General features: G+C 64.3%; 50 protein-coding genes (2 of these 50 running past the window's edge). 18 read left to right on the top strand and 32 right to left on the bottom strand.

All coding sequences use genetic code 11. From position 1 onward, the window contains the following. The 6 genes from I6F09_RS11915 to I6F09_RS11890 all read right to left on the bottom strand — a co-directional run. On the bottom strand, positions 1-638 hold the 5' portion of the coding sequence (locus tag I6F09_RS11915; RefSeq protein WP_225188115.1) for an alpha/beta hydrolase. The gene continues 133 nt to the left of window position 1, outside the view; only the first 638 of its 771 coding nucleotides appear in the window; it begins with the start codon at positions 636-638; its stop codon lies beyond the left edge, outside the window. A gap of 187 nt (positions 639-825) precedes the next feature. Beyond that, entirely contained in the window at positions 826-2,112 is a 1,287-nt protein-coding gene (locus I6F09_RS11910; RefSeq protein ID WP_225188114.1) for a DUF445 domain-containing protein, read from the bottom strand. Between the two features lie 159 nt (positions 2,113-2,271). After that, entirely contained in the window at positions 2,272-2,727 is a 456-nt protein-coding gene (locus I6F09_RS11905; protein ID WP_036004804.1) for a phasin, read from the bottom strand. A 224-nt stretch (positions 2,728-2,951) separates the two neighbouring features. Further along, a complete protein-coding gene (locus tag I6F09_RS11900; RefSeq protein ID WP_225127366.1) occupies positions 2,952-3,545 on the bottom strand; it encodes a GNAT family N-acetyltransferase in 594 nt (197 codons plus the stop codon). Then, complete coding sequence (locus I6F09_RS11895; RefSeq protein WP_225139578.1) at positions 3,542-4,624, bottom strand: alpha/beta fold hydrolase; 1,083 nt, start codon at positions 4,622-4,624, stop codon at positions 3,542-3,544. Before I6F09_RS11895 ends, I6F09_RS11900 begins: the two co-directional genes overlap by 4 nt. After that, entirely contained in the window at positions 4,621-5,001 is a 381-nt protein-coding gene (locus I6F09_RS11890) for a hypothetical protein (RefSeq protein ID WP_036004795.1), read from the bottom strand. The genes I6F09_RS11895 and I6F09_RS11890 overlap by 4 nt, the downstream gene beginning before the upstream one ends. A 162-nt stretch (positions 5,002-5,163) precedes the next feature. Between I6F09_RS11890 and I6F09_RS11885 the strand changes: the two genes are divergently transcribed. Then, complete coding sequence (locus I6F09_RS11885; RefSeq protein WP_225188113.1) at positions 5,164-6,078, top strand: alpha/beta hydrolase; 915 nt, start codon at positions 5,164-5,166, stop codon at positions 6,076-6,078. Here the strand turns inward: I6F09_RS11885 and I6F09_RS11880 are convergent. The 6 genes from I6F09_RS11880 to I6F09_RS11855 form a co-directional block, all read right to left on the bottom strand. Further along, on the bottom strand, positions 6,075-6,749 hold the full coding sequence (locus tag I6F09_RS11880) for a spermidine synthase (protein WP_036025757.1): 675 nt from the start codon (positions 6,747-6,749) through the stop codon (positions 6,075-6,077). The two genes, I6F09_RS11885 and I6F09_RS11880, sit on opposite strands and share 4 nt — an antisense overlap. A gap of 139 nt (positions 6,750-6,888) precedes the next feature. Continuing rightward, the gene (locus I6F09_RS11875) at positions 6,889-10,125 is read right to left on the bottom strand and encodes a cytochrome P450 (protein ID WP_225188112.1); all 3,237 of its coding nucleotides are present in this window, start codon (positions 10,123-10,125) and stop codon (positions 6,889-6,891) included. 132 nt (positions 10,126-10,257) lie between these two features. Continuing rightward, positions 10,258-11,253: an alpha/beta hydrolase gene (locus I6F09_RS11870; RefSeq protein ID WP_225188111.1), complete on the bottom strand. Its 996-nt coding sequence runs from the start codon at positions 11,251-11,253 to the stop codon at positions 10,258-10,260. Positions 11,254-11,263: 10 nt separating this feature from the next. Beyond that, positions 11,264-12,814 carry a wax ester/triacylglycerol synthase family O-acyltransferase gene (locus I6F09_RS11865; RefSeq protein ID WP_036025769.1) on the bottom strand — a complete coding sequence of 517 codons (1,551 nt, stop codon included), beginning with the start codon at positions 12,812-12,814 and terminating at the stop codon, positions 11,264-11,266. Positions 12,815-12,859: 45 nt separating this feature from the next. Then, a complete protein-coding gene (locus I6F09_RS11860) occupies positions 12,860-13,660 on the bottom strand; it encodes an alpha/beta hydrolase (RefSeq protein WP_036025771.1) in 801 nt (266 codons plus the stop codon). Then, complete coding sequence (locus I6F09_RS11855; protein WP_035710680.1) at positions 13,660-13,917, bottom strand: DUF6489 family protein; 258 nt, start codon at positions 13,915-13,917, stop codon at positions 13,660-13,662. The genes I6F09_RS11860 and I6F09_RS11855 overlap by 1 nt, the downstream gene beginning before the upstream one ends. A 321-nt stretch (positions 13,918-14,238) precedes the next feature. Here I6F09_RS11855 and I6F09_RS11850 point away from each other — a divergent pair, with 321 nt between their 5' ends. The 12 genes from I6F09_RS11850 (at position 14,239) to I6F09_RS11795 (ending at position 27,961) form a co-directional block, all read left to right on the top strand. Continuing rightward, the gene (locus tag I6F09_RS11850; protein WP_036025774.1) at positions 14,239-15,834 is read left to right on the top strand and encodes an ABC transporter substrate-binding protein; all 1,596 of its coding nucleotides are present in this window, start codon (positions 14,239-14,241) and stop codon (positions 15,832-15,834) included. 103 nt (positions 15,835-15,937) lie between these two features. Beyond that, a complete protein-coding gene (locus tag I6F09_RS11845) occupies positions 15,938-16,918 on the top strand; it encodes an ABC transporter permease (RefSeq protein ID WP_225188110.1) in 981 nt (326 codons plus the stop codon). Positions 16,919-16,928: 10 nt separating this feature from the next. Further along, entirely contained in the window at positions 16,929-17,900 is a 972-nt protein-coding gene (locus I6F09_RS11840) for an ABC transporter permease (RefSeq protein WP_036004773.1), read from the top strand. A 13-nt stretch (positions 17,901-17,913) separates the two neighbouring features. Continuing rightward, a complete protein-coding gene (locus I6F09_RS11835; protein ID WP_036004770.1) occupies positions 17,914-18,900 on the top strand; it encodes an ABC transporter ATP-binding protein in 987 nt (328 codons plus the stop codon). Further along, complete coding sequence (locus I6F09_RS11830; RefSeq protein ID WP_225188109.1) at positions 18,897-19,886, top strand: oligopeptide/dipeptide ABC transporter ATP-binding protein; 990 nt, start codon at positions 18,897-18,899, stop codon at positions 19,884-19,886. The genes I6F09_RS11835 and I6F09_RS11830 overlap by 4 nt, the downstream gene beginning before the upstream one ends. 87 nt (positions 19,887-19,973) lie before the next feature. Continuing rightward, positions 19,974-21,779, top strand: a complete 1,806-nt coding sequence (locus I6F09_RS11825; RefSeq protein ID WP_225188108.1) for a gamma-glutamyltransferase family protein — start codon at positions 19,974-19,976, stop codon at positions 21,777-21,779. A 9-nt stretch (positions 21,780-21,788) separates the two neighbouring features. Beyond that, on the top strand, positions 21,789-22,499 hold the full coding sequence (locus tag I6F09_RS11820) for a DUF1028 domain-containing protein (RefSeq protein WP_225188107.1): 711 nt from the start codon (positions 21,789-21,791) through the stop codon (positions 22,497-22,499). Then, positions 22,496-23,485, top strand: a complete 990-nt coding sequence (locus I6F09_RS11815) for an ABC transporter ATP-binding protein (RefSeq protein WP_225188106.1) — start codon at positions 22,496-22,498, stop codon at positions 23,483-23,485. The genes I6F09_RS11820 and I6F09_RS11815 overlap by 4 nt, the downstream gene beginning before the upstream one ends. After that, on the top strand, positions 23,485-24,591 hold the full coding sequence (locus I6F09_RS11810) for a dipeptide ABC transporter ATP-binding protein (RefSeq protein WP_225188105.1): 1,107 nt from the start codon (positions 23,485-23,487) through the stop codon (positions 24,589-24,591). Before I6F09_RS11815 ends, I6F09_RS11810 begins: the two co-directional genes overlap by 1 nt. Positions 24,592-24,613: 22 nt before the next feature. After that, positions 24,614-26,122: an ABC transporter substrate-binding protein gene (locus tag I6F09_RS11805; RefSeq protein ID WP_225188104.1), complete on the top strand. Its 1,509-nt coding sequence runs from the start codon at positions 24,614-24,616 to the stop codon at positions 26,120-26,122. Between the two features lie 10 nt (positions 26,123-26,132). Next, positions 26,133-27,074: an ABC transporter permease gene (locus tag I6F09_RS11800; RefSeq protein ID WP_025034874.1), complete on the top strand. Its 942-nt coding sequence runs from the start codon at positions 26,133-26,135 to the stop codon at positions 27,072-27,074. Positions 27,075-27,076: 2 nt separating this feature from the next. Next, the gene (locus I6F09_RS11795; RefSeq protein ID WP_225143751.1) at positions 27,077-27,961 is read left to right on the top strand and encodes an ABC transporter permease; all 885 of its coding nucleotides are present in this window, start codon (positions 27,077-27,079) and stop codon (positions 27,959-27,961) included. A 21-nt stretch (positions 27,962-27,982) separates the two neighbouring features. Here the strand turns inward: I6F09_RS11795 and I6F09_RS11790 are convergent, their stop codons facing one another. From I6F09_RS11790 to I6F09_RS11750, 9 genes are all read right to left on the bottom strand, one after another. Beyond that, on the bottom strand, positions 27,983-28,729 hold the full coding sequence (locus I6F09_RS11790; RefSeq protein WP_225127385.1) for a hypothetical protein: 747 nt from the start codon (positions 28,727-28,729) through the stop codon (positions 27,983-27,985). 9 nt (positions 28,730-28,738) lie between these two features. Further along, positions 28,739-29,989 carry an adenylate/guanylate cyclase domain-containing protein gene (locus I6F09_RS11785; RefSeq protein WP_036004735.1) on the bottom strand — a complete coding sequence of 417 codons (1,251 nt, stop codon included), beginning with the start codon at positions 29,987-29,989 and terminating at the stop codon, positions 28,739-28,741. Next, positions 29,986-30,375, bottom strand: coding sequence for a response regulator (locus tag I6F09_RS11780; protein WP_025034870.1), 390 nt, complete (start codon positions 30,373-30,375; stop codon positions 29,986-29,988). The genes I6F09_RS11785 and I6F09_RS11780 overlap by 4 nt, the downstream gene beginning before the upstream one ends. Next, positions 30,372-32,966 carry an ATP-binding protein gene (locus I6F09_RS11775; protein WP_225188103.1) on the bottom strand — a complete coding sequence of 865 codons (2,595 nt, stop codon included), beginning with the start codon at positions 32,964-32,966 and terminating at the stop codon, positions 30,372-30,374. The genes I6F09_RS11780 and I6F09_RS11775 overlap by 4 nt, the downstream gene beginning before the upstream one ends. 131 nt (positions 32,967-33,097) lie before the next feature. Next, a complete protein-coding gene (locus tag I6F09_RS11770; protein ID WP_036025801.1) occupies positions 33,098-36,193 on the bottom strand; it encodes a MexW/MexI family multidrug efflux RND transporter permease subunit in 3,096 nt (1,031 codons plus the stop codon). 69 nt (positions 36,194-36,262) lie between these two features. Continuing rightward, positions 36,263-37,456, bottom strand: coding sequence for an efflux RND transporter periplasmic adaptor subunit (locus tag I6F09_RS11765; RefSeq protein ID WP_036004727.1), 1,194 nt, complete (start codon positions 37,454-37,456; stop codon positions 36,263-36,265). Position 37,457: 1 nt separating this feature from the next. After that, positions 37,458-38,159: a TetR/AcrR family transcriptional regulator gene (locus I6F09_RS11760; RefSeq protein WP_063822469.1), complete on the bottom strand. Its 702-nt coding sequence runs from the start codon at positions 38,157-38,159 to the stop codon at positions 37,458-37,460. Positions 38,160-38,294: 135 nt separating this feature from the next. Then, positions 38,295-38,885, bottom strand: a complete 591-nt coding sequence (locus I6F09_RS11755; RefSeq protein WP_036043107.1) for a thiamine pyrophosphate-dependent enzyme — start codon at positions 38,883-38,885, stop codon at positions 38,295-38,297. Further along, positions 38,882-39,424 (bottom strand): phosphonopyruvate decarboxylase, encoded by a 543-nt coding sequence (locus I6F09_RS11750; protein WP_225188102.1) that lies wholly within the window; start codon positions 39,422-39,424, stop codon positions 38,882-38,884. Before I6F09_RS11750 ends, I6F09_RS11755 begins: the two co-directional genes overlap by 4 nt. 105 nt (positions 39,425-39,529) lie before the next feature. Between I6F09_RS11750 and I6F09_RS11745 the strand changes: the two genes are divergently transcribed. Then, complete coding sequence (locus tag I6F09_RS11745; protein ID WP_225188101.1) at positions 39,530-40,750, top strand: cytochrome P450; 1,221 nt, start codon at positions 39,530-39,532, stop codon at positions 40,748-40,750. Between the two features lie 231 nt (positions 40,751-40,981). Continuing rightward, on the top strand, positions 40,982-42,196 hold the full coding sequence (gene rocD / locus I6F09_RS11740; RefSeq protein WP_225188100.1) for an ornithine--oxo-acid transaminase: 1,215 nt from the start codon (positions 40,982-40,984) through the stop codon (positions 42,194-42,196). 263 nt (positions 42,197-42,459) lie between these two features. On the opposite strand, the gene I6F09_RS11735 is transcribed toward rocD, so the two are convergent. Beyond that, positions 42,460-42,633 carry a hypothetical protein gene (locus I6F09_RS11735; protein ID WP_225173697.1) on the bottom strand — a complete coding sequence of 58 codons (174 nt, stop codon included), beginning with the start codon at positions 42,631-42,633 and terminating at the stop codon, positions 42,460-42,462. 197 nt (positions 42,634-42,830) lie between these two features. On the opposite strand from I6F09_RS11735, the gene I6F09_RS11730 reads away from it, so the two are divergent. The 3 genes from I6F09_RS11730 to I6F09_RS11720 all read left to right on the top strand — a co-directional run bounded on the left by I6F09_RS11730 (position 42,831) and on the right by I6F09_RS11720 (position 48,225). Next, positions 42,831-44,330, top strand: coding sequence for a Spy/CpxP family protein refolding chaperone (locus I6F09_RS11730; RefSeq protein WP_225114417.1), 1,500 nt, complete (start codon positions 42,831-42,833; stop codon positions 44,328-44,330). 99 nt (positions 44,331-44,429) lie between these two features. Continuing rightward, the gene (locus I6F09_RS11725; protein ID WP_050995959.1) at positions 44,430-44,816 is read left to right on the top strand and encodes a nuclear transport factor 2 family protein; all 387 of its coding nucleotides are present in this window, start codon (positions 44,430-44,432) and stop codon (positions 44,814-44,816) included. A 37-nt stretch (positions 44,817-44,853) separates the two neighbouring features. After that, positions 44,854-48,225, top strand: a complete 3,372-nt coding sequence (locus tag I6F09_RS11720) for an adenylate/guanylate cyclase domain-containing protein (RefSeq protein ID WP_225188099.1) — start codon at positions 44,854-44,856, stop codon at positions 48,223-48,225. 200 nt (positions 48,226-48,425) lie between these two features. On the opposite strand, the gene I6F09_RS11715 is transcribed toward I6F09_RS11720, so the two are convergent. From I6F09_RS11715 to I6F09_RS11670, 10 genes are all read right to left on the bottom strand, one after another. After that, complete coding sequence (locus tag I6F09_RS11715; RefSeq protein WP_346730115.1) at positions 48,426-48,767, bottom strand: hypothetical protein; 342 nt, start codon at positions 48,765-48,767, stop codon at positions 48,426-48,428. A gap of 16 nt (positions 48,768-48,783) precedes the next feature. Beyond that, on the bottom strand, positions 48,784-49,647 hold the full coding sequence (locus I6F09_RS11710) for a sugar phosphate isomerase/epimerase family protein (RefSeq protein WP_225127391.1): 864 nt from the start codon (positions 49,645-49,647) through the stop codon (positions 48,784-48,786). Further along, positions 49,647-50,837, bottom strand: a complete 1,191-nt coding sequence (locus I6F09_RS11705; RefSeq protein WP_225188098.1) for a dihydrodipicolinate synthase family protein — start codon at positions 50,835-50,837, stop codon at positions 49,647-49,649. The genes I6F09_RS11710 and I6F09_RS11705 overlap by 1 nt, the downstream gene beginning before the upstream one ends. A 129-nt stretch (positions 50,838-50,966) precedes the next feature. After that, complete coding sequence (locus tag I6F09_RS11700) at positions 50,967-52,118, bottom strand: Gfo/Idh/MocA family oxidoreductase (protein ID WP_036004662.1); 1,152 nt, start codon at positions 52,116-52,118, stop codon at positions 50,967-50,969. After that, positions 52,115-53,509, bottom strand: coding sequence for a hypothetical protein (locus tag I6F09_RS11695; protein ID WP_225139601.1), 1,395 nt, complete (start codon positions 53,507-53,509; stop codon positions 52,115-52,117). The genes I6F09_RS11700 and I6F09_RS11695 overlap by 4 nt, the downstream gene beginning before the upstream one ends. A 4-nt stretch (positions 53,510-53,513) precedes the next feature. After that, complete coding sequence (locus I6F09_RS11690; protein WP_192893460.1) at positions 53,514-54,344, bottom strand: ABC transporter ATP-binding protein; 831 nt, start codon at positions 54,342-54,344, stop codon at positions 53,514-53,516. A 14-nt stretch (positions 54,345-54,358) separates the two neighbouring features. Next, positions 54,359-55,351: an ABC transporter substrate-binding protein gene (locus I6F09_RS11685; RefSeq protein WP_109144529.1), complete on the bottom strand. Its 993-nt coding sequence runs from the start codon at positions 55,349-55,351 to the stop codon at positions 54,359-54,361. A 57-nt stretch (positions 55,352-55,408) separates the two neighbouring features. Beyond that, positions 55,409-56,218: an ABC transporter permease gene (locus tag I6F09_RS11680; protein ID WP_225188097.1), complete on the bottom strand. Its 810-nt coding sequence runs from the start codon at positions 56,216-56,218 to the stop codon at positions 55,409-55,411. A 205-nt stretch (positions 56,219-56,423) separates the two neighbouring features. Next, complete coding sequence (locus tag I6F09_RS11675) at positions 56,424-57,200, bottom strand: TetR/AcrR family transcriptional regulator (RefSeq protein WP_225188096.1); 777 nt, start codon at positions 57,198-57,200, stop codon at positions 56,424-56,426. A gap of 105 nt (positions 57,201-57,305) precedes the next feature. Next, positions 57,306-57,671: the 3' portion of a VOC family protein gene (locus tag I6F09_RS11670; RefSeq protein WP_225188095.1), read on the bottom strand. It continues 483 nt past the right edge of the window; the window shows 366 of its 849 coding nt (coding positions 484-849); its start codon lies beyond the right edge, outside the window — the gene reads right to left on this strand; the stop codon is at positions 57,306-57,308.

Below are 57,671 nucleotides of genomic sequence, written 5' to 3'. Positions count from 1 at the left end.
CTGCTTTCGACCTCGATGCTCTCGGTCTGTGCGCCCGACTTCTCCATGCAGCCCTGCCAGGCGCAGACGCCGTCGGTGCGGCTGAAGATGGCGGTGGTCGGCACCGGCGGCGGCACGGCGAGCTCGCCGCCGAACTGCGGGTCGACCTCGTCGGCCTTGCGGCCGCTCGCCCATTCATAGACGCGCCAGGCGTTGGTCGAGCGTGGATTGCCGGCAAAGGGGCTACCAAGCGTGATCACCTGGCGCACGCTGTCCGGCACGATCTTGGCAAGCTGGCGCGCATAGATGCCACCGAGGCTCCAACCGACCAGGCTGATCTTGCGGCCGTGGGTGTCGTTGAGGTCCCGGATCAGATTGAGCATCGCATCCTGCACGCCGGGACGCAGGCCATAGTTGCGGCCCAGGCGCCAACCTGCCACCGCATAGCCCTTGCTGCTCAGAAAGGTGCGTAGCGCGCCTGTGGAGGTGTCGGAAGCCACGAGGCCGGGCAGCACCAGCACTGGATGCCCGTCGCCGCGCGGCGCAAGGCTCAACAGCGGCAGCGCGCCAAGGAATGCGCCGAACTCGTGGAGCGCGCGCCCCTCCAGAAACATCAGGGTGCGGGACGGCGGGCGCAGGGTCTGGGCAGTTGCGGTCATCAATGTTTCCCTGAAAAAACGCCGGCTGAGATGCCGACAAATGGACATGAATTCCAACACGCCGGCTTCTTGATCGTTCCGCAGCGCAATATGAATCAGCTAGGCGGCCGGTTCCCGACATTCAAGCGGGAGAGACACGAGGCCACAATAGGCCCACGCGTTAATGCTAACGGCCGTGACGCAAAAGTCACAACCATCGGAGCAGGGATTCTACGGAGTAGAGCGCAAGTCCGGCGAGTCCGCCGATCAATGAGCCGTTGAAGCGGATGTATTGCAGGTCGCGGCCGATGTTGATCTCGATTAGCGAAATCAGCTGCGCCATATTCCACGCCTTGACCTGATCGGAGATGAAGGTCGAGACGCCACTCTTCTGGTCCGCGACGAAGCTGCGCAGCACGGTCACGAGACCCTTGTTGATCTCGCCGCGCAGCTCGGCATCGCCGGCGAGGGCCTCGCCGGCCGAGACGAACATGCCGGCGAGATGATGTTGCAGCACCTGCGTCTCGCCGCTCGCGCTGCGCTCTATGAAGGAGCGGGTGTTGGCCCAGACGGTGCGGGCGAGATCGGCAAGTTCGGGCCGCGCCAGCAGATCGCGTTTCAGACCGTCGATGCGGTCGATATAGGCTTGGTCAGTGCCGAGCCGGTCGACGAAGCTCAGCACCATGCGGTCGAACTCGCCGCGAAACGGATGCTTGGGATCGCTGCGCACTTCGTTGAAGAAGGCGGTGGCGGAGGCCACGATCTTGTTCACCAGAAACTTGTCGGCGCGATAGAGCTTGAGCAGGGTCGGCAACTCCGCGCGCACCTTCTCGCGGATCATCGCCATCGTCTCTGTCTGGTTCAAGGTCTCGTGCATCACGCGCAGGAGATCGTCGAACAGGATCTGGTGCCGTCCCTCCGCGACGAAACCGCGCAGCGTGCCGGCCGCGAGCGGGGCGAGGTCGATCGCCTGGAGCTGCGACGACATGCGGCGGATGATGAAGGTCATCAAGCCGGAGCTTTCGGTTGCGGACACGGCCTCCGGCAACAGACGCAGCGCAAAGCGCGCGAGGTCGTCGCTGCGCTTGCGGTCGCGCAGCCAGTCGGCAACGAAGGAGCCGAAATCGATCTCCTTCAGCTTGGCTTCGACGGGACCCGCCTCGAGGAAATGCACCTGTATGAATTCGCCGAGCTTGTCGGCGATGCGGGCCTGGTTGCTCTGGATGATCGCGGTGTGCGGGATCGGCAGGCCAAGTGGGCGCTTGAACAGCGCCACCACGGCATACCAATCTGCAAGCCCGCCGATGGTCGCAGCTTCCGCAAAAGCGGCAATGAAGCCGAACACCGGATGCACAGGCAGCAGCCACTTTGCGATGACGAACAGTGCCAGCGTCGAGGCCAGCACCAAAGTCGCCAGCGCTTTCACGCGGCGCAGCTCGGCCGCGCGTTCGGCATCGCCGGGAGTGTCGAAGGAGAAGGTGGCGGGTGCGTTCATGACTGCGTCACAGTACTCGTCATTGCGAGCGAAGCGAAGCAATCCAGTCTGCCCCCGCGGTAAGACTCTGGATTGCTTGGCTTCGCTCGCAATGACGGCAGCTCAAACAAAAGGCCCGCCGAAGCGGGCCTGAAATTCAGTTTGTGCTCAGGCGCCGGATCAGGCGGTCTTGCTGTAGACCTTGGCGAAATTGTCCTGAGCGGACTTCGCACCATTGGCGGCGAGCTTGCCGAGATAGTCGGCGGTCGCCTTGGCGCGCGAGACGAACACTTCGCCGCGGGAGCGGAGCAGGCTCGACTGGATCTCGACGGCTTCGCTGACCGACTTGGCGGACGCGAGCTTGTCGATGCCAGAGAAGAACGCCTCGGCGTCCTCGTAGATCGCCTGCTGGATGTTGCGGCTGATCTTGCCGGCCTCGGTGATGGACTCGGTCACCGCGTTCTCGACGGCGGCGGTCACGCGCTCGGAGCCAGCAAACACCTCGGCAGCACGGTCCTTGGCGGTATTGGCAGTCTTCTTGACGAATTCGCGGGCGGCCTCGGGAACTTCCAGGTTCTGGATGTTCTTGAAAGCGTCCTTGAAGCCCTCGAAAGCGGTGTTGGTTTCAGTGGTCATGGGGTTCTCTCCATCCTCAATGGTTTGAGCTATGGGCTCACCCCGTCCGCATTGGCCCGGGGCACGACCTATATGGCACGGTTAATTGTGCATCGCAATATTGATATTGCAGTGCGGTATCACGAAATCGTGAACAACTCTCACGAGAGACATCGTGATGCTTCCGTAGCCATGGGGGCACGTGAATGGGTTCCGATCCGGACCCAATGTCGGACGCCTCCTGCTTAGTGCTGCACGGCGCCAGGCAGGCCGTAGGCCTCCATCTGAGCCTGGACCTGCGCGATGTTATGGCCGAGCACGACGATGTCGTGGGTCTTGCCGTCGACGTCCCGGACATGGTCCCGCAGCAGGGCCTCGGCCTTAAAGCCGAGGCTCTCGAACAGGGCGATCGCCGCCTGCTGATCCACCGTCATCTGGACCGAGAGCTTTTCCAGGCCCGCTCCGAGCGCCAGCGCAAAAGTCTCCTGCGACAGCGCTTTGCCCACGCCCTTGCCGCGGACCTCGGGCGAAACCACCATCCGGATCTCACCGACATGAGGCGACCAGGAATGGGGATCGCGCACCAGCGTGCCGCAACCAACGACCCTGCCCTCTCTCACCGCGAGCAGGCTCTGAATAGCTCCGCGCTCGATTTCCTTGACCCAGGCCGACAGCACCTTCGGCTCGCTGATGTTGCGTGGCAGGAACAACAGGTCATGGGTCGGCAGGCCCTTGCCAAAAGCCAGCACCGCGGCCTCGTCCGCGGGCGACATCAGGCGGATCTCGATAGTGCCGGCGTCGGTCTTGACATGGCGCGGATAGGAACGCTGCTCGCTCATATCGATCTCTTTCCCAGCCAGGAATCCAGTTTCGGCCACAGCCGCTTCACCGCGTTGGCGCCGGCAACGAGCGAAACGTGACCGCCCTTCAGGATCACCTCTTCCTTGTCGGTCGAGCCGACCTTGGCGATCAGGTGCTTGGCCGCCTCATAGGGCACGATATGATCGTGCTCGGCGACGGCATGCAGGATCGGCACCGTGATGTTCTCGAGCTTGGCCGCACGGCCGCCGACCGACATGGTGCCGTCGAACAGCTTGTTGTCCCACATCAGGTCCTTGGTGATGGTGCGGAAATATTCGCCGGCGAGCGGCAGCGTGTCGGTCGCCCAGCGATCGAACATGCGGTACGACTTCACGAACTCGTCGTTCCAGATGTTCTCCCAGAGCTGGATCTGGCTCACCGTACGCGAGGCCGGCCGCAGCATCTCGAACGAGGACAGGATCATCTCCGGCGGCACGTTGCCGACGCTGTCGACGAGGTGGTCGACGTCGAAATAGCGGCGATCGGAGAAGTTCGAGAACAGCTTCATCTCCCGGAAGTCGATCGGCGTGGTGAAGCAGATCAGGTTCTTCATCGGCCCGTCCTTGTGGATCGAGCCGTAGAGCAGCGACAGCACGCCGCCAAAGCAATAGCCGATGACCGAGACGTCCTGCTCGCCGGAATCGGCTTGCACGCGGCGGACGCAGTCCGGAATGAAGTCGAGGACATAGTCCTCCATGCGCAGGCTCTTCTCCTCCGGCCTCGGGGCGCTCCAGTCCAGCATGTAGACGTCGTAGCCGCGTTTCAGCAGGAACTCGATGAAGCTCTGGCCGGGCACGAGGTCGAGGATGTAGCCGCGATTGGTGGTTGCCATTACGATCAGCACCGGCACGCGGTAGATCTCGTCCGACATCGGCCGGTAGTGATAGAGGCTCATGGTGCCGCGCGAGTGCAGCACGTCCTTTGGCGTCGAGCCGAGCGAGGGGCCCGAGGTCGAGAAATATTCGACGCCCTTGATGCTGCGCTGAATCGCGCGCTGCACCTCGGACTGGATGCGCTCCGGGATCGAGGCAAGATCAAGTCCCGCCGGCGCGTTCATTTTTGGTCTCCGCCTTCGGACGGCGGACGCTTGGTTCGCGGTGGCCGCGGCGCGGCGCCGGGTTGCGGCGCGCCCGACGTGGCCGACATCTGGCTCAGCATCGACTTGATCTCGCCGAGCTGGCCTTCGATCGACTGGAGCCGTTCCGCGATGCCGGTCATCTGCTCGCGGCTCGGCAGGTTCATCGAGATCAGGTACCTCTCCATGAGATCGCCGAATTGCTTCTGAGCACCTGCAGCAACGCCGCCGGCGCGGTTCATGGCCTGCGAGAATTCGGGCGTCTCCATCGCCTTAGTCGCGAAGGAGTTGAAACCCTTCTCCATTTCGCCAACCATCTTCTGCCACAAGGCGACCGGATCAGTGATCTTGTCGGTCATCAGCGTCCTCCCAATGCGGAGGGCTTTGCACCCTTCTTGTCCCGCCATACCACACCGTTGCGTGGTGCCGGTCAACCGGCAAGCAACTGACGCAACGTCGGAGACGCGGCTTCTTCGTGGAATGAAACCGTGCGATACAGCATCGGTCAGCAGGAGGAACCCGTGACCGCCCATCAACCGCCCCAGACCGTCCGCGCCAACGGCATCGACATCTGCTACGAGGTCTTCGGCAACGAAAATGCCGAGCCGCTACTGCTGATCATGGGCCTCGGCGCGCAGATGATCCATTGGGACGATGCGTTCTGCGAGCAGCTCGCCGCACGCGGCTTCCGCGTGATCCGCTTTGACAACCGAGACATCGGCAAGTCGAGCCATCTCACCGGCGGCAAGCGGCTGACGCCGTTCGAGCTGCTGAAGCTGCGCTTCTTGCGGATCCCCGTAGCCGCCACCTACAAGCTGATCGACATGGCCAAGGACACGGTCGGGCTGATGGATGCGCTCGGCATCAAGTCGGCGCATCTCGTCGGGGCGTCCATGGGCGGCATGATCGCGCAGGAGGTGACGCTGTCGTTTCCGCACAGCGTGCGCTCGCTGACCTCGATCATGTCGACGACGGGCAATCCGCGCGTACCGCCGCCGACCCGCGAGGCCGCCGCGGTGCTGATGGCGCCGCCGCCGCGCAGCAAGGAGGAGTTCATCGTCCGCTACGGCCAGACCTGGAAGGTGCTGCGCGCCGGGCATTTCCCGGAAGAGGAAGCGCTCGACCTTGGGCGCGCCGAGCGCGTGTTTGCACGCGGGCTCAATCCGGCCGGCGTCGGCCGCCAGCTCCGCGCCGTGCTTGCCTCGGGCAGCCGCAAGGAGCGGCTGCACACCGTGAAGGTTCCGACGCTCGTGATTCACGGCACCGTCGATCCGTTGGTCCGCCCCGAAGGCGGCAAGGACACGGCCGCGTCGATCCCGAACGCAAAGCTGCTGATGATCGAGGGCATGGGCCACGCGCTGCCCATGCGCTTCTGGCCGGAAATCATCGACGCGATCGACAAGCACGCGCATGGCGCGGCGGCGCAGGCGGCCTAGCCCTTCCGCGCGATCCAGATCACGTGGCGCGCGCCGCCGCCTCTGCCGGTGGCGCGAACGTTGACTTCGTTGACGTCGAAGCCGGCGCGCTTGAGGCGCCCTGTGAATGCCGCATTGGGTCCAGACGACCAGACGGCCAGCACGCCTCCCGCCCGCAGCGCCGTCTTCGCAACCTGCAGCCCGCGCGCATCGTAGAGCGCGTCATTGCCTTTCCGGGTCAGCCCCTCGGGACCGTTGTCGACGTCGAGCAGGATGGCGTCGAAGGCCGAACGCTTCGCCCGGATGACTTCGCCAACATCGATCTCGCGAATGCTCACCCTGGCATCATCGAGGCTATCTCCGAAGACCTCCGCCATCGGGCCTCGTGCCCAGGCGACCACCGACGGCACCAACTCGGAGACCACGATCTTCGCCTGGGCTCCGAGCACGGCCAGCGCCGCGCGTAGCGTAAAACCCATGCCGAGACCGCCGATGAGAACGACGGGCTTTGCGACTTTCTCGATCTGCTTCGCGGCAAGGGTTGCCAGCGCTGCTTCCGACCCCGACAGGCGGCTGTTCATCAGCTCGTTGGTGCCGAGCTTGATGGAGAACTCCTTGCCCCGGCGCATCAGGCGAAGCTCCTCGTCGGAACCGGGAATTTTGGCGGTGTCAATCTTTTCCCAGGGAATCATGGGAATGCTTTAGCACGAACAGGATCGTAGGGTGGGTTAGCCGAAGGCGTAACCCGCCGCTCGGACAGAATTGGTGGGTTACGCCTAGCGGTTTGCGCTTCGCGCAATCCGCGGGGCTAACCCACCCCACGATCTGCGGCTACCCGCCCGCCCAGACGTCCAGCACATAGCGGTTGTTCGCGCCCATCTCCTCGATCCAGCGCGCGCCTGCCGCGGCATCACTGCCGCTCTTGTCGCGGTGGATCGCGACGAGCGCCGCCTTCACGTCGGGCTCCATCTTGCCGCCATCGCCGCACACATAGATGATCGCGCCCCGCTCGATCAGCGGCCAGACCTTGTCCTTCTGCGCCGCGATCACGTGCTGCACATAGGTCTTCGGCCCGTCCGCGCGCGAGAATGCCGTGAACAGCTCGGTGATGCCGCTCGCCGCCAGCGCCTTCAGCTCCTCCGCGTAAAGAAAATCCTGGTCGGGATGGCGGCAGCCGAAGAACAACATGGCCGGGCCGAGCGCGGCCCCTTTCGCCTTGCGCGCGGCGCGCTCCTGGAGGAAGCCGCGGAACGGCGCAAGTCCCGTGCCCGGACCGATCATGATAACAGGCACGGAAGGATCGTCCGGCAGGCAGAAGCCCGCCTTGGTCTCGCGCACGGTGGCATAGATCGTATCGCCCTCCCGCCGATTGGCGAGATAGTTCGAGCAGATGCCCTTGTAGGTGCCGCGGCCCGAGGCAGCCGGACCTTCGACCACGCCGACCGTGACGCTGCAACGCGCCGGGTCGACCGACGGCGAAGACGAAATCGAGTAATAGCGCGGCGCCAGCAGCGAGAGCATTTCGAGATAGACGTGGAACGGCAGTTCGCAAGCCGGATATTCGAGCAGCAGGTCGAACACCGATTTGCGCTTGGCGAGGATCTCACTGCGATAGCGCTCGAGCGGCTCCGCCTCCTCGCCGACGAAGGCCAGCAGCTTCGGCTTGGTGACGGGACAGCGGGTGTGCTCGGCCATGATCTGGATCTGCTTGCGCGTCGCGACCTGCTGCAGCTCGACGAACTCGCTGAGCAGGCGGCCAACCGACACGGCCGCGCCGACCGGCAATTGCGCGCGCCGGCCTTCGGCCACCTGAAGCCTGATCTGATCGGCCGGCAAAAAGCCGAAGCGGCGGGCAACTGAATCAACCAGCGTAGGATCGTTGCGCGGAACGACGCTTAGGTGATCGCCGACGCGGTAGCTGAGGTTGGCCGGCAGCTGCACCTCGATGTGGCGCGTCGAGCGCTCGGAAGCATTCGCGCCGGACTTGTTCTGGAGCTCGTCATTGACCAGCACCTTCATCGCCACTGCGCCGCCCTGGGCGACGATGGTGTTGACGGCGGTCACCGCGACCGGCTCGATTGCATAGAGCGGATCGTCCTCGGCGGTGCGGGTGAAATTCCAGTCGATGCCGAACTCCTTGGTCGCGACTTGCGCGGCGGCGGGGAACCATTTCTGGAACTGGCCGTCGAGATCGCTGCGGGCATCGCCCTCGCCGCGCGGATAGACCGCGCGCGCACCATGCTTCGACAATTGCTCGTCGATGAAGCGCGGCACCGATTGATAGGTCGCGGCCCAGTCGCTGTTGCCGCAGCCGAACACGGCGTAGCGCACACCGGCAAAGGCATCCTTCGGCAGATCCTCGCCGAGCCATTTGACGAACTGCGTCGCATTGTCGGGCGGCGCGCCGTTATAGGAGGCGCAGATGATCAGCACGCCGCCCTCCTGCGGCAGCTTGCCGACATAGTCGTCGAGCGGGCCGAGATGCACGGCAAAACCGTTGATCTCGGCAAGATCGGCCATGCGCGTTGCGAGCTCCTCGGCGGTGCCGAGATTGGAGCCGTAGAGCACCAGCATCGGCGTGTTGTGGCCGGGCCGCGTGGTGGGCTGACGCTGCGCCTTCGGTGCCGAGGACGCAGCCGCAACGGGCCCGCCATAAGCGCCGCGCTCGCGATCGGCGCGCGGCCGCACCTTGATCTTGAAGCCTTCCGGCTTGATGGTCAGCGTCTCCTTCAGGTGCATCTGGTAGCGCTGGTGGTCGATCAGCTTGAAGCGCTGCAGGATCATGCCGAGCGCGAGCGCTGCCTCGTGCATGGCGAAGCCGCGGCCGATGCAGGCGCGCTGGCCGTTGCCGAACGGCTTCCAGGCATTGATCGGCCGTTTTGCCTCCGCCTCGCGGCTGAAATTCTCGGGGTCGAACGCGTCGGGATTGGGACCCCACACGCTTGGATCACGATGCAGCGCCGTCACCAGAATGGTGACGAACGTTCCTTTCCTGAGCTTGTACTTGCCGCCGCCGATGGTCTCGTCGTTCAGCGGCGAGATGCCATAGGCCGGCGCCGGCGGCCACAACCGCAACGACTCCTTGAGGATCTGCGTGATGTAGGTGAGCTGCGTCACCTGCTGATAGGTCGGCTTGGCGTTGACGTCGGGGCCGAAGACTCGGTCGACCTCGTCATAGGCCTTCTTGAGAATCTCCGGGTGCTTGAGCAGCGCGTACAGCGTGTAGGACAACAGGCCGCTGGTGGTCTCGTGCCCTGCGATCAGAAAGGTGTTGATCTGGTAGCGGATATTGACGTCGTCGAGCTGCTCGCCGGTGGAACGGTCGACGCCGGTCATCATCGCGGCGAGCATGTCCTTCTTGTCGTCGATGCCTTCCGCGCTCTTGCGCCGCTCGGCGATGATCTCGTCGACCATCTTGTTCATGAAGGCGACGTCTTGGGCCAGCGTCTTGCGCCGCTTCTGCATCCAGAGCTGCTCGAACGGCAGGCCGCGCGTCATCATGATGGTTTCGAGCGATCGTACCAGTGACTCGACGAAAGGATGGTAGTCGCGCCGGTAGAACGAGTTGAAGCGGTACTCGAAGCCGCACAGGCCGATCGTATCCAGCGTCAGCGCGGTCATGTCGTGGACGACGTCGATCTCGTCGTCGGCGTTGAGCCGCTCCCATTTCTGGACGAGCTGCTCGGCGATGTCGACCATGCTCGGGTGATAGGACTGCATGGCGCGGTTGCCGAAAGGCTGCAGCAGGATGTTGTGCGCCTTGCTCCAGTTCGGCTCACGGGTGTCGGCGGTGAAGAGGCCGTCGCCGCCGACCGCACGCACGCGCCGCAGCGCGCCGCGCACCGTCTTGTCGAACCGCTTCTCGTCGGAGAGCTCGTCGACGAGATCGTGGCCGGAGACGACGACGATCGGCGAGCCCATCATGTCAAGCCAGAAGATCGGACCGAGCTCCTTGGCAAGCCGCGTCAGGTGCTGCACGGGAGCGGCCGCGTCCAGCGACAGCATATTGCCGACCACTGGCTTGGTCGGCGGCTGCGGAATCGGGTCCAGACGGTTCTTGGATGACATCGAAATGTAGTCCCCCTGCCTCAATGTCGTCGTTGCGAGCGAAGCGAAGCAATCCAGAAATGTATCCGTGGAGGCAGCCTGGATTGCTTCGTCGCTTCGCTCCTCGCAATGACGCGTTCCCAATGACGAGCGCTAGCCAAACCGCCTTCTCCGCCACTCGATCAGCTTGGCGCTGACCTCCTCCGGCTTCTCCTGTTGCGTCCAATGGCCGCTGTCCTTCACCAGATACTTCTCGAGGTCATCGATCAGTTTCTCCATGCCGTCGGCCGCCGAGGGCGGCAGCACGGCATCATTCTCCGCCATGATCATCAACGAGGGCACGTGGATGTGGTGGTCCAGCCCCTCGGCGCGCTCCCAGTTGCGGGTGAAGTTGCGGTACCAGTTGATGCCGCCGGTGAAGCCGGTCTTCGTGAAGGTGTCGACGAACACCTTCTTCTCATCAGCCGACAGGATCGGCGTGCGCGGATCGACCTTGGCGTCGTACGCCGCAATCATCTGCGGGAAAGCCAGGTTGGTCTTCGACGAGGCGCCGACACCCGCGATCGGCGGCTCGTCCGGTTTCGCCGCCGGCTTTGCCAGCGGCTTGCGCATGAAGGCGTCGAAGGTCTGCTCGACGCGGCTGCCGAAGATCTTGTCCGGCTCGCGCGCGGGATCCTGGAACTGGACGATGTACATCTGGTCGCCGTAACGCTGGCGGAACAGCGCGATCGGGTCGATCGGCATGCGGTCCCAATGCGGGGTGTTGACGCCGACGACTCCGGCGACGCGCGTGGGATGCCGCAGCGGCATCTGCCAGACGACGAAGCCGCCCCAGTCGTGGCCGACGAAGATCGCCTTGTCGATCCCGAGATGATCGAGCAGACCGACGAGATCGCCGGTCAGGTGCTCCATGTCATAGGCTTCGACCGGCTCGGGCCGGTCGGTCGCGCCGTAGCCACGCTGGTCGGGCGCGACTACGCGGATGCCGGCCTCGCTTAGTGCCTTGATCTGGTGACGCCAGGAGAATGCGAGCTCCGGCCAGCCGTGGCACAGCACGACCGGCAGTTTGTCATCGGACGGGCCCGCCTCGTAATAGCCCATGCGGATTCCGTTCGTCGTCGCGAACTTGAGCGGCGGCATTTCAATCATTGCAAAGTCCTTACTCGGCGGCGCCCTTGATATCAGCGGCCGGCGGCGTGTACGCCGCCTCCAGCGCGGCGAATTCCTCAGGCAGCATGTCGCACATCACCTGCACATGCGGAATGATGTTGGCACCGACGATAAAGCCGAAATCGAGCTGGTCGCGATAGCTCTGCACGGTGATGTTGAGTGCCTGCCCGTGGGTCGAGATAGACACCGGGAAGATGTGCAAGAGCTCGGCACCGGCGGCATAGAGCGTCTGCCGTGGCCCGGGCACGTTGGACACGGTGATGTTGGCCGCGGGCGGCAGCACGTCGGAGAGGTTCGAGCGGCTATAGAGCAGCGCCAGAATCTGCACCATGATCGGCGCGCCCAGCATCGAGATGTTGGAGACCTGCGGCATCAAAGCCCGCAAAGGATGCGACATCTCCTTGGACTTGGTTGATTGCGCGATGATCGCTTCCAGCCGCGCCTTGGGATCCTCGATGTTGGTGGCGATCGAGCAGATCATGCCGAACACCTGGTTGTTGGCCTCGGTGTTGCCCTCCTCCCGCAGCGAGATCGGCACCGCTGCGGTCAGGGATTTCGCCGGCAGCGTGCCGTATCGCAGGAGATAGCGGCGGACGACGCCGGAGGCGAGCGCCAGCACCACGTCGTTGAGCTTGCCGCCGGCCTGCTTGGCCAGCGCCTTCGCCCGCGACAGCGGGATCGATACGCCGGCAAAGCTCCGCTCCGAGGAGATCGTCTTGTTGAGCATGGTCGGCGGCGACACCATGCTGGCAAGGCTCTCGCGCGACTTCGGATCGGCGATCTTGCCGAGCACGTCGGAGACGCTCTTGAGCACGGTCGGGATGTTGCCGGCGAAGCGCACCGCGCTCTCGATCTGGTACATAGCGTTGTCGAACAGGATCGAGCCGATATCGCTCTTGCCGGTGCGGGGCAGCTGCAGGTTCTTCGCCGCTTGCGAAGCCTCCAGCGGCTGGCTGAACAGCTGCTGATAGGAGTCGAGCAGGTTGGCGGCGATGTCGCGCGGCTCCTGCCCGGGCTTGCTGCCCGCGGTCGGCGGATCGACCTTCCGCGGGATCGGCGAGATGTCGTAGATCATGTTGGTCAGCGCCGCACCGGCGCCGCCATCGATCGCGGCATGGTGCATCTTGGAATAGAGCCCGACCTCGTTGTCCTTCATGCCCTCGAACACGTAGAACTCCCAGAGCGGACGGGCGCGGTTGAGCAGCTTGGCATGCATCCAGCCGACGATCCGCTCGAGCGTGGCGCGGTCGCGCGGCTGCGGCAGGCTTGCCCGGAAGATGTGGCGGTCGATGTCGAACTGGTCGTCCTCGACCCAGGAGGGATGATCGATGTCGAGCGGCGCCTTCTCCAGCCGCGCCTTGAGAATCGGCGCGATGTGCAGGCGCGAGACGATCATCGCCTTGAACTCTTCGAAGAAATCGCCCTTGTAGTCGTCAGGCAGGCGGAAGATCGCCATGCTGCCGACATGCATCGGCATCTCCGGTGTTTCCAGATAGAGAAACGACGCGTCAAGCGACGACAGCTTCTTACCGTCAGCCATGGTTCCCTCCCGAGTATTCGACGGGCGCCTTGGCGGCGCTTCTCGTCAGGCCGATACTGCCCGGTCCGGCGGGGCATATGCAATGGCAAACGGCCCCGCCCGGTCAAATGGCCGGAAGTCTCCCTCCGGTTGCGCCAGGCGATCCGCCACGGCCCACAGCACCGCCGGGTTCACGCCAAGCCCAATATGGCTCGCCAGGTGCACCTCGATGTTCTCGGCACGGTCGGAGGGGCGCAGCAGACAGGTCCGCCAGTTCACGACGCCGTCGGCGCGCGAATAGATCGACGTTGCCGGCACCGGCAGATCGCCGGCAATCGCCTCGCGTGCTTCCGCATAGTCCTCCACCTTCTCGCCGGATAACGTCTCATAGAGCCGCGTCGCGTGGGTCGCCCGCACATCGTTGGCGAAAGGGCTGCCGAGTGTGACGACGTAGCGGACCTTGTCCGGCGCCCAAAGCGCGAGATCGCGGGCATAGACGCCGCCGAGACTCCAACCGACCAGGCTGACCTTGCGTCCCGTGGCGGCATGGATTTCGGCCAAGCGCATGCGCAGCGAATCCCGCATTCGCCCGAGCCCGCCGAGATTGCGGCCCATCCGCCAGGCATGCGCCGCATAACCGAGCTCGCTGAGATAGCGCCGTATCGGCACCATGGAGAGGTCGCTGGCGAGAAAGCCCGGCAGCGCCAGCACCGGATGGCCATCGCCCCGCGGCGCCCGCATCAGGAGCGGCGACAGCAAGAGGCTCGCATTCAACTCGAATAGCCCACGGGCCTCGGCGAGCAGCAGGCCGAGACCCGGCGGACGAAGCCGGCCTTCTTGCAGCGCCCCGTCCGGCTCGGGCGACACTATTTTTTCTTGTCGCCGCTGCGGGTGCCGCCGAGGCCGGCCATCGCGACGAACATGTCCTGAAACCGCTCGGCGATCTTGGGATCGAAGGTGAACCAGCTCTGGATCAGCGATTCCGGCGAGACCTTCTCAATATTGCTGAGCACCTGCTGCTGCAGCTTGTCCATGACGGCGGTCTGCATCGGCGCCACGTCAGGCAGACCGAAGAACTGACGGGCTTCGAGGGGGGTACAGTCGATTTCGATGTTAACCTTCATGTCCCCTCCGGATGAGATTCGAGCGGCCTGTCGGAGTATCACCGCGAGAAGGTCCGCAAGGCAAGCGACCTGAGGGGAAGCCGCTAGGACCAGCTTCCCCAATCGACGGGTATGGTCAATCAAATTGTCGGCCCGCGCCCCGCGCAGAAGCTCGCCGGCCTGCCGGGGATTGCCGGGCAGCATTGCTGCACAGCGGCGCAACTTGGCGCGTTCCTTGCTGGAATGACGCTTGCACGGCTCGAGAACTCTGGGCAACATGGATCAGTTAGCCTCGCCGAACAATCAAAAATCACCGGCGCGGCAGTGTGGAGAGGGTCAAGAATGTCAGTCGGTCAAAGTCTGTTTGCGGCGACACTCGCCGGTACGCTCGCGTTGGCGGTCTCGCCAGCATCGAGCCAGACGCTACGTTATGCCAACCAGGGTGACCTGAAGTCGCTCGATCCCTATACCCTGAACGAGAGCACCACCCACGCTCATCTCGGCCACGTCTATCAGGGCCTCACGGCGCGCGACAAGGACCTCAAGATCATTCCGGCGCTGGCGGAAAGCTGGGAAACCCCAGAGCCGACGCGCTGGCGCTTCCATTTGCGCAAGGGCGTGAAATTCCACAACGGCAACCCCTTCACCGCCGACGACGTGGTGTTCTCGGCCGATCGCGTCCGCAAGAAGGGGTCGAACATGCAGACTCGCCTTGCGCCGGACGTCAAGGTGGTCAAGGTCGATGACTATACCGTCGACTTCGTCCTGCCCTCGCCAAATCCCATTCTGCATAACGCGTGGGATGTCTGGTACATCATGAACAAGAAATGGGCCGAGGAGAACAACGTCGTCGATCCGACGCCGGTGGCGGCGACCACGCCGAGCTATGCCTCACTGAACGAGAACGGCACCGGTCCCTTCATCATTGAAAGCCATCAGCCCGGCGTGAAGACGGTGTTCAAGGCCAATCCCAATTACTGGGGCAAGGTCGAGGGCAATCTCAAGGAGATCATCTTCACCCCGATCGCTTCCGACGCCACCCGCGTCGCCGCCCTGCTCTCGGGCGAAGTCGACGTCATCGAGCCGGTTCCGATCCAGGACATCTCCCGCGTCGATTCCAGCCCGAACGCCCAGGTGCTGAAGGGACCGGAGCTGCGTACCATCTTCCTCGGCTTTGACCAGATGCGTGACGAGCTGCTCTACTCCAACATCAAGGGCAAGAACCCGTTCAAGGACGTCCGCGTCCGCGAGGCCTTCTACAAGGCGATCGATATCGAGCTGATCAAGACGCGCGTGATGCGCGGGCTGTCGACGCCGTCGGCGCTGATGATCGCACCGGAACTGTTCGTGCTGTCCAAGGAGTTCACGCGGCCGAAATTCGATCCTGACGGCGCCAAGAAGCTCCTGACCGAAGCCGGTTACCCCGACGGCTTCGAGGTCACCATGGACTGCCCGAACGATCGCTACGTCAACGACGCCGCGATCTGCCAGGCCGTGGTCGGCATGCTCGCCCGCATCGGCGTCAAGATCAATCTCCTGGCGCAACCGAAGGCGCAGTACTTCGCCAAGGTGCTGAAGCAGGGCGGCTACCAGACCTCGTTCTACCTTTTGGGCTGGACTCCGAGCACGATGGATTCCCACAACGTGCTCTACGACATCATGGGCTGCCGCGACGATGCGAAATCCTCGCGCGGCGAGGCCAATCTCGGCGGCTATTGCAACAAGGAGTTCGACGCCATCACCGACAAGGTGCTGGTCGAAGCCGACACCACCAAGCGCAACCAGTTGATCAAGCAGGCCTACGAAATCGGCATGAAGGACTGGTCCTACATCCCGCTGCACCAGCAGGCGCTGGCCTGGGGCGTGTCGAAGAAGGTGAACTTGCCGCAGCGCGCCGACAATCTCGTCATGTTCCACTGGGCAACCAAGAAGGAATAGCGTCGGTTGAACACGAGGTCCCGGCGGCATTCGCCTTCCGGGACCTCTTCTTTCCGGCCGACAAGGACGTTGGCCGTACGCTCACCCAAGGACAGTGGAAGGCATGCTCGCTTTCACGCTTCGCCGCGCCGTTCAGGCCATCGGCGTCATGTTCGCCGTCGGCATCATCGCGTTCTCGATGTTCCGCTTCGCCGGCGACCCCGTCAACCAGATCGTCTCGATCGACACCTCGGCAGCCGAACGCGCGATCGTGCGCAAGTCGCTCGGACTCGACGATCCCGTGCCGGTGCAGTTCGTGCGCTATTTCGTCGATGCGGCGCAGTTCAAGTTCGGCGTCTCCTACCAGTTCCGCCAGCCGGTCGCGGCCCTGTTGATGGAGCGCATGCCCGCGACGCTGGAACTTGCGATCTGTGCGACCGTGTTTGCAATGGTGTTCGGCATCCTGATGGGCGTCTATTCGGCGCTCAAGCGCGATACCGTGCTGGCCAAACTATTCCAGGCGGTCTCGCTGATCGGCATCTCGCTGCCGACCTTCCTGATCGGCATTCTCCTGATCTACCTGTTCGCTGTGACATTGGGCTGGTTGCCCTCGTTCGGCCGCGGTGAGGTGGTCAAGCTCGGCTGGTGGACGACGGGCCTGCTTACGGTGTCGGGACTGAAGGCACTGATCATGCCTTCGATTACGCTCGGCCTGTTCCAGATGACCCTGATCATGCGGCTGGTGCGCGCGGAGATGCTGGAAGTGTTGCGGACCGACTATATCCGCTTCGCCCGCGCGAGGGGGCTGACTACGCGCGCGATCCACTTCGGCCACGCGCTGAAGAACACGCTGATTCCGGTGATCACCGTGGCCGGGCTTCAGTTTGGCTCGGTTATTGCATTTTCGATCATCACTGAAACCGTGTTCCAATGGCCGGGCATGGGGCTTCTGTTCGTCCAGGCCGTGCAAAACGTCGACATCCCGATCATGGCCGCCTACCTGCTGATGGTTTCACTGATCTTCGTCACCATCAATCTGGTGGTCGACATTCTCTACACCGTGGTCGATCCGCGCCTGCGCTCGACCGTCGGTCGCGCCGCATAGGACAACCTGCATGTCCGACGCAGTCGTCTCCAATTCCGACAAGCAGAGCGCACAACCGGTGCAGGCCGCCCATGGCTGGTTCAGCCGCACGCTCGACAGCGACCTGTTCTATTCGTTCCGCCGCTCCAAGCTCACCATGGTGGCTGCGGCCATCACGGTCCTGTTCTTCCTGCTTGCGATCTTTGCATCCGTGCTCGCGGTGCAGAACCCGTTCGATCCGGCACAGCTGCAATTGATGAATTCGCGGATTTCGCCGCTGTGGACTGCGGACGGCCAGAGCCCGTTCCTGCTCGGCACCGACGAGCAGGGCCGCGATGTGTTCTCCGCGATTCTCTATGGCATGCGCATCTCGCTCGCCGTCGGCGTCGCCGGCGTGATCTTCGCCGGCGCGCTCGGCATCGCCCTCGGCCTGATCGCCGGCTATTTCGGCGGCGCAGTGGACGGCGTGATCATGCGCATCGCCGACGTGCAGCTGACCTTCCCTGCGATCCTGATCGCGCTGCTGGTCAACGGAATCGCGAAGTCGATCCTCGGCAACCGGCTGGACGCCACCAGCATGCTGGTGGTGCTGGTGATCTCGATCGGCCTGAGCTTCTGGGTCGGCTATGCCCGGACGGTGCGCAGCTCCGTGATGGTCGAGAAGAACAAGGACTACGTGGCCGCTGCACAGCTGATCGGCCTGCCGGCGCCGAAGATCATGCTGCGGCACGTGCTGCCGAACACGATGGGCCCGATTCTGGTCATCGCCACCATCAACCTTGCTCTCGCCATCATCACCGAGGCGACGCTGTCCTTCCTCGGCGTCGGCCTGCCCGACACCATGCCCTCGCTCGGCACGCTGATCCGCATCGGCAACAATTATCTGTTCGCCGGCGAATGGTGGATCGTCGCCTTCCCGGGGCTCGCGCTCGCGGCGCTGATCCTGTCGATCAATCTGCTCGGCGACTGGCTGCGCGACGCGCTCAATCCGAAGCTTCGATGAATACGCCTCGTTCATGACCGAACCCGTCCTTTCCGTGCGCGATCTTCACGTGGAGTTCGCCTCCCGCCGCGGCACCCTGCGCGCCATCGACGGCGTCTCCTTCGAGATCGCCAAGGGCGAGGTGCTCGGCGTCGTCGGCGAGTCCGGAGCCGGCAAGTCCGTCACCGGCCTCGCGGTGATCGGCCTGATCGATCCGCCCGGCCGCATCGCCGGCGGCGAGATTCGTCTCGCGGGCCTGCGCATCGACAATCTGCCGCCGGAGGAGATGCGCCGTATCAGGGGCAAGCGCATCGGCATGATCTTCCAGGATCCGCTGACATCGCTCAATCCGCTGTACAAGGTCGGCGACCAGATCGTGGAGACGATCCGCACCCACCTCAATCTGTCCGAGTCGGCCGCCCGCCGCCGCGCCATCGACCTCCTCGCCGAAGTCGGCATACCCGCGCCCGAAAAGCGCATCGACGGCTATCCCCACGAGTTTTCCGGTGGCATGCGCCAGCGCGTCGTGATCGCGCTCGCGATCTGTGCCGAGCCCGAGCTGATCATCGCGGACGAGCCGACCACCGCGCTCGACGTCTCCGTGCAGGCGCAGATCATCTCGTTGATCAAGCGCCTCGGCCGCGACCACGGCACCGCGGTGATGCTGGTGACGCACGACATGGGCGTGATCGCGGAAACCTCCGACCGCGTCGCGGTGATGTATGCCGGCCGCGTCGCCGAGATCGGCCCGGTGCAGGACGTCGTGAAGAATCCGCTGCATCCTTATGCCAAGGGCCTGATGGGCGCGATCCCGACGCTTGCGGGCGAGGACAAGCGCCTGGTGCAGATCCCGGGCTCGATGCCGCGCCTGTCGGCGATCCCGCGCGGCTGCTCGTTCAATCCGCGCTGCGCCTTCGCCTTCGATCGTTGCCGTGTCGATCGGCCGGAGCCGCTGCCGCGCGGCGCGCAATCGGTGGCCTGCCACCTCTATGACGACGTGCCGGCGGAGAGCGTGGCATGAGTGCTCCCTTCGTCCAGGCCACAAACCTGCGCCGCGTCTTCGACGTCTCGAAACCCTGGCTCAACCGCGTGCTTGAAGGCGGACATCTCGAATATCTCAAGGCAGTCGATCACGTTACCTTCGACATCAGGAAGGGCGAGACGTTTGCCCTGGTCGGCGAGTCCGGCTCCGGCAAGACCACGGTGGCACGCATGGTCGTCGGCCTGCTGCCGCCAAGCGCCGGCGACGTGCTGATCGACGGCGTCTCCATGACCGACCCGCGGCAGGCGCCAGCGCGGCGGAAGCTGCGCCGGCGCATCCAGATGATCTTCCAGGATCCCTATGCGAGCCTGAACCCGCGCTTCCGGGTCGATGCCATCATCTCCGAGCCGATCCGTGCCTTCGACCTGATCCAGGGCGAGCGCGACATCCAGGCTCGCGTCGGCGAGCTGCTCAGCCTCGTCGGCCTGCATCTGGACGACCGGCTGAAATATCCGCACGAATTCTCCGGCGGCCAACGCCAACGCATCGCGATCGCGCGCGCGCTCGCGTCCGACGCCGAATTCATCGTCTGCGACGAGCCGACCTCGGCCCTCGACGTCTCCGTGCAGGCGCAGATCCTGAACCTGATGCGCGACCTCCAGGACAAGTTCGGCCTGACCTACATGTTCATCAGCCACAACCTCGCCGTGGTGCGCCACATGGCGAGCCGCGTCGGCGTGATGTATCTCGGCCGCATCGTCGAGATCGCGGACGGACGCGAGCTGTTCGCAAATCCGCGCATGCCCTACACCAAGATGCTGCTGGGCGCCGTGCCTGATCTTGCCATGAGCGGCCGCCAGCGCATTCCGGTCAAGGGCGAGATTCCGAACCCGATCAATCCGCCCTCCGGCTGCGCCTTCAATCCGCGCTGTCCTCTGGCGTTCGATCTCTGCCGCAAGGAAACCCCGGAACTAATCGACGGCGTCGCCTGCCATGCGGTCAACACCGCGCCGGTCCCGGCGTGACGCGCGCGTGCCATGCAGCCTGCGCATTTGGAAGCGGGGTGGCCCTGTGATCAATTGCGCGCGCCGGAAATAAGGTGGTGAAGTCCCATGGGCAGCAATATCAATCCCGATCCGTTCACGACGAGGCCCGAGATCGAGGGCACGTTCGGGGTCGTCGCCTCGACGCACTGGATTGCGACTGCCGTGGGCATGGCCATCCTGGAAAAGAGCGGCAATGCCTTCGATGCCGGCGTTGCCACCGCCTTCACGCTCCAGGTGGTCGAGCCGCATCTGAACGGTCCCGGCGGCGACGTGCCCATCATCGTGCATGACGTCAAGCGCGGCCGCACCGAGGTAATCTGCGGCCAGGGCCCGGCGCCGGCGCGGGCCACCATCGCGCATTACAGAAGCGAAGGCCTCGACATGGTGCCGGGCACGGGTCTGCTCGCCGCCTGCGTTCCCGGCACCTTCGAATCCTGGATGATGCTGCTGCGCGACTACGGAACGATGCGCGTGCGCGACGTGCTGGAGCCGGCGATCTCCTACGCCCGCGACGGCTATCCGCTGGTCGAGCGCGCCTGCGCCACGATCCAGACCGTCGAGCAGCTGTTCCGCAAGCACTGGCCGACGTCCGCCGCGGTCTACCTCCCGAACAGTGAAGTGCCGAAGCCAGGCGCGCTGTTCACCAACAAGACACTGGCTGCGACCTACGCCCGGATCCTGAGCGAGGCGGAAAGCGGCGGCGGTGGCCGCGATGCGGAGATCGAGCGCGCGCGCAAAGCCTGGTCGCAAGGCTTCGTCGCGGAAGCCGTCGACAAGTTCTGCCGAACCCAGGAGGTGATGGACGTCAGCGGCTCGCCACATCGCGGCGTGCTCTCCGCCGACGACATGGCGCGCTGGCAGCCGACAGTCGAGGCGCCGCTCACCTACGATTACGGCCGCTACACGGTCTGCAAGGCCGGCGTATGGAGCCAGGGCCCGGTCACGCTGCAGCAGCTCGCGCTGCTGAAGGGCTTTGCGCTCGACGGCCTCGACCCGACAGGGCCGGAGTTCATCCATCTCCAGATCGAATGCGCCAAGCTCGCCTTTGCTGATCGCGAAAAATTCTACGGCGATCCCAAGTTCAACGAGATCCCGATCGAAACGCTGCTGTCGGATACCTATAACGACGAGCGCCGCAAGCTCGTCACCGACAAGGCTTCGCTCGATTTCATCCCTGGTTCTGTCGAGGGCTTCGGCGGTGTCGTCAAGCTGCGCCGCGCGGAGGGCCAGCGCGAGGCGGTCGGCGCGCTCGGCGCCGGCGAGCCGACCGTGGGCCGCTTCGGCGAGGTGCGCGGCGACACCGTGCATTTCGACATCATCGATAGGGACGGCAATATGGTGTCGTCGACGCCGTCGGGCGGCTGGCTGCAATCCTCGCCGATCATTCCCGAGCTCGGCTTTTGCCTCGGCAGCCGCGCCCAGATGTTCTGGCTGGAGGAAGGCCATCCCGCCGCGCTCGCGCCGGGGAAGCGGCCGCGCACCACCCTCTCTCCGACCATGGCGCTGCGCGACGGCGAGCCTTACCTCGCCTGGGGCTCGCCGGGCGGCGATCAGCAGGACCAGTGGATCACGCAGTTCTTCCTGCGCCACGTCCATTGCAACCTCAATCTCCAGGAAGCCATCGACGCACCGGCCTGGCATTCCGAGCATTTCCCGATCTCGTTCTGGCCGCGCACCGCGCGTCCCGGCGTGCTGGTGGTCGAGAACCGCGTGCCGAAGGTGACGATTGAGAATCTCCGTGAACGGGGGCATATCGTCGAGATCGGTCCCGACTGGTCCGAGGGACGCCTGACCGCGGCCTCACGCGTGGGTCCGCGCCGGCGCGCCGCCGCCAATCCGCGCGGCATGCAGGGCTACGCGGCGGGACGCTGAAGGCAGCACATGACTTGGTCGATCATCGCGCGCGATCCTGCCACCGGCCAGTTCGGCATCGCGGTTGCGACCCGCTTCTTCGCCGTCGGCGCGCGCGTGCCCTACATCGCCGCCGGCCTCGGCGCGATCGCGACGCAGGCCTTCGTCAATCCCTATTACGGCATTGACGGCGTCAAGCTGTTGCGCGAGGGCCTCAACGCGCACGACGTGCTCGCCACGCTGCTGGCGACCGATGCCGGCCGCGAGAGCCGCCAGGTCCATATCATGGATGCCAGCGGCGCAATCGCCGCGCATACCGGGCGCGACTGCGTTGATTGGTGCGGCCACGTCGCGGGCAGCGGCTTCTCGATCGCCGGCAATATGCTCGCCGGCCCAGACGTGCTCGACGAGACCGCGAAGACATATATCGCAAATGACAGCCTGCCCTTCCCTCGTCGACTAATCGCGGCGATGCGCGCCGGCGAAGCCGCCGGCGGCGACAAGCGCGGCAAGCAGTCGGCCGCGCTCGTGATCCACGGCGAGGAGGAATGGCCAGCGCTGGACATTCGCGCCGACGACCATCCCGATCCGCTCGGTGAGCTCGAACGCCTCGAGCGCGTCAGCCACGAGCTCTGGGTGCATTTCCGCGCCTCCATGCCGACGCGGCAGAACCCGGCCGGCAACACCGATCGCAGCGTCATCGACGCCAGCATCGAAGCGGCGCGCGCGAGACGATCATGAGCGCCAGCCCCCTCATCGAGATCAAGGATCTGCGTATCCGCTTTCATGGCGACGACGGCCGTATCACCCACGCGGTCGACAGCGTCGATCTCAGCGTCGCCAATGGCGCGACGCTCGGTCTCGTCGGGGAATCCGGCTGCGGCAAGAGCGTGACGTCGCTGGCAATCATGGGCCTGCTGCCGAAGCAGAGCGCGGAAATAAGTGGCGCGATCCGCTTCGACGGTTTCGACCTGCTGACCACGCCGGACCAGACGTTGCGCGATCTGCGCGGCAACCGGCTGGCGATGATCTTCCAGGAGCCGATGACCTCGCTCAATCCGAGCTTTACGATCGGCGACCAGATCATCGAGACGATCCTGCGTCACCGGGGCGGCTCGCGGAGGAGCGCGCGCGAGCGCGCGATCGAGCTGCTGCGCCGCGTCCATATCCCTTCGCCTGAGCGTCGCATTGACGACTACCCACACAAGCTCTCCGGCGGCATGCGCCAGCGCGTGATGATCGCGATGGCACTCGCCTGCGACCCGCGGCTGCTGATCGCGGACGAGCCGACCACCGCGCTCGACGTCACCCTGCAGGCCCAGATCCTGGAGCTGATGCGCGAGCTGAAGGCCGCGAGCGGCGCCGCGATCATCTTGATCACCCACGATCTCGGCGTCGTCGCCGAGGTCTGCGACGAGGTCGCGGTGATGTACGCCGGCGAGATCGTCGAGCGGGCGCCGGTCGACGAGTTGTTCTCCGCGCCGCAGCATCCCTACACGGTCGGCCTGCTCGGCTCGATCCCGCGGCTCGACCACCGCGCCGAGCAGCTTGCGACGATCGAAGGCATGGTGCCGAACATGGCACAGCCGCCCGCCGGCTGCCGCTTCGCCGCGCGTTGCCCCTTCGTGCTCGACGTCTGCACCAAGGTGCCGCCGCCACTGGTCGAACTCAGCGACGGCCACCTCTCGCGCTGCATCCGCGCGCCGCTCGAATTGCTGGTGTCGTGATGGCGCTCCTCGAAGTCGAAGGCCTGGTCAAGCATTTCGTCGCTCAGCGCTCGCTGCTCGGCCGCGCGCTGGCGCACGTCAAGGCGGTCGATGGCGTGTCCTTCTCGCTGGAGGCCGGCAAGACGCTGGCCCTGGTCGGCGAATCCGGTTGCGGCAAGTCCACCGTCAGCCGCCTGGTGCTGCGGCTGATCGAGCCAGACGCTGGTATGATTCGCTTCGACGGCCGCGACCTGCTGGCGCTCGACGCCGGGACCTTGCGCGCCTTCCGCCGCGAGGCGCAGATCATCTTCCAGGATCCCTACGCCTCGCTCAATCCGCGCATGACAGTCGGCCAGATCCTGACCGAGCCGCTGGCGCTGCACGATCTGGTGCCGCCGGCGCGGCGGGCCGAGCGCGTCGCCGAACTGCTGCGGCTGGTCGGGCTGGAGCCGCGCCTCGCCCGGCGCTATCCGCATGAATTCTCCGGCGGCCAGCGCCAACGCATCGCGATCGCCCGCGCGCTCGCGGTCGAGCCGAAGCTCATCATCTGCGATGAGCCGGTCTCGGCGCTCGACGTCTCGATCCGCTCGCAGATCCTCAATCTGCTACGCGAGCTCCAGGACCGGCTTGGCCTCGCCTACATCTTCGTCTCGCACGACCTTGCCGTGGTCAAGCACATCGCCGACCACGTCGCGGTGATGAATCTCGGCCAGATCGTCGAGACGGCCGAAGCTGACGCGCTGTTCGCCGCGCCGCGCCACCCCTACAGCCGCGCACTGCTGTCGGCGATCCCGCTGCCGCAGCCGAAGGCAAAACGAACGACGGTGCTGCTGGAGGGCGAAATCCCGAGCGCCCTCAATCCGCCCGCCGGCTGCCGCTTTCACACCCGCTGCCCGTTCGTGATCGAGCGCTGCCGCAATGAGGCGCCTGCGCTTCTGGCCGACCACACGGGCCATGCCACCGCCTGTCACCGCACCGCGGAGCTGCCGTCTGCCGACGCCATTCTGCCCGCGGCCGGTGGGTTTTCGCCGGCGCTTGCAAAGCTGGTCGCGGCCTTCAGCCAAAAGACGGAAGGCAGCAGCCGCGACGGGGTTGGTATACAGTGCGCAGCGTCCGCAACGAAATAGCCGAAGCAATGGGGATTGACCGATGAAGATGTTTCGCCTGGCCGCAACAGCCGCCGCTGTGCTGGTGTCGATCGGGGCCGCGCAGGCCCAGACCACGTTGCGCATCGGCCTCGCCGAAGACCCCGATATCCTCGACCCTACGATGGCGCGCACCTATGTCGGCCGCATCGTGTTCTCCTCCTTCTGCGACAAGCTGTTCGACATCGACGAGAAGCTCAACATCGTGCCGCAGCTGGCGCTCTCGAGCGAAACCGCCGACGACGGCAAGGCGCTGGTCATCAAGCTGCGGCCCGGCGTGAAATTCCACGACGGTGAGCCGTTCGATGCCGAGGCAGCAAAATTCTCGCTGGAGCGGCATCTGACGTTCCCCGGCTCGTTCCGCAAGCCGGAGCTCGCCTCGGTCGATCACGTCGAAATCGTCGATCCCCTCACGGTCAAGCTGGTGTTGAAGTCGCCGTTCTCGCCCCTGCTCGCTCAGCTCACCGACCGCGCCGGAATGATGATGTCGCCGAAGGCGGCCAAGGAGGCCGGCGACAAGTTCGGCCTTCGCCCGGTCTGCGCCGGCCCCTACAAGTTCGTCGAGCGCGTGCAGCAGGACCGCATCGTGTTCGAGAAATTCGCCGACTACTGGAACAAGGACAACGTCTTCATCGACAAGATCGTGTTCCAGCCGATCGTCGATGCGACCGTGCGGCTCGCAAACCTGAAATCCGGCGGCCTCGACCTGATCGAGCGCGTGCTCGCCACCGATCTCAAGGAGGTGCGCGCCGACTCGCGGCTGAAGGTCGCGACCGCCATCGAGCTCGGCTATCAGGGCATCACGCTCAACATCGGCAAGGACAAGACCAAGGGCCCGCTCAGCCAATCCGCCAAGGTGCGGCAGGCACTCGATCTTGCCATCGACCGCGAGGCGATCAACCAGGTCGTGTTCAACGGCGAGTTTCAGGTCGGCAATCAATGGGTCAATCCTAATCATCCCTATTATCAGAAATCGCTTCCGATCCGTCCCCGCAGCGTCGAGAAGGCCAAGGCGCTGCTGAAGGAGGCCGGCGTGACGCCGCCGGTCAGCGTCGACTTCCTGGTGCCCAAGGGCGCGGAAACCGAAACACCGGCGCAGGTGATCCAGTCGATGGCAGCGGAAGCTGGGTTCGACATGAAGATACGCCTCACCGAATTCGCAACCGGGTTGAAGCAGGCGGAGACGGGCGACTATCAGGCCTACATGCTCGCCTGGAGCGGCCGCGTCGATCCCGACGGCAACACTTTCGTGTTCCTGCACAACGGCGCACCCCAGAACTATGGCGGGTGGAACAATCCACAGGCCGACAAGGCGCTGGAGGAGGCGCGGCTCGTCACCGATCCCGCCAAGCGCAAGGCGAGCTACGAGGTCCTGGCCAAGCTGGTCCAGGAGGAAGAGCCGCTGCTCTACCTCTATCACCGCCGCATCATCATCGCGCACACGACCAAGCTCGAAGGCTATAGGCAAATGCCGGACGGCCTCGTCCGCGTTGTCGGCCTCAAGCTGAAGTGACGCTGCGAGGATGCTGAACTTCCTCGCCCGCCGACTTGTGCAGATCGTGCCGACGCTGTTCTTCGTCTCGGTGCTGATCTTCTCGCTGCAGCAATTGCTGCCGGGTGACCCCGCGCTGGTGATGGCGGGCGAGGAGCGCGATCCCGCCGTGATCGAGCAGATCCGCCGCCAGTACCGGCTCGATCAGCCCGTCCCGGTGCAGTACGCCTACTGGATCAAGGGCGTGCTCTCTGGCGATTTCGGCGAGTCGCTGCGCAACAAGATGCCGGTGCGCGAGTTGATCGCACAGAAGCTGCCGGTGACGCTGCAGCTCGGCTCGATGGCGATCCTGATCGCGTTGCTGATCGGCATTCCCGCGGGCATCGTCGCGGCCGTGAAGAAAGGTTCGGCCTGGGACTACGGCGCGAACCTGTTTGCGCTGTGGGGCATCTCGACGCCGAACTTCTGGCTCGGGATCATGCTGATCTTCCTGTTTTCGATCGAGCTTGGATGGCTGCCGGCTTCCGGCTACGTGCCGCTCACCGAGAACTGGCGCGCGAGCCTGGCCGTCACCATCATGCCGGCCTTCGTGCTCGGCAATGCGATCGCCGCGATCCTGATGCGGCATACGCGAAGCGCCATGCTTCAGGTGCTGGAAAGCGACTACGTGCGCACCGCGCGCGCCAAAGGGCTGTTGGAGCGCACGGTGATCCTCAAGCATGCCATGCGCAATGCGCTGACCCCCGTCATCACGCTCGGCGCGCTCGAGCTCGGTACGCTGCTCTCAGGCGCGGTCCTGACCGAGCAGATCTTCTCCATTCCCGGCTTCGGCAAGCTGATCGTGGATGCCGTATTCAACCGCGATTATGCCGTGGTTCAGGGCGTCGTCCTGGTCACGGCCACGGTCTACATCACGCTGAATCTGGTGGCCGACATCGCCTACATCCTCGTCAATCCGCGGCTTCGGGGCTGATCATGACCGACGCCGCGCTGCCGAGTCCTCTCACGCGAGCCGACGAGCTGGATAGCCCGGCTCGCCGCGCGCGTCGGCGGCTGTTCAAGCGCAAGGCAGCGGTGTTCGGGCTCGTCGTGCTCACGATATTCATCACCCTTGCCGTGCTCGCTCCGCTCATCGTGCCCTATGATCCCATCGCGACGAGCTGGAGCCTTGTGCGCAAACCGCCGACCTCGGCCCACTGGTTCGGCACCGACGAGCTCGGCCGCGACATCCTCAGCCGCGTCGTCTACGGCGCGCGCGCCTCGCTGCTCGCAGGCCTAATCTCGGTCGCGATCGCGCTCGGCATCGGCGTGCCGCTCGGTCTCCTTGCCGGCTACCGCGGCGGCTTCACCGACGCGCTGATCAGCCGCATCACCGATGCGATGCTGGCCTGCCCGTTCCTGATCCTGGCGATCGCGCTCGCCGCGTTCCTCGGCCCGAGCCTCGGCAATGCCATGATTGCGATCGGCATCTCGGCGACGCCGATCTTCATCCGCCTGACCCGCGGCCAGGTGCTCGTCGTCAAAGCCGAAGACTATGTCGAGGCCGCGCGCGCACTCGGCAATCCGCCGTGGCGGATCGCGCTCTCGCACATCCTGCCGAACATCCTCCCCTCGCTTCTGGTGCAGGCGACGCTCTCGATCGCTGCCGCCATCATCGCCGAGGCCGCCCTCTCCTTCCTCGGCCTCGGCCAGCAGCCGCCGGCGCCGTCCTGGGGCAGCATGCTCAACGCGGCACAACGCTTCCTGACCCAGGCGCCCTGGATGGCAATCTGGCCGGGCCTTGCGATCTTCCTCGTCGTGCTGTCGCTGAACCTGCTCGGCGACGGGCTGCGGGACGCACTCGACCCAAGGCAGCGCTGATTATTCCTTTTGGTGAGGAGCTCAGACCACCACCTCCCGCAGCACGCGGCGGCAATCCATCTCGAATTCCAGATCGACCACCGGCGGACGGGCGAAATGCCAGGTCAGCCCGGAGCGGAGCGCGCCGCGACGGACCAACTCGTCCACCAGCGCATGGTGAAAGTCGTGCACGGAATAGGCCTGCACCCCGGTTGTATCCTTCCAGCCGAAGCCGAAGGCTGCCATCCGGTTTTCCATCTGCGACGTGGTGGTGAAGCGCACCTTCTCGCGCAGCCCCTCCGGGCTGAGATCGCGGTAGCGCACCGTGCGCTCGACATAGGAGCCGCTGCCCTCGCGCGCCTCGGCGCCGCCGGCGATGACGAAGCTCGGCAAATCTGACCGCGTCGGACGCGTGAAGGAGAACGCATAGAACGACGGTTCGGACGGCGGATCGATCTCGGGGCAGACATTGCTGCGCGCCACCGGATTGGTGCTGCCGTCGAAGATGCCCCATTCGGACAGCGTCTTCACATAGTGCAGATTGAACGCGCGAAAGCCTTCTTCGCTGAAGGCCGCTGGCGAGCGCAGCTCGCAGGCGCAGAACGCCGTCAGCGGGCGGCCCGCCTCCTGGATGAACTTTGCCGCCAGCGCAAATCCTTCGGCGAGCGGCACCAGGCGGTCGAACCGGACCCGCTCGATCTCGTAGCCCTCATCCGCGGCAGCACCGGCGGAATATTGGAAGACGGACGGAATGAAACGATAGTTGCCGGCCGAGAATTCGCGCGTCATGACGGACTCCTATTCCAGTTGCATGCGAGTGCCCTTGGCGCCGTTGAGCAGGCGCTTCAGGTGAAATCCGGCCAGCGGATCGTCGGCGTGCATGCCGACCAGCGCGGCGAAGGACGGCATGGCCGCGGCATCGCCGGCCTCCATCTTGGCAAACGCTTCGGCATATTGCGCCGTCGCTGGCGCCTCGAACCTCGCCTGCGGCAGCGGCTCGAATGCGCGCAGCGGCTCGCTGCGTCCGCGCAGCATCAGGTCGCCCACGGGACGGCCACGAAAGTTTTCGGCCCCATTCGCAACGCTGGCACTAACGCAAATGCGCGTTCCCAGGTGCTTGTTCGCCGCCTCAAGCCGGGCCGCAATATTGATGGTGTCGCCATAGGCCGTGTAGTCGAAGAAGCGGTTGCCGCCGAAATTGCCAACCAGCGCCGGACCGGCATGAGCGCCGATGCGGGTAGCTCCGAAATTCACGCCTCTTGCCTTCCAGCGCGCCGAAAAATCCTCCGCCCAAGCGTCGAGAGCATGGGCACAGGCGACCGCACGGGTTGCATAGTCCGGCTGGTCGCCGGGGGCATTAAACAGCACCTGGATCGCATCGCCGATGATCTTGGCGACCGTCCCCTCATGGGCGAAGACGATCTCGGTCATGCCGCCGACATATTCGTTGAGGAGCTCGCCCAGGGTCTGCGGAGGCGCGGTCTCGACCAGCGAGGTGAAGCCTGTAATATCGGTGAACAGGGTGGCGACATCGCGCCACTGCACCTCAATGCCGTCGCCATCGACGTTCGCGGCCAGCCGCCTTGCAATCTCCGGCGAGAAGAAGCGCGACAGCGAGGCATGGGCGCGCTCGGCTTCCATCTGGCGCCGCCGCACCTCGCGCAGCATCTCCACATGGCGGACGGTCTTCTCGATCGTAGCTTCGAGGTCGGCGAAGTCGATCGGCTTGGTCAGGAAGTCGAACGCACCGCGGTTCATGGCGGTGCGGATGTTGCTCATGTCGCCGTAGGCCGAGACGATGATGGTCGACTTCTTCTCCTGGGCCTCCTGGAGCTTCGCGAGTAGCGACAGGCCGTCCATTCGCGGCATGTTGATATCGGAGACCACCATGTCGACATGCGGATTCTGCTCCAGCGCTTCCAGCGCCTCCAGGCCGTCGCGCGCGAAGATCAGCGCGAGCTGCCCATCGCGGATCTGCCTGCGGAATTTCTGCAGGATCAGCGCCTCGAGATCCGGCTCGTCGTCGACGAAGAGGATGGTCGCAGTCATGCGGCTTGCTCGAGCCTCGTGTCGATCTCCTGCCGCAGCAGCGCAAAGTCGATCGGCTTGGTGAGGAGCCCGACGGCGCCCCGTTCGATCGCCTTGCGGCGCGTCTCCGCATCGCCATAGGCCGTGATCATGATGACGGGAACATCGGGATGCGCGGCACGCACCTTCGGCAGCATGTCGAGCCCGCTCATGCCGGGCATGTTGATGTCCGACAGGATCAGGATCAGCGAGGGATCACGGACTTCGGCGGCGCGCTCGAGCGCCTCGGGGGCCGAGAGGGCAAACTCCATCTGAAACCGGCCGGCGCGCAGGTCGCGCCGGAACTGCTGCCGAAACAGTGCCTCGACGTCGGGCTCGTCATCGACGACCAGGATGTAAACGTTCAAGACTTTCCTCCGGAAGTGTCGCCCGCTGCCATCGTCCGCGGCAGCGTGATGATGAACTCGGTGAATACACCTTGTGTGGTGTCCACGTCGATCGTGCCGCCGTGTTGTTTCACCACGATGTCGTGGCTCATTGAAAGGCCGAGTCCCGTGCCCTCGCCGGCCGGCTTGGTGGTGAAGAAGGGATTGAACATCTTTTCCTTCACCTCGGCTGGAATCCCGGTGCCGTTGTCGCGAATCCGGATCTGGACCCTGTCGCCGAGATTCTTCGTTGCCGCGCGCAAGGTGGGCTCGAATGCATCGCCCTCGCTCTCCTTGCGCTTGGTCGCGGCATAGAAGCCGTTCGAGATCAGGTTCAGCAAGACGCGCGTGATCTCCTGCGGATAGACGTCGATCATGCCGGCAGCCGGGTCGAAATCGCGCTGGAGCGTGACGTTGAAGGCAGGCCTTTCGGCGCGCGCGCCGTGATAGGCGAGATTGAGGCTCTCCTCGACCACCGCATTGATGTCGACGGCACGATGCTCACCGGACCCCTGACGCGAATGCAGCAGCATGTTCCTGACGATGGAATCGGCGCGCTTGCCGTGCTGCACCACCTTCTCGAGATTGGCCCTGAGCATGCCGGTCAGCTCGTCGACCTCCTTCTTCGTCTTGCCGTCGAGCACGGCCGATTGCAGGATCTCGTTGAGCTCGTCGATCAGCTCGGTCGAGACCGCGGAGAAGTTGTTGACGAAGTTGAGCGGATTCTTGATCTCGTGGGCGATGCCGGCGGTGAGCTGGCCGAGGGAAGCGAGCTTTTCGGTCTGAATCAGGCGGTCCTGCGCGGTGCGCAGATTGTCGAGCGATTGCGATAGCTCGGTCGTACGCTCGCGCAATTGCTTCAGCAGGCGCGTATTCTCGATCGCGATGACGGCTTGCTTGGTAAAGTTCTCCACCAACGCGACTTGTTTGTCCGTGAAGCCGCGAATCTCTTGTCGAAAAATCGTCATCGCGCCGATCAGATCATCCTCTTTCAGCATGGGTACGGAGAGAAGGGTTCGGGCGCCGGCAACGTCGGCCATTCCGACGACAAAGGGAACACCGGCCTTGTACCCAGGACTTTCCCTCAAGTCATTGATCTGCGCGGGCTGATGCGTCGCAATGATTGCAGCCAGCGTCGTTCCTGGATGTGGGAAGATCGGAGTCCGCTTACGGAAGGCGGAGAAATCGGGCGGAATGTTGTAGTCGGTGACGATGTTGAATTTCTGGCCGTCCCACAGATTCATCGTGCCGAAATTCGCACCGCAGACGCGGGTAGCATTCTCCAACATCTTCTGAAACACCGGCTCTAACTCTCCCGGAGAGGAGCTAATGACTTCGAGCACCTCCGACGTCGCCGTTTGTTGCTCGAGCGACTCCCGCAATTCGGCGGTCCGCTTCTCGACCTTGTTCTCGAGGTCCGCATAGGATTCCTGCAGGCGCGCGCCCATGTCGTTGAACTGGTCGGCGAGCCCTTCGAGCTCGTCGCCGGTCTTGATCGAGATGCGCTGGGAGAAATCACCACCGCCCATTCGTTCCGCGCCGCTCCGCAGCGCCTGAATCGGCCCGACCATGCGGCGCGCCAGGAAGATCCCGGCCAGCACCGCGAAGATGGATGCCGCGAGCAGCACGATTGCAAGGCGCTGCAGCGAAGCATAGAGCGCGGCATAGGCTTCCTCGACCGGCAGCTCGACGAACATGGTCCAGCGCAGCGGCTCGATCGGGGCCGATGCGGTCAGCACCTTCTGCCCCTGGATGTTGTGGGCCTCGGAAAGCACGTCAGGCATGGCGCCGCCGGACTGCACGGCGCGTACCTGCGCAAGGCCGGACATGTCGGTGTTGCGCAGCACGAGACTGATGTCGGGATGCGCGATCAAGCGGCCCTCCGGGCCGACCACGTAGGCGTTGCCGTGCTCGCCGACCTTGATCTGGGACACGACGTCCCAGATCAGCTTGAGATTGACCTCGGCGATGCTGACGCCGGCATCCTTGCGTGCGCCCGCAAGCGCCAGCGTCATGTAGGGCTCGGACTCCCGGCGAAAATAGACCGGCCCGTAATAGACCTTGCGCGCGACCGCCTCGGTGAACTTCGGATCGCTCGACAGGTCGATCCCGCTGTCGAGCGCGTCCATCGCCAGCCGCGAGACCCGCAGCCGCTCCTTGCCGGTCGAATCCACCTGGGCCAGCTCGGTGATCGCAGGGACCTGGCGCAACAGGCGCAGCGCGTCAAACCGGCGCTGCTCGATCGAGCCGCCCGACCAGGGCAGCTGCGTGGTCCAGCCGAGCTGGCTCTCGATCTCCTTGACGAACCGGCCGATCTTGGCAGCGGCCGCCTCGGCCTGCTCGTGCTGGACCCGGATCAGAGCGGCCTTGTGCTCGCGATAATAGAAGTAGACTTCGAACAGGCCATTGGCGAGCAGCGCAATGGCGACGACCGCCACGAAAAGCGCGACGTATTTGGCGAAGAGCCGGGTCCGGATTCCGCGCCCCGCCGTGTCGCCGGAGGCGACCTCGCCTGGGGCCGCGCTCGGCAATGTCCCGGCTCGAGGTGTATCGGGGTGGAGGGACAGGCTCATTCCACGGAACCTAGCAAGAAGACCGGACCTTGTCTCTCGCAAGCGCGGCAAGGAGCTCGCCCGAGACCCAACGAAAAAGGGCGGCAGCGGATCACCGCTGCCGCCCTTTCGGGACTAACCTGCCAGCGGCCTCAGGTCGGCCGTAGCGCCTTTGAATCGAGGTCCAGCTCGCCGATCTGCTTGTTCCGCTCCGAATCGGCCGCCGCGCGATGGTCGGTCGCCAGCACCACATAGACTGCCGGCAGCACGAACAGCGTGAACAGCGTGCCGATCGACATGCCGGCGACGACAACGAGACCGATCGAGAAGCGGCTGGCCGCGCCCGCGCCGGTCGCGGTCAGGAGCGGGATCAGGCCGGTCACCATCGCGGCCGTGGTCATCAGGATCGGCCGCAGACGGATGCGGGCCGACATCTCGATGGCCGAGCGGCGGTCGAGCCGCTCGTTAACCTGGAGCTCGTTGGCGAACTCCACCATCAGGATGCCGTGCTTGGTGATCAGGCCGACCAGGGTGAGCAGACCGACCTGGGTGTAGATGTTTATGGTCGCCATGCCGAAGAACAGCGGGATCAGCGCACCGACGATCGCCATCGGCACCGAGATCATGATGACCAGCGGGTCGCGCAAGCTCTCGAACTGGGCCGCCAGCACCAGGAAGATGATGATCAGCGCGAAGCCGAAGGTGATGGCAAGCTGATTGCCTTCCTGCACGTATTGCCGGGAGTCAGCCAGATAGTCGTGGCTGAAGCCTTGCGGCAGCTTCTTGGCCTCGCCTTCGAGGAAGTCGACCGCAGCGCCGACGGTCACGCCGGGCATCGGCACGGCGGAGAACGTCGCCGAATTGAGCTGGTTGTAGTGCGTCAGCGAATTCGGATCGGTCTTGGTCCTGATCGAGACCACGGTCGACAACGGAAGCTGCTGCCCGGTGTTGGTCGTCACATAGTAGCCACCGAGCGATTCCGGGGACAGCCGCTTGCCGCGCGGCACCTGCGGAATCACCTGATAGGAGCGGCCCTCGAGGTTGAAACGGTTGATGTAATTGCCGCCGAGCAGCACCGCGAGCGTCGAGCCGAGGTTCTGCATGTTGACGCCGAGGTCCTGAGCCTTGGTGCGGTCGATCGTCACCTCGACGTTCGGCTGGTTGTAGGCGAGGTCGCTATCGGAGACGATGAACATGCCGCTCTTGCGTGCAGCCTCCTTCAGCTTCTCCATCTGCTCATAGACCGTCTGGAAGCTGGCCGTGGAATTGATCACCATCTGGATCGGCAGACCGCCGGGTCCGCCCGGCAATGGCGGCAGGTTGAACGCGAACGCCTGCACGCCCTCGATCTTGGAGAGCTCGGCCTGCACCAGCGGCTTCAAGGCGATCGACGAGCGTGTGCGCTCGTCCCAGGGCTTCAAGAGCATGCCGGCAATGCCGCCTTGCGGGCCGTTGATGCCGTTCAGCACGAAACGCAGATCGGTCTCGGGGAATTTCTGGAATTCCTTGTCGAGCTTCTCGCCGTAGAAATCGACATAGTCGATGTTGGCGTATTTCGGCGCCTTGGTCACCGCGAACACGATGCCCTGATCTTCCTCGGGCGCCAGCTCCTTCGAAGTGTTCATGTAGAGGAAGCCGACGAGTCCCAGGATCGTCACGGCGAACAGGCCGGTGATGGCCTTGTAGTCGAGCGAGCGGTCGAGCTTGCGGCCGTACCACCGCGTCATGGCGCCGAACACCCGGTTCACCAACTTGGCGAAGCGGCCCTCTTCGGTGTTCTTCAGCAGCACCGAGCACATCATGGGCGACAGCGTCAGCGCGATCACGCCTGATACGATGACCGAGCCTGCGAGGGTAAAGGCAAATTCGCGGAACAGCGACCCGGTGAGGCCACCGAGGAACCCGATCGGCGCGTACACGGCGGCGAGCGTGATGGTCATGGAGATGACCGGCCCGACGATTTCGCGCGCGCCTTGTAGCGAGGCCTGGACCGGCGTCTTGCCCTCCTCCAGATGGCGATGGATGTTCTCCACCACGACGATGGCATCGTCGACGACGAGACCGATCGCCAGGACCATCGCGAGCAGGGTCAGCAGGTTGAAGCTGAAGCCCAGCGCCAGCATCATCGTGCAGACGCCGATCATCGACAACGGAATGGTGACGACGGGAATGATGACGGAGCGCAGCGAGGCCAGGAACAGGAAAATGACCACGATCACGATGATGACGGCTTCGCCCAATGTATTCCGCACCTCGTCGATCGAAGATTGGATGAACTTGGTCGAGTCGTAGGCGACCTTCATCTTCATCGAGGGCGGGAGGTTGCGTTCGAGCTCGGGGAACAGCGCGCGCACACCCTTGACCAGCGTCAGCGGATTACCCTGTGGCGTCGCCTGCACGCCAATGAAGATCGCGCGCTCGCCGTTAAAGGCGACGCTGGCATCCGTGCTCTGGGCTGCAAGCTCGACGGTGGCGATGTCCTCCATCCGCACGAAGCCGCCGTCCTTGGCCTTGACGATCATCTTCTTGAACTGATCGACGTTGGTCAGGCCCGTGTTGGTCGAGACGTTCGAGACGATCAGATAGCCCTTGGTCTGGCCCGCCGCGGACTGGAAGTTGTTGGCCTGGATCGCCGCCGCAACGTCAGCCGGCGATACGTTGCGGCCCGCCATCTTCACGGGATCGAGCCACAGCCGCATCGCAAAGGTCTGGCCGCCCAAAATGTCGGCCGAGGCGACGCCGTCGACGGTCGACAGCACCGGCTGCACCACACGCGTCAGATAGTCGGAGATGGCCGAGCCGGACAGCTCGTCCGAGGAGAAGCCGAGATACATCACGGCCGTGGTCTGGCCGGTGGTCTTGGTGACGATCGGGTCGTTGGATTCCTTCGGAATCAGGTACTTCACTGAATTGGTCTTCGCCAACACCTCGGTGAGCGCCTGGTTCGGATCGAAATTCAGCTTGATGTAGACCTGGATCGTCGAGGTGCCGAGCACCGAGGACGAGGTGATGTAGTCGACGCCTTCGGCGGACGCGACCGCCTGCTCGATCGGCGTGGTGATGAAGCCCTGGATCAGGTCTGCGGACGCGCCGGGATAGACGGTCGTGATGTTGATGACCGTATTCGACAGCTTCGGATATTGCCGGATCGGCAGCACCATTGCCGCGCGCAGGCCGATCAGCAGGATCAGCAGGCTGACGACGACCGACAGGACCGGTCGTTTGATGAAAATGTCGGTAAAGGCCATCGCGGGCGATCTCGATTTCTTTTTTTCAAGACGCGTGATCCGGCCGGGCCGGATCACGCGAGGATATTGTCAGTAGCGCGGCGGCTGCGCCGGGATCTGCGGGGCCGGATCGGTCGAGATCGATACCGGCGCGCCTGATTGCAGCTTGAGCTGGCCGAGAGCGACGACCTTGTCGCCTACCTTCAGGCCCTTGACGATTTCGACGCGACCCTCGACCCGGTTGCCGGTCTGCACGAAGGTGCGCACCGCCGACAGGCTGGTCTTGCCGTCTTCTTCCTTCTTCTCGGTGATCACGAACACCGAGTCGCCGTACAGCGTGTAATCGACTGCCGTTTCAGGCACCGTGATCACGGCCGGCTTTTCCGGCAGCACCACGGTCGTGGTGACAAACATGCCGGGCTTCAGGATCTTCTCCGGATTGGCAATCGTGGCCTGCACGCGGATGTTGCGAGTATCGGTCGAGATCTGGGGCTCGATCGTGGTGATCTTGCCCTCGAAGGTGCGGCCCGGATAGGCGTCGACCTTCAACCGCACGACCTGGCCGACCTTGAGGCTGCCGGAATCCTTTTCCGTCACCGTGAAGTTGGCCCACAGCTCGGACAGATCGGTCAGCGACACGATCGCCGTGCCGGCGGTCAGATACTGGCCGACCTCGACCTTGCGCATGCCGAGATCGCCGGCGAACGGCGCGCGCACCAGCTTCTGCGAGATCAACGCCTCGGTCTTGGCGATGCCCGCCTGGGCCTGGTCATAGGCAGCCTGCGCGGTATCGACGGTCGCCTGCGGACCGAACTGGCGCGAGGCCAGCTGCTTGGCGCGTTCAAGCGACAGCTGCGCGACGGTCGCTTGCGCCTTGTAATTGGCGAGATCGCCCTGCTCGGGCGCGTCGAACAGTTGCACCAGCGGCGTGCCGGCCTCGACGCGCGTGCCCGGCTCGAACTTGATCGCGGTGACACGGCCGTTGACGTCGGCGCTGACGTCGACCTGATGCACGGCGACGAGGCTGCCGACCGCGGTGAGCAGGTTCGGCACCACCTCGGACTTCGCCTCGGCCGCGCTGACAGCGGTCGGCGGCGGCTTGTTGTTGGCGAAGAATTGCTTGATCATCTGGCCGCGGAAGTAATTGAACCAGACGAGCCCTCCGACGAGCACGGCCAGAAGCGTGCCAACGATGATGAACCAGCGCACTGGCCGGACCGGACGCTTGGGAGCCTTGTTGTCGATCGGTTGCCCCGAAATCTTGTTTTCGGCCACGATGTTCATGTCATGCACTTTCTGCAATCGCCGCCCGGTTCGCATCCGCGGCCTGATTGCGGCCCAGATGCGAAGCAATTGCGGCGTCGTTAAGTCCGATACCCCTCAGGAGAAACTCACAGAGCTGCCGCTCCAGGTCGGTCGCCCTGCCATAAGCAAGACAGGGCGTGGCCGGCAGCCTGGTCAGCGCCGCGGTCATCACCGCATGATGCGCGAACCAGAACAGGTTGAGCGGATCGCCAGCGCAGGGCCGCGCGTCACCGCTCGCAACCGCACGCTCGAGCGAGGCGACGAAGACAGCGCCGATCAGCGTCTCGATCTTGGCATACAGCAATCGGGCGAATTCGCCGTCATCCAAATGGCTCGTGGCCATTAGCCGCAGGCGCTGGGCCTCTTCCTGATCGGGACCGTCGGCGATCTGGAGGAAGTGTTCGACCATGCCGCGGATCACCTCGACCAGCGTAGCCGTCGACGGCTCGCGCTCAAGCAGCTCCATCAGAGCGGGATCCGCCTCGCATTCGTCGCTGAGGATCTCGGCGTAGAGCGCCGCCTTGGACGGGAAATGCTTGAACAGCAGCGCTTCAGAAATGGCAGCGGCGGCCGCCACGCTCTTGGTCGTGGTGCCGTTATAGCCGTGTCGGGCAAAGCAGCGCTTTGCGGCGCCGAGGATCAATTGACGCCTCAGGTCGCTCGTCATACGCAATGAGCTCATGCTGGGTGAGTAAGCACTCACCCACGCAGGAGTCAAGCACTATGTTGCATCGCAACCTGCGTGCGACCTAGAATCAATGGAAATTGGTCGAGCCTGCACGGCCCGCGTGCAGGCGTTCGGGGATGGACGGACCGCCTAGATCGGCTGGAAGCCGAGGTCAGCACGGATCCGGTTGACGATGTAGGTCCCGTCCCGCGTCGGCAGAATCCGCTCAAGGCCGGCGCTGTCGATCTTCACATTGGCAAAGCGCGGACCCGCAGAGACGTCGTGGACGGCTTTGGCGAAGGCTTCGACTTCGGCCATGGTCGTGACAGCCCGGCTGTCGTTAATGCCGCAAGCCCTGGCGATGCCGACGAGGTCGGCGGCGGCGGAGGTGTGGCTGGTCTGGCCGCCGGTCTCGCCATAGGCCTCGTTGTCGAGCACTGCGATCGAGAGGTTGGCCGGCTTCTGCAGGCCGATGGTGGCAAGGCTGCCCATGCCCATCAGCATCTCGCCGTCGCCGGTGATAACCAATACCGGCAGCTTCGGCTGCGCCAGCGCCAGACCCAGCCCGATCATCGCGGCGCCGCCCATGCCGCCCCAGAGGTAGAAGTTGCGGGCGTGGTCGCCGGCGGCGCACATGTCGTTGGTGGAAGCGCCAAGGCCGCCGATCGCGACGACGTTCTTGCGGTTCGCCAGCAACGTGGACACCACCTGCCGGCGGTCGAGGAGATTGGCCTTGCTCATTTGGTGAAAACCTTGGCGCCGATCAGGCGCTGCGACAGAAGGACGGCGGTTGGCGTCAGCGCGTTGTAGGCCTGCGCCGCGGACGCTTCCAAGACGGCAGGCACCTCGGCAGCGTGCGAGGCGCGCAGCACCTTGACGCCGGAGAGCTCGAACACGCCTTGCGTGGTCGAGCCCATCGGCACCTGCCACGGATTGAACTCGCCCCACTCGCCGCGCATCGTCACGAGCGTGAGGAACGGAAAGCGCAGGATCGGGATCAGCGACAGCATGTTGATGCAATTGCCGACGCCGCTCGATTGCATCAGCAGCACGCCGCGCTGTCCGCCGGCCCAGGCGCCGGCGAGCAGCGCCACGCCTTCCTCCTCCGTCGTCAGCGCAATGCCGCGCATGGTGGAGGAGGCCAATACGCGCTGGATCAGCTTGGAATGACCGGCGTCCGGAACATAAGGCACCTGCCGGACGTCGAAGCGCTGGAGGGTCGCGAAAATATCGTCGGGCCAGTTCGGCGCCGTGTCGGCAGCGTCAGCGCGTGCGTGCATTTTCCTGTCCGGTCGGCTAGCAGTGTGCGAAGACTGTAGACGCATGCATGCGCCGACCAGAACAACAAAAACGGCATATCGGCTTTAACCGGCGAGTATAACGGGATGAACGCAGATGCGAAGGCGCTGGCCGCAAGCTTCGACCTCGAGAAGCTGACGCCGGAGTTCTACGACAACCCCTATCCGACCTATCGTGCACTGCGGGAGAACGAGCCGGTCAAGCGCCTGCGCAACGGCACCGTGTTCCTGACCCGCTACGATGATCTCGTCACCACCTACAAGAACACCAAGTCGTTCAGCTCGGACAAGAAGCGCGAGTTCGCGCCGAAATACGGCGACACCCCGCTCTACGAGCACCACACCACGAGCCTCGTGTTCAACGATCCGCCGTCCCATACCCGCGTCCGCCGCCTGATCATGGGCGCGCTGTCGCCGCGCGCGATCGCCAGCATGGAGGGGGACCTGATCAAGCTGGTCGACGGCCTGCTCGATGCCATCGAAACCAAGGGCGCTTGCGAACTGATCGAGGATTTTGCCGCTTCGATTCCCATCGAGGTGATCGGCAACCTGCTCGACGTGCCTCACGAGGAGCGCGGGCCGCTGCGCGACTGGTCGCTGGCGATCCTGGGTGCTCTCGAACCCGTAGTGTCGCCCGAAGTAGCTGCGCGCGGCAACAAGGCGGTGGCGGACTTCCTCGCCTATCTGCAGACGCTGGTGTCGCGGCGGCGCACGAAGCCGGGCAATCCCGAGCGCGACGTGCTGACGCGTTTGATCCAGGGGGAAGAGAACGGCGAGCGGCTGACCGAGAAGGAGCTGCTGCACAATTGCATCTTCCTGCTCAATGCCGGCCACGAGACCACCACCAACCTGATCGGCAACGGCCTCGTGGCGCTCGACCGCCATCCCGACCAGAAACGGCGCCTGATCGAGAACCCGGACATGATCAAGACTGCGGTCGAGGAGATGTTGCGCTACGAGAGCTCCAACCAGCTCGGCAACCGCATGACCACCGAGAAGGTCGAGCTCGGCGGCGTCATGCTCGATGCCGGCACGTCGGTGACGCTGTGCATCGGGGCTGCCAATCGCGACCCCGCGCAGTTTCCCGACCCCGAGCGTTTCGATATCGCGCGCACGCCGAACCGGCACCTCGCCTTCGCCACAGGCGCGCATCAATGCGCAGGCATGGCCCTGGCGCGGCTGGAGGGGGCGATTGCGATCTCGCGCTTCCTGGCGCGCTTTCCGAACTATGCCGTCAGCGGTCAGCCGGTGCGCGGCGGACGGGTGCGGTTCCGCGGCTTTTTGAGCGTGCCCTGCGCGCTTGGCTGAGGGGCCGGCAACCAAACTGCGAAAACAACCCCATGCACAGTAGAGCCTGGGTCGCGGAACGGTGCCCTGTGGCCCGGCAGAACCACCTGACATTTCGGGACTATCAGGCCGCGCCGCGCCATCGGCGCATCAAGGCTTCCGAGCTGACAAACCGATACCCACATTCATTTGGGCGCGACCCGCTGGTGCAGTCGATTGACGCCCCCGCGCGCAGCAATGGAGTGACGGCAGATGAGCTCGTCGGTCATTGATTTCATCGCGACAGAAGCGCGCTTCGGGGCCCGTAATTACGAGCCGATCGGGGTCGTCCTGTCGCGCGGCGAAGGTGTCTGGGTCTGGGACACCGAAGGCAACCGGTACCTCGACTGCCTCTCGGCCTATTCGGCGGTCAGCCAGGGCCACTGCCATCCCAAGATCCTGGCGGCGATGGTCGAACAGGCGCACAGGCTGACGCTCACCTCGCGTGCCTTCCACAACGACCAGCTCGCCTTGTTCTACGAGGAGATCGCCGCGCTCACCGGTTCCCACAAGGTGCTGCCGATGAACAGCGGCGCCGAGGCGGTGGAAAGCGCGATCAAGTCGGTCCGCAAATGGGGCTACGAGGTGAAGGGCGTGCCGGACGGCCAGGCCGAGATCATCGTCTGTGCCAACAATTTCCACGGACGCACGCTGGGCGTCGTCGGCTTTTCAACCGACCCCGAGACACGCGGACACTTCGGGCCGTTCGCGCCGGGCTTCAAGGTCATCCCGTTCGGCGACGCCCCGGCGCTTGCGGGAGCAATCACCCCAAACACGGTCGCCTTTCTGGTCGAGCCGATCCAGGGCGAAGCCGGTGTCGTCATTCCTCCGGCCGGCTATTTCACTGAGGTCCGGGAGCTCTGCACCGCCAACAATGTGATGCTGGTGCTCGACGAGATCCAGACCGGGCTCGGTCGCACCGGCAAGCTGCTCGCCGAACAGCACGAGGGAATTGAGGCGGACGTGACGCTGCTCGGCAAGGCCCTGTCCGGCGGCTTCTATCCGGTCTCGGCCGTGCTCTCGAACAACGACGTGCTCGGGACATTGCGACCCGGGCAGCATGGCTCGACCTTCGGCGGCAACCCGCTTGCCTGCGCCGTGGCCCGCGCGGCGATGCGCGTGCTGGTCGAGGAAGGCATGATCGAGAACGCGGCGAGGCAAGGCGCGCGCTTTCTGGAGGGCTTGAAGGACATTCGCGCCAATACGATCCGCGAGGTGCGCGGGCGCGGCCTGATGCTGGCGGTCGAGCTACATCCCGAGGCCGGGCGCGCACGCCGCTATTGCGAGGCGCTCCAGGCCAAGGGCATCCTCGCCAAGGATACCCATGAGCATACGATCCGCATCGCCCCGCCGCTGGTGATCACAAGCGACCAGGTCGACTGGGCGCTGGAGCGGTTCGCCGCGATCCTGACGCAGGATTTCTCTTGAGACTGGCTGCGTCGGAAGATCGCAATGCCGGCTGTGACCAAGGACGAACGATTCCACAGTCTGTGCGTTGAAAGTCGTGGGCGATTACGAGTTGGGAGCTAGGATCATGCTTCCGCGTGGCGTTTGCCTGACGGCTGTTTTGGTTGGCGTCTCGATGCTGACGACGAGCGCGCCAGCCCAGGGACCTCTCGGACACGGACGGGGTGGAGGACCACCAGGACCAGCCGCAGCGCCGCCATCAGCACCACCGGCAGCACCACCGGCTATGGCTCGTCCAGCCGCACCGCCAGCAGCACCGCCAGCCATGGCACGTCCGGCCGCTCCGCCGGCCATGGCGCGTCCGGCGGCTCCGCCAGCCATGGCGCGTCCCGCCGCGCCGCCAGCCATGCCGCAGCGACCGGCGATGGCGCCACGTCCGGCGCCCCACATCGCCTCACCGCCACCGCGTCCGACCCCACAAATCAGTGCCCCCCGAGCCGCCCCGCAGGTGGCAGCGCCCCGGCGCGAAATCCATCGCCCGCCGGCAGCGCCGCAACGTCCGGCCATGGCGCCGCGGCCGACGCCGCAGATCGCCGCCCCTTCGCGCCCAAGTGCACCCCCGGCCGTGAGCGAGCGTTCGGGACCGCCGCGTGAGATGCTTTCGCGCCAATCCGCGGAACGCCAAGACCGCATCGACCGCTTGCAGCAGCGCGTGCAGCAACTGCAATCGCAGAAACCGGAAGGCGCAAGGGCGCAGCAACAGCAGCAACGGCTGCTGCAGTCGCAGAGCCGTCTTCTTGAGCGCGAGCAACGCGTGCAACAGCGCTCGCAGCACGTCGAGCAGCGGCAGCGCGACATGCTGTCGCGCCAGACGACGGAGCGCCAGGCCCGCATCGAACGCCTGCAGCAGCGGGTGCAGCAATTGCAGTCGCAAAAGCCCGAAGGCGTGCAAGCGCAACGGGCGCAGCAGCGAATGCTCCAGGCGCAAAACCGCTTGCTTGGCCGAGAGCAGCGCGCGCAGCAAATTGACCTGGCGCGCCAGCAGCGGCTTGGGCTGCAGGCTCCGGCGGAGCGCGCTCCGGCACTTGCAGCCGCTGCGCAGGCCGCCGAGCGCGGACGGTTTGCGGAACGCTTCCGCGAGCAGTCCACTGCGCTGACCCAAGCGGCTCTCGTCACGCGCCAAAGCGGCTGGGCACCCCGGCAGGCCTGGCGTCACCGTCATCCCGCGGTGTTCGTGGCTTGGCTTGGGCCCGTGTTCTGGCCTTACGCCTATTCCGACATCTTCAACTACACATTCTGGTCCTATGGCTACGAGCCCGGATATTGGGCGTACGCCTATGACGACTTCGTCGACACCGTGTTCTGGGGCGGTGACGGCCCCTACTCCGCTTATGCCAGCACCAACTCGTATGACTACCCTCAAGCCGGCGGCGGCTACCGCGCGCGCCAGCGTGCCAGCGTGAGCCCGCAGACGCTTCAGCAATTGTGTGCCACGCCGGACAAGGGCGTGACCGCCTGGCCGCTTGCCGATATCGCACAGGCGGTGCGGCCGACGCCGGAGCAACGCGCATTGCTGGACGAGCTGAAGACGGCGGCGGCCAACGCTGCCGGTGTGTTCAAGGATTCCTGCGCGGAGACTTATGCACTGACTCCCCCTGGCCGCTTGCGCGCGATGATGAACCGCATCAGCGCGACGCTTGAAGCCGTCAAGATCGTTCGACCAGCACTGGAGAATTTCTACAACTCGCTCAGTGACGAGCAGCAGGCCCGCTTCAACGCGCTTGGCCCCAATGTCGGCGAGCGCTCGCCGCAGCAGCAGGAGGCGAGTAGCGAGGGCTGTGGCGATCCGAAGTCCGGGCTGACGCAGTTGCCGATCCAGAGGATCGAGGCTGTGCTCCACCCAGCCGGCAAGCAGAAGGAGGCGCTCGACCGCCTCAGCGAAGCGACGGCGAAGGGCGTTGAGGGCCTACAGGCGGCCTGTCCGAACGATGCGCCGCTGACACCTGTCGGACGGCTGGAGACGATGCAGCATCGGCTCGAGGCCATGCTGACGGCCGCCAAGCTGGTCGAACCCGCCCTGGACGAGTTCTATGCCACGCTGAGCAGCGAGCAGAAGGCGCGCTTCAACAGGCTGCAACAGTTCGCAGCCCAATGAGGGCGTCGCGTTCCCTCGTTGCAATTTGCAGCGGTCGAACGACGTCAGGTGACGTAATCGTTCTCCAACGAAAGCAAGCCCGCGATTGAGGGAGGGATCATGACAGCCTTAGCTTCCTCCATAAAACACGACATTGCTGCGGCGTACGCCGCGTGGGATTCAGCATTCAACAAAGCAGATGCCAGGGCTATCGCGGCGACTTACGTGCCAGACGCCAAATTGTTGCCGCCGACGCATCAAGTGATATCCGGTCCGACAGAGATCGAGAGCTTCTTTGCTGGGCTGTTTTCAAGCGGATTCACCGATCACAGGTTGGTCGTCATCGACACCGGTGGAGATGAGAAGATCGTCTACGGCACGGCCCATTGGAGCGCCAACGGTAAGACACCGGATGGCACCCGCCAACCTGCAGGCGGCATCGCAACCCACGTGTTTGAGCGACAGGAAGATGGTTCGCTGAAGCTGAAGTTGCATACTTTCAATTGAGCTGACCGTCGCCTGATCCGGCACGAGGAGGCTTCTCGTGGATATCGCGCAATGGCTTCGCGGTCTCGGGCTGGAGCGCTACATAAAGACCTTTTGTGACGCTGAAATCACGTCCGAGGTTTTGCCAGAACTGACCGAAGCCGACCTGCGGGAGCTTGGCTTGCCACTCGGCCCGCGCAAGGCTGTGCTAAGAGCAATCCATGCACTCGCTCCACCGATCACCCCGGTGGCGGTCGAGGCCAATCGCCCTACCGGCTACGTGAAGCCATCGATCCCTTCGGACGCGGAGCGTCGACAGCTCACGGTCATGTTCGTCGACCTGGTCGGCTCGACTGCACTTGCTTCAGGGCGCGATCCCGAGGAGCTGCGTGACCTCTTGCAGGCCTACCACAACACCGTGGTCGGCGAGATCGACCGATTCGAAGGCCACATAGCCAAGTTCTTGGGCGATGGCGTACTCGCTTATTTCGGCTGGCCGCGGGCGCACGAAGATGAGGCGGAGCGCGCCGTTCGCGCTGGGCTTCGGGTGACCAAGGCGGTCGCATCGCTTACCGAACCCAGTGGTGCAGCGCTCGCCGCTCGCGTCGGCATCGCAACGGGTCTCGTCGTCGTCGGCGAGTTGATTGGCGAGGGAGAGGCTCGCGAGCGCGCAGTCATCGGCGAAACACCAAACTTAGCAGCCCGACTGCAGGGTTTGGCCGAGCCCAGTGACGTGGTGATTGCCGAGTCAACGCGCCGCCTACTCGGAGAAGCTTTCACATACCACGACCTCGGCAGAGTGCCTCTCAAGGGGTTCCCGGAATTGGTGCAGGCGTGGCTGGTCATTGGTGAAGGCGCAGCAGAGAGCAGGTTCGAGGCCCAGCACGGTATGGCAACGACCGCACTGGTCGGACGGAATGAAGAACTTGCGTTGCTCTTGGACCGCTGGGAGCAGGCAAAGGAGCGGGAAGGACAGATCGTCCTGCTCGGCGGCGAAGCCGGCATTGGCAAGTCGCGGCTCGTGCGAGCCTTACGCGACCAAGTCGCACGTGTGCCGCACACGCCACTGAGCCATTTCTGTTCACCATTTCATACCAACACCGCATTGTATCCCGTCGTTGGCCTCCTTGAACGGGCAGCGGCAATACGGCGGGAGGACGCTTCCGACGAACAGCTCGACAAGCTCGAGGCCATGCTCGCGCTTGGTACGGACGATGTGCAGGAGAGCGCGCCGATTCTCGCGGACCTCTTGGCAATCCCGACACGGGACAGATACCAACCCCTTGCACTTAGTCCACACCAGAAGAAGGAGCGAACATTCCAGGCCCTTCTGGAACAGATACAAGGCTTGGCGGCAAGACAGCCGGTCCTTGCCATTTACGAGGACGTCCATTGGGCGGACCCTACCATGCTCGAATTTCTCGATCGGCTTGTCGACGAGATGCAGCGGCTTCCGATCTTGATGATCATTACCTTCCGGCCCGAGTTCGTTCCGCGCTGGACGGGTCATGGACACGTGACAGCGCTCTTTCTAAGCCGATTAGGACGTAGGCAAGGGGCGGCAGTCGTTGACCGGATCACGGGCGGCAAAACACTCCCTCAGGAGGTGCTTGAGCAGATTCTGGCCAAGACCGATGGCGTGCCGTTGTTCGTCGAGGAGCTCACCAAAGCCGTCGTCGAATCCGGGCTGCTCAAAGACCACGGCAGCCGTTATGAGCTGATCGGCCCATTACCGCCGCTGGCGATCCCGACGACGCTGCAGGACTCATTGATGGCCCGCCTTGATCGGTTGGCGCCGGTCAAGGAGGTTGCCCAGATTGCAGCTTGCATCGGACGCGAATTCGGACACGATCTCCTCCGCTCCGTAACGGCACTCGACGAACACGCGCTCCAGCATGCTCTCAATGATCTATTGGCGGCGGAACTGATATTCCGTCGTGGCGTGCCTCCGAATGTTGGCTACAGCTTCAAACATGCGCTGGTGCAGGACATCGCGCACGAGAGTCTTCTAAAGAGCAAGCGGCAGCAGATCCATGCCCGCATAGCTGCAGCTCTCGAACAACATTACCCTGCCCGTGCTGAGGCGGAGCCGGAGACGATCGCTCTGCATCTCACCGAGGGTGGACTGGCAGGAAAGGCGGTGGACTATTGGCTGCGGGCCGGCCGCATTGCGGCTGGGCGTTCCGCAAATCTCGAAGCGATCACTCATCTCACAAGGGGGCTGGAGGCGCTCAAGTCAAATCCACCAGGCCCGGAGCGCGATCGTCAGGAACTCGCTCTGCAAACAGCAATCGGAGGTCCACTGATTGCCATCCACGGATACACGGCTCCGCAGCTTGGCACAGCCTTCAGCAGGGCTCATGCGCTCTGCTATGAACTCGACGACACGGGCGCCTTGTTCTCCACCCTTAGCGGCAAATTCATTTTCCACTTCGTGCGCGGCGACTTTGCTGCCATGCAGAGCCTCGTTGCCGAGGCGCAGCGCGCCGCCGAGCGCACCAGTGACACAGCGCTGGAACTAGCTGTGCATCGTCTGGCCGCGCTCACCGCAATGCATGCCGGTGATTTTCTGACCGCACGCTCGGAGTTCGAAACGATCTTGAGGCGCTATCAACCAGGGGCGCATCGGCCGCCGCCTGTGCACTACGTACATGACCCGAAGGCCTCGGCGCTACCCTACTTGGCGATTGTGCTTTGGATTCTGGGTTACCCCGAACAGGCTCAGCGGACTAGCCGTGCCGCATCTCAATACGCTATTGAGTTGAATCAGACGAACCTTACCGCGCATGTGCAGGTCTATGGCGAGGCGGCTCTTGCGGAGCTCATGGGAAACGTGGCGGCCGTCCATGCGCACGCCGACGCCATCATCGATCTCGCCGATCAGAACAGCTTGAACTATTGGCGCGTGAGCGGCCTCATCCTGCGGGGCTGGGCAATGGCGCAAGAGGGCGACGCGGAGGCCGGCCTGGCCATCATGCGCCTCAGCCTGAACGAGCGGAACAGGCTCGGAGCCAGTTGGTACCAAGTTCGGTACTTATGGATGCTCGCGACCACCTACCTCTACTCAGGTGACTACGACAACGGCGTCGCCGCCCTTGCCGAAGCAAAGGTCCTTGCCGCGCGCAGCGACGAGCATATGTGGGAGGCAGAACTTGCATGCATCGATGGCGAACTGCACCGGATTCGTGGTGCTCCAGCTGACGAGGTCGAGGGGTATTTGCAAACTGCACTCAAGGTCGCCCAAAGCCAGAGCGCAAAGTCCTTTGAATTACGTGCCGCAATGAGTTTGGCTCGGCTTTGGCGCGACCAGGGTAGGATAGCCGACGCGCGGTGCCTTCTTGGCTCGGTTTACGGCTGGTTTACGGAAGGCTTCGAAACGCCGGACCTTCGTTCCGCCAAGGCGCTCATGGAGGAGCTTTCCCGATCATGATCGCGCGCTTTTCAAGCTTCAGACGTTGCCGTACAGCGAGCGCACGGGTGATACGGCAACCCTCTACTTGCGTTATTGGATCTGAACACGAGGCAATTCCGCTGTGGGTCACAAGCAGTGCTGCTCTGGACGATCAGCCCGACCCTTCCTTTTATGAGTACAGGCCTTTCTGTCCTCACGCGGCGGAAATCGTCTTCCGCTCAGCACTTCGCATCTGCGATCGCTTGAGGCTGCTCTACCTCATTCAAGACGATGGCGTTGCATTGTTGAAAATGGGAAGATAGCTCGAGGTCAGCCAGATGATCCCAGTATTCTGCCTCTGCGAGCAGCTTCCATTTGTTCATGCTGTTGTACGCGGCCTGTTGACGGCACAGTGAGCTCATCGCACGCAAGCGTCGCACTTTCTCCACCGCGAACCTCCCTCCGCGCCCGCTTGGTCGCAAGCGCATTTGTGTCGGCAGAGCTTCGCAGATCGAATTGACGAGTGATAGTCCGGGATTCGACGGTAAAATCGATGATAGCGCAATCGTCTGACTTTTCACGAGACACTCGAGGCAACTACACCACCGTCCGATGTCGCTGGATGCAGGTCTTCAGCACCTCGTCCATCGGCTTGCCCCACCATTCGTTGGAGAAGATCTCGATCTCGGAATAGCCGGCAAAGCCCTGCGCTTCGACCGCTGCACGCACCGATTTGATGTCGATGACGCCGTCGCCCATCATGCCGCGGTCGTTGAGGATGTCCCTGGTCGGCACCAGCCAGTCGCAGACATGGAACGCCAGCAGGCGGTCCCGGCCGGCGCGTGCGATCTGGTCCATCAGCTCCGGGTCCCACCAGATGTGATAGACGTCGAGCGCGACGCCGAGCATGCCGGTGCGGCCGGGGTCGAGCCGGTCGCAGATATCGAGCGCCTGCTTGGTTGTGTTCACGCAGGCGCGGTCGGCCGCATAGGCCGGATGCAACGGCTCGATCGCCAACGGCAGCTTGGCTTGCCTCGCGTAGTCGAGCATGTCAGCGAGCGCTTCCTCGACCTGCCCGCGCGCTGCCACCAGATCCTTCGAAGCCTCACTGCCCAACCGCGAATATTGCGGCAGGCCGCCGACGACGAGGACGATGCAGGGCGCGCCCAGTGCCTTGGCTTCATCGACACAGCGCCTGTTATCGTCGCGCACTTCGCCCCGGCGCGAGACATCCGAGGTGAACATGCCGCCGCGGCAATAGCCTGAGAGATCAAGGCCAGCCTCGCGCACCGCGCGCGCGACGCGGTCGAGACCGACGTTCGCGACCTGGTCGCGCCAGGGATCGATGGCTCGGATGCCGTGCTTCGCGCAGGCCTCGATGATGGCGACGAGGTCACCCTGCTTGCGGACGGTCGCCGTGTTCAGCGACAGCCAGCGGTGGTCGGACGAAAAATCGCGCATCAGGATTCGATACCGTGGGTGGCGAGCACGGTTTTCATCCGTTGCGTCGCGAGTTCAGGGTTGGCGAGCAGGCCGGCCTTGTCAGCGAGACGGAACAGTTCGGCCAAATGCAGCGTGGACCGCGTGCTCTCCTGTCCGCCGACCATGGTGAAGTGATCCTGGTGTCCGTTGAGATAGGCCATGAACACGACGCCGGTCTTGTAGAACCGCGTCGGCGCCTTGAAGATGTGACGCGACAGCGGGACCGTCGGGCCAAGCACGTCGTGGAAGCCGGCCTCGTCGCCTGCCGCCAGCCGCGACAGCGCGTAGGACGCCGCCGGCGCGATGGCATCGAAGATGCCGAGCAACGCGTGTGAAAAACCTTCGCTATCGCCGGCGATCAGCTCCGCGTAGTTGAAATCGTCGCCGGTATACATCTTGATCCGCTTGTCCAGACGCCGGCGCATGTCGATCTCGCGCTGCTTGTCGAGCAGCGAGACCTTGACGCCGTCGACCTTGGCGGCATTGCCGTTGATGATGGCGACGGCAATGTCCATGGCCTTGTCGAGATCCCTCGTGCCCCAATAGCCCGCCAGCGCCGGATCGAACATGTCGCCGAGCCAGTGGATGATGACGGGCTCACGGACTTGCGAGAGCACGCGGTCATAGACTTTGGCGTAATCGTCGGCATTGCGACCGAGTTTTGCGAGGGCCCGCGAGGCCATCAGGATGATGCGGCCGCCGACTTTCTCCACCGCCGAGATCTGCTCTTCATAGGCGCGGATCACGTCGTCGAGGCTCCCAGCGTCCTCGACCGCGAGATGATCGGCGCCTGCACCGGAGAACACCAGCGCATTGCGCCGCTTGGCGGCGGCGACCGAGCGCGTGATCAGCTCCAGCGAGGTCGGCCAGTCCAGCCCCATGCCGCGCTGCGCGGTGTCCATGGCTTCGGCAACGCCGAGGCCGAGGTCCCAGACGTGCTCGCGGAAGGCGATGGTCTTGTCCCAGTCGACGGCGGCCGACAGCCAGGGATCGTTGTCGGCAAAGGGATCAGCCACCGTGTGCACGGCCGAGAAGGCGATGCGGTTCAGCGGCCCCTCGAGCTTTGCGGGGAACGTGCGCGAGGCCGCGAGCCGATAGGTCTCGATCGAGCGATCGGCTTTGGGCAGCTTCAGCGACAGGGATGACATTGGTTGGACGGGCTTGTTCATGATTTCGAACCTCTCCCCGTCATTGCGAGCGAAGCGAAGCAATCCAGACTGCCTCTGCGGAAAGATTCTGGATTGCTTCGCTTCGCTCGCAATGACGGCTCAGTAGACATCGGGATTATCCGGCTGACCTCAAACCTTGATGGGCGCGACGTCGATCCAGCGCCGCTCCTTCCAGCTCTTCAGCGCGCATTCGGCGAGCTGCACGCCCTTGGCGCCTTCGAGCAGCGTGAACTTGTAGGGCGCATCCTCATAGACGTGGCGGATGAACATTTCCCACTGCTCTTTGAAGCCGTTGTCGTAGGTGACGTTATCCGGGAGCTTCTGCCAGTCGCCGTAGAAGTCGTGCAGCCGCTTCTCGTCGGGATTCCACACCGGGCGCGGTGTCGCCTGCCGCGCCTGGATCATGCAGTCGGTGAGCCCCGCGACCGCCGAGCCGAGCGTGCCGTCGACCTGGAAGGTGACGAGGTCGTCGCGATAGACCCGCGTCACCCAGGACATGTTGATGTGGGCGATGATGCCGCCTTCGAGCTGGAACGTGGCGTAGGCGGAATCGTCAGCAGTCGCCTTGTACTTCTTGCCCTGCTCGTCGAAACGCTCGGGGATGTCGGTGTTGCCGATGCAGCTCACGCTCTGGACGTTGCCGAAGAGGTTGTCGAGCACGTAGCGCCAGTGGCAGACCATGTCGAGGATGATGCCGCCGCCATCCTCGTCGCGATAGTTCCAGGAGGGCCGCTGCGCCTCCTGCCAGCCGCCTTCGAACACCCAATAGCCGAACTCGCCGCGCACCGAGAGGATGCGGCCGAAGAAGCCGGAATCGCGCAGGAAAGCGATCTTCTTCAGCCCCGGCAGAAACAGCTTATCCTGCACCGTGCCGTGCTTGACGCCCTTGGCATTGGCGAGCTTCACGACCTCGACCGCTTCCTCGAAATTCGTCGCAATCGGCTTCTCGCAATAGACGTGCTTGCCGGCGTTGATGGCCTGGGTCAGCAGGCCGGGACGGGCCTGCGTCGTCGCGGCGTCGAAGAACATGGTGTCGTTCTTGTCGGCGAGCGCGGCATCGAGATCGGTGGTCCAGCGCGTGATGTTGTAGCGTTTGGCCAGCGCCTCGACCTTGTCGGCGCTGCGGCCGACCAGGATCGGGTCGGGCATGACACGGTCACCGTTCTTCAGGCGCACGCCGCCCTGGTCGCGGATCGCGACGATCGAGCGGATCAGATGCTGGTTGAGCCCCATCCGGCCGGTGACGCCGTTCATGATGAGGCCGAGGCGTTGGGTGGTCATGCCAATTGCTCCTGAGATCTTGGCTGGGCGAGCGGGCGCAATGCCGACCAGTCCGGATGGACCGACGAGGCGAAGCCCGCGCAATGAAGCGATCCCGTCAGGAGATCGCCGTCGTGAATGGAGAGCCGGATGCCCCGCCTGGCATCGGCATAGAGATCGGGATGCGCGGCGGCGAAGGCCTGAGCTTCTGCTATGGGCGTTTCACCGAAGCCATCGACGTAGTGGTGGCCGTTGCGCTCGGCGTGGGTGACGCCGATGAAGGCACCGAGCGCAAGATCCTGCTGCACGGCAAGGCCGGCCTGGCAGGTGAGGTCCTCACCAGTGATGAAGAAGGCTTCGCCTTGCGCGCTCCATTTCGCCACACGCGTGGCGTTGATGATTGACTTGTAAAGTCCCTTGCAAGATTTCGAGGAGATGCCGCGATAGCCGAGCGCCCGTGCTGCCGGGAACGCGTCGTAGGAATCGTCGGCTTCGTCGATGATGAAGCCGCGTGTGCCCAGCGCGCCGAGCGGCGTTCGCCGCGTAATGTCGCGCGGCATCGGCTGCTCGACATAGAGCAGGCGCGCGGCAATCGGGCGCAGCGCGGCGTCGCGATTGAGCCCGTCCATCAGCGCCTGTAACGCGGCGAGATCGGCATACTGCTCGTTGGCATCGAGCGTCACCTTGTAGTCGCGTCCAAGCGTGTCGAGCTGCTTGCCGATCCGGGCGAGCCGCGCCGCATCGGCAGCCGGATCGCCGGACAGCTTGAGCTTGAAAAAGCGCGCGCCGGTATTCTCGCGCGGATCGGCAATGCCGCCCTCACCCTCGACGACATCATCAAGGCCGACGGTATGCCTGATGGCAACACGCGCCAGCGGCACCCGGCCGGCGAGAAACGTCCTGATGTCCCGCTCGCTCAGGTCAGGAGAAAGCCGCGCATCGATGCCGGCGATGTTCGCGGCCATTCCTTCATAGAAGCTGGTCCCTATCGCGCGCAGCAGCGCATCGAGGATGGCCTTGTCGATCTCCGCCGGGCCATAGGCCGCAGCCAGCCCCGGAATGTTCTCCTTCGCGCAGGTCGCGATCTGGGCACCGATGCAGGAGGCATGCAGATCGAACGCCGTCTGGAAGCCGGTCCGTGCCAGATAGAGTCCGCGCGCGATCTCCAGCGAGCGACGCAACTCGTCCACCGTCTGCGCTGGCGACAGCTCCGGCCGCTTGTCGAACCACTTTGGTACCAGCAGCTCGGCGCTGGCACCGACGGCGGTGCCCCGGCCCTCGACCTCGATCTCGGCCCGCACGAACAGCTGCGGCGTCGCGTTGATCGTGATCGCACCGAAGCGGAACGGCCGCGCGAACTGCACGGGACGTTCGAAGAAGGCGATGTCTCGCAGCTTCAGGCGGGGGGACATGGTTTCAGTCCAACGCCCCTTGCGAGAAGAAATGCTTGCGGATGCGCTGCACCAGCTCCGTAAACACCGGGTCGGCCATCGCGTCGAGCGAGCGCGGGCGCGGCAGCGGCACGTCGTAGATCGCGGCGATCGCGCCGGGGCGCTCGGTCATGACCAGCACGCGGTCGGCGAGGAACACGGCCTCCGGAATCGAATGCGTGATCAGGAGCACGGTCTTCTTCGTCTCGCGCTGGATCCGCATCAATTCGACATTCATGCGCTCGCGTGTCAGCGCGTCGAGCGCGCCGAACGGCTCGTCCATCAGCATGATCTTCGGATCGTGCACCAGCGCGCGGCAGATCGAGGCGCGCTGCTGCATGCCGCCGGAGAGCTGCCAGGGCAGCTTCTTCTCGAAGCCTTCGAGGCCGACCAGCTTCAGCAGCGACTTGGCGCGGTCGAGATATTCCTGGCGCGGCAGCCGCTTCATGTCGATCGGCAGCATCACGTTGGAGAGGATGTTGCGCCAGGGCAAGAGCAGCGCGTTCTGGAACACGATGCCGACATTGCCGTGCGGCGTCGTCACCTTCTGGCCCTCGACCAGGATCTCGCCCGTGGTCGGCGCCAGCAGACCCGAGATCAATTTGAGCAGCGTCGACTTGCCGCAGCCGGATGGGCCGACCACGACGAAGAACTCGCCGTCATTGATGTGGAAGTCGAGCGGCCGCAGCGACGGCACATCGCCGTCGCGCGTCCGGTAGGTCTTCGACACGCCCGACAGCTTGATGCCCGACGCATCGCCGGCAGCCCGGTCGCTCACCAGTCTCAGATGAGCGGCCGACTGCGCGGTTTCACTCATGACAGTCGCAGGTTTCACGAGCCGCTCTTCGGCAGGTAATCGCTGGTGTAGAAAGCCTTCGGGTTCTCCTTGGCCTTGGCGTCGAGGCCGCCATATTCGACCAGCAGGTTGACGGTCTCGGTCATGTTCTGGTCGGTGACCTGGAACGGCCGCTTGCCCTTGGTCTCCGCGGTCCGGTAGAGCGGGATGGTCAGCTCAAAACCCTGTGTCAGCGTGTCGATCTTGCCGCCCTTGGGGTTGGCATCGAGGATCGATTGCGCCGCCGCCTTCGGCTCCTTCTCGGCAGCTTCGACCGCCTTGGTCGTCGCCGACATGAAGCGGCGGACGAGGTCCGCATTGGCCTTCACGTAGTCGGTGTTGGCGATGACGCCCGAGGAGACCATGTTGATGCCGTAGTCGGCGAACTTGATCGGATAGACATCCTTGCCGGTCGCGTCCTTGATCTTCATCGACTGATCCATGACGTAGCCGAGCAGGAGATCCGCCTGGCCGTTGATGACGGCGTTGAGCTTGGTCTGGCCGTCGCCGGCGACGGTCTTGAAGTCGCTCTCCTTCAGGCCGGTCTTCTTCAGGAACAGCGGCCAGATCTGCGTCATGGAATCGGCCGGCGTGATCGCCACCGTCTTGCCCTTGATGTCTTCAGGCTTCCTGATGTTCTTGTCGGCGAAGCCCATGGCGGACATCGGGCTCGTTTGCAGCAGCACGCCGGTTGCGACCACGGGCGCGCCCTTGATCGCGGCGCGCATCATGGTGGGCACGTCGACATAGCCGAAATCGGCGGTCTTGGCGGCAACCGCTTGCGTGGTCGCAGCCGAGCCGCGGCCTTCCTGGATCTCGAGCTCGATGCCTTCGGCGGCGTAGATGCCCTTGGCCTTGCCGTAATAGAACGGCGCGTGCTCGCCATAGACGTACCAGTTCAGCATCAGCACGACCTTGTCGGCTGCCTGCGCCGGCATGGCTGCGAACGCCATCAGTGCTAAGGATGCAGCTCCAATCAACCGCTTCATCGTTTCTCTCCCTTGCCGTTGGTTGCGTCGGCCGTTGGTGGCCGCTCGTTGCTTTAGTCAGGATGCCAAGATCACGTCCTCGCGCTGGCTGACATGCCAGGGAATGACCAGCTTCTCGATCCGGTCGACGATCCAGAACAGGACCACGCCGAGCAGCGCCAGGATCACCAGCGCCGCGAACATCGTCGGCAGGTCGAAAGTTCCGATCGAGCGCTGCATCACGTAGCCGATGCCGGAATTGGAGCCGACGAACTCGCCGACCACCGCGCCGACCACGGCTAGCGTCACCGACACTTTGAGGCCGGAGAAGATCGCCGGCAGCGCATGCGGCAGGTTCACCGCGCGGAACACCTGCAGGCGGCTGCCCTGCATGGCACGGGCGAGATCGACCATATCGGGATCGACCGATTTGAAGCCTTGCACCGCGGAGACCACGACCGGGAAGAAGCCGAGCAGGAACGCCGAGATCACCTTGGGAATGATGCCGAAGCCGAACCACACCACAAACAGCGGGGCGATCGCGATCTTCGGCACCGATTGCGAGAACACCAGCAGTGGATAGACGTAGCTCTCCACCGTCTTCGAGCCCGCGATCAACATCGCGACGGGAATGCCGAACAGCGCCGACAGCAGGAAGCCGCAGACGGTCGCATAGGTGGTCGGCCAGGACTGGCGCAGCAGCTCCGGCCACTCGGTGCGCAGCACGGCGACGACGTCGAGCGGCGCCGGTATCTGGTAGGCCGGGATTCTGAACAGCCGGATCGCGAGATCCCAGGCGACGACGATGAAGACCAGGAACAAGAACGGCCGAACCCAGGCTGCATTCAGCAGCTTGGAAACAGCGTTTTGCGGCTTCGGCTCGGCCAATTTTCACTCTCGGCAGTCTTCTTCGTTATGGGGAGAAATTAACTCGTTGGATAAATACTGTCCAGAGCTTTCCCTGTGACGTTTTGCGGCGGCAGTTCCCCGTCATGCCCGGGCTTGTCCCGGGCATCCACGTCTCTCTTACGCGCGGATGCACGTGGATGGCCCGGACAAGCGCGGCCATGACGGATACGGAAAGCTTTGAGAACTACACCGCTTGCACGACCGCGGCGTGCGGCTTCGGCATCTTGCCGATCTCGAACAGCGCGGCGGACTTGCCTGTCAGCGCCGCCAGGACGAGGCCGGACATGTGCGCCAACCGCTCCTCCTTGGCCTTCTTGTCCAGGAGATCGCGGCCGAAGATCACGCTGAGCGTTGCCGAATTGGAGAGATAGAAGAAGCTGAGCGCTGCAATCGAGATGTAGAGCTGCACCGGATCGACCGCGACCTGGAAATCGCCGCTATCGACGCCGCGGCGCACCACGGTGCGGATCATCTCGACGAAGGGCGAATGCATGGACTTGACCTTGGTCGATTTCTTCAGGTGCTTGGCGCGCGCGAGGTTCTCGGTCTGCAGCAGCGAGAGGAATTCGGGATTGCGCAGGAAGTAGTTCCAGGTGAACTCGATCAGGCGGCGGATCGCCTCGGGCGGATCGAGATGTTCGAGGTCGAGCCCCCGCTCCTCGCTGCGGATCTTGTCATAGGCGCCTTCGAGCACCGCGAGATAGAGCTCATCCTTGTTGCCGACGTGATAGTACAGCATGCGCTTGTTGGCGCCGGCCTTGGCGGCGATGCGGTCGACGCGCGCGCCGGCAAGGCCATGGGCGGAAAACTCCTGCTTGGCGGCTTCGAGAATGCGCAGCCGCATCCCCTCGGGGTCGCGCTGCCATTTCAGAGTTCGCTTTGCCTTCGCCAAACCGGGTGCTCGCTGGGTGCCGACAAGACGCGTGTAGCACGCGAGCGTGAGTTTGAGAATGTTCGTCATTCCGGGGCGCGCCTCTTGGCGCGAGCCCGGAATCCATTGGGCGGCAGAGTCAGCCGCGAAATGGATTCCGGGTTCGATGCTACGCATCGCCCCGGAATGACAGAATCACTCCACCGGCCTCGGCGAACGCTCCAGCAGCACGGTCTGGATTCCGCAGGTGCCGTTGCGCACGGTCATGATGCGCGTCCCCGGCTTGCGGCCGGTGCGGACCTCCGAGACGTCGAGTCCGCTCGCGATCAGGCGGGCGCGGGTGGCGTCGATGTCGCCGACCCGCCAGCTCAGGCCCCAGAGCCGGTCATGCGCGGCATCGCCGCCCGCGACCGGGCGGCGCACCACCTCGACGATGAGGTCGCCGCAGCGGAAGAACATCAGCTGGCCCCAGTCCTGGTGCGAGCGGTCGAGCGCGAGATCAAGGCCGAGCCGGGCGCCGTAGAGCGCGGCGGCGCGCTCGGAATCCTCCGTGGTGACGAC

The sequence above is a fragment of the Bradyrhizobium sp. IC3195 genome, from assembly GCF_020193585.1.
Taxonomy (GTDB): Bacteria; Pseudomonadota; Alphaproteobacteria; order Rhizobiales; family Xanthobacteraceae; genus Bradyrhizobium; species Bradyrhizobium yuanmingense.
Note: the sequence above shows the minus strand (reverse complement) of the source record. Positions and strands in the feature narration are given on the sequence as shown.

Excerpts from the sequence above, each read along its gene's own strand:
- I6F09_RS11910 (WP_225188114.1), bottom strand. The coding sequence starts at position 2,112 with ATGAACGCACCCGCCACCTTCTCCTTCGACACTCCCGGCGATGCCGAA.
- I6F09_RS11905 (WP_036004804.1), bottom strand. The coding sequence starts at position 2,727 with ATGACCACTGAAACCAACACCGCTTTCGAGGGCTTCAAGGACGCTTTC.
- I6F09_RS11900 (WP_225127366.1), bottom strand. The coding sequence starts at position 3,545 with ATGAGCGAGCAGCGTTCCTATCCGCGCCATGTCAAGACCGACGCCGGC.
- I6F09_RS11895 (WP_225139578.1), bottom strand. The coding sequence starts at position 4,624 with ATGAACGCGCCGGCGGGACTTGATCTTGCCTCGATCCCGGAGCGCATC.
- I6F09_RS11890 (WP_036004795.1), bottom strand. The coding sequence starts at position 5,001 with ATGACCGACAAGATCACTGATCCGGTCGCCTTGTGGCAGAAGATGGTT.
- I6F09_RS11880 (WP_036025757.1), bottom strand. The coding sequence starts at position 6,749 with ATGATTCCCTGGGAAAAGATTGACACCGCCAAAATTCCCGGTTCCGAC.
- I6F09_RS11875 (WP_225188112.1), bottom strand. The coding sequence starts at position 10,125 with ATGTCATCCAAGAACCGTCTGGACCCGATTCCGCAGCCGCCGACCAAG.
- I6F09_RS11870 (WP_225188111.1), bottom strand. The coding sequence starts at position 11,253 with ATGATTGAAATGCCGCCGCTCAAGTTCGCGACGACGAACGGAATCCGC.
- I6F09_RS11865 (WP_036025769.1), bottom strand. The coding sequence starts at position 12,814 with ATGGCTGACGGTAAGAAGCTGTCGTCGCTTGACGCGTCGTTTCTCTAT.
- I6F09_RS11855 (WP_035710680.1), bottom strand. The coding sequence starts at position 13,917 with ATGAAGGTTAACATCGAAATCGACTGTACCCCCCTCGAAGCCCGTCAG.
- I6F09_RS11850 (WP_036025774.1), top strand. The coding sequence starts at position 14,239 with ATGTCAGTCGGTCAAAGTCTGTTTGCGGCGACACTCGCCGGTACGCTC.
- I6F09_RS11845 (WP_225188110.1), top strand. The coding sequence starts at position 15,938 with ATGCTCGCTTTCACGCTTCGCCGCGCCGTTCAGGCCATCGGCGTCATG.
- I6F09_RS11840 (WP_036004773.1), top strand. The coding sequence starts at position 16,929 with ATGTCCGACGCAGTCGTCTCCAATTCCGACAAGCAGAGCGCACAACCG.
- I6F09_RS11835 (WP_036004770.1), top strand. The coding sequence starts at position 17,914 with ATGACCGAACCCGTCCTTTCCGTGCGCGATCTTCACGTGGAGTTCGCC.
- I6F09_RS11830 (WP_225188109.1), top strand. The coding sequence starts at position 18,897 with ATGAGTGCTCCCTTCGTCCAGGCCACAAACCTGCGCCGCGTCTTCGAC.
- I6F09_RS11825 (WP_225188108.1), top strand. The coding sequence starts at position 19,974 with ATGGGCAGCAATATCAATCCCGATCCGTTCACGACGAGGCCCGAGATC.
- I6F09_RS11820 (WP_225188107.1), top strand. The coding sequence starts at position 21,789 with ATGACTTGGTCGATCATCGCGCGCGATCCTGCCACCGGCCAGTTCGGC.
- I6F09_RS11815 (WP_225188106.1), top strand. The coding sequence starts at position 22,496 with ATGAGCGCCAGCCCCCTCATCGAGATCAAGGATCTGCGTATCCGCTTT.
- I6F09_RS11810 (WP_225188105.1), top strand. The coding sequence starts at position 23,485 with ATGGCGCTCCTCGAAGTCGAAGGCCTGGTCAAGCATTTCGTCGCTCAG.
- I6F09_RS11805 (WP_225188104.1), top strand. The coding sequence starts at position 24,614 with ATGAAGATGTTTCGCCTGGCCGCAACAGCCGCCGCTGTGCTGGTGTCG.
- I6F09_RS11800 (WP_025034874.1), top strand. The coding sequence starts at position 26,133 with ATGCTGAACTTCCTCGCCCGCCGACTTGTGCAGATCGTGCCGACGCTG.
- I6F09_RS11795 (WP_225143751.1), top strand. The coding sequence starts at position 27,077 with ATGACCGACGCCGCGCTGCCGAGTCCTCTCACGCGAGCCGACGAGCTG.
- I6F09_RS11790 (WP_225127385.1), bottom strand. The coding sequence starts at position 28,729 with ATGACGCGCGAATTCTCGGCCGGCAACTATCGTTTCATTCCGTCCGTC.
- I6F09_RS11785 (WP_036004735.1), bottom strand. The coding sequence starts at position 29,989 with ATGACTGCGACCATCCTCTTCGTCGACGACGAGCCGGATCTCGAGGCG.
- I6F09_RS11775 (WP_225188103.1), bottom strand. The coding sequence starts at position 32,966 with ATGAGCCTGTCCCTCCACCCCGATACACCTCGAGCCGGGACATTGCCG.
- I6F09_RS11770 (WP_036025801.1), bottom strand. The coding sequence starts at position 36,193 with ATGGCCTTTACCGACATTTTCATCAAACGACCGGTCCTGTCGGTCGTC.
- I6F09_RS11765 (WP_036004727.1), bottom strand. The coding sequence starts at position 37,456 with ATGAACATCGTGGCCGAAAACAAGATTTCGGGGCAACCGATCGACAAC.
- I6F09_RS11760 (WP_063822469.1), bottom strand. The coding sequence starts at position 38,159 with ATGAGCTCATTGCGTATGACGAGCGACCTGAGGCGTCAATTGATCCTC.
- I6F09_RS11755 (WP_036043107.1), bottom strand. The coding sequence starts at position 38,885 with ATGAGCAAGGCCAATCTCCTCGACCGCCGGCAGGTGGTGTCCACGTTG.
- I6F09_RS11750 (WP_225188102.1), bottom strand. The coding sequence starts at position 39,424 with ATGCACGCACGCGCTGACGCTGCCGACACGGCGCCGAACTGGCCCGAC.
- I6F09_RS11745 (WP_225188101.1), top strand. The coding sequence starts at position 39,530 with ATGAACGCAGATGCGAAGGCGCTGGCCGCAAGCTTCGACCTCGAGAAG.
- rocD (WP_225188100.1), top strand. The coding sequence starts at position 40,982 with ATGAGCTCGTCGGTCATTGATTTCATCGCGACAGAAGCGCGCTTCGGG.
- I6F09_RS11730 (WP_225114417.1), top strand. The coding sequence starts at position 42,831 with ATGCTTTCGCGCCAATCCGCGGAACGCCAAGACCGCATCGACCGCTTG.
- I6F09_RS11725 (WP_050995959.1), top strand. The coding sequence starts at position 44,430 with ATGACAGCCTTAGCTTCCTCCATAAAACACGACATTGCTGCGGCGTAC.
- I6F09_RS11710 (WP_225127391.1), bottom strand. The coding sequence starts at position 49,647 with ATGCGCGATTTTTCGTCCGACCACCGCTGGCTGTCGCTGAACACGGCG.
- I6F09_RS11705 (WP_225188098.1), bottom strand. The coding sequence starts at position 50,837 with ATGAACAAGCCCGTCCAACCAATGTCATCCCTGTCGCTGAAGCTGCCC.
- I6F09_RS11700 (WP_036004662.1), bottom strand. The coding sequence starts at position 52,118 with ATGACCACCCAACGCCTCGGCCTCATCATGAACGGCGTCACCGGCCGG.
- I6F09_RS11695 (WP_225139601.1), bottom strand. The coding sequence starts at position 53,509 with ATGTCCCCCCGCCTGAAGCTGCGAGACATCGCCTTCTTCGAACGTCCC.
- I6F09_RS11690 (WP_192893460.1), bottom strand. The coding sequence starts at position 54,344 with ATGAGTGAAACCGCGCAGTCGGCCGCTCATCTGAGACTGGTGAGCGAC.
- I6F09_RS11685 (WP_109144529.1), bottom strand. The coding sequence starts at position 55,351 with ATGAAGCGGTTGATTGGAGCTGCATCCTTAGCACTGATGGCGTTCGCA.
- I6F09_RS11675 (WP_225188096.1), bottom strand. The coding sequence starts at position 57,200 with ATGACGAACATTCTCAAACTCACGCTCGCGTGCTACACGCGTCTTGTC.